Annotated in this window: 46 protein-coding genes and 3 pseudogenes (1 of these 49 only partly in view); 26 read left to right on the top strand and 23 right to left on the bottom strand. The window is 72.7% G+C overall.

Annotated elements, in window-relative coordinates:
- Window positions 1–593 carry the 3' portion of an ABC transporter permease gene (locus ACWD11_RS17955; protein WP_451284003.1) on the top strand. Its footprint begins 82 nt before the window's first position, so only the last 593 of its 675 coding nucleotides appear in the window; its start codon lies beyond the left edge, outside the window; it ends in the stop codon at window positions 591–593.
- Window positions 594–630: 37 nt separating this feature from the next.
- Here the strand turns inward: ACWD11_RS17955 and ACWD11_RS17950 are convergent, their stop codons facing one another.
- Genes ACWD11_RS17950 through ACWD11_RS17935 form a run of 4 tightly spaced genes read right to left on the bottom strand, consistent with a single transcriptional unit; the run spans window position 631 to window position 4,533 of the window.
- Entirely contained in the window at window positions 631–1,209 is a 579-nt protein-coding gene (locus ACWD11_RS17950) for a GTP-binding protein (RefSeq protein WP_389419886.1), read from the bottom strand.
- Window positions 1,196–1,612 (bottom strand): DUF742 domain-containing protein, encoded by a 417-nt coding sequence (locus tag ACWD11_RS17945; RefSeq protein ID WP_389419885.1) that lies wholly within the window; start codon window positions 1,610–1,612, stop codon window positions 1,196–1,198. Before ACWD11_RS17945 ends, ACWD11_RS17950 begins: the two co-directional genes overlap by 14 nt.
- Before the next feature lie 27 nt (window positions 1,613–1,639).
- Entirely contained in the window at window positions 1,640–2,101 is a 462-nt protein-coding gene (locus tag ACWD11_RS17940) for a roadblock/LC7 domain-containing protein (protein ID WP_093720602.1), read from the bottom strand.
- Complete coding sequence (locus ACWD11_RS17935) at window positions 2,098–4,533, bottom strand: sensor histidine kinase (RefSeq protein WP_389420076.1); 2,436 nt, start codon at window positions 4,531–4,533, stop codon at window positions 2,098–2,100. Before ACWD11_RS17935 ends, ACWD11_RS17940 begins: the two co-directional genes overlap by 4 nt.
- 212 nt (window positions 4,534–4,745) lie before the next feature.
- Here ACWD11_RS17935 and ACWD11_RS17930 point away from each other — a divergent pair, with 212 nt between their 5' ends.
- Complete coding sequence (locus tag ACWD11_RS17930; RefSeq protein WP_451284001.1) at window positions 4,746–5,684, top strand: ABC transporter substrate-binding protein; 939 nt, start codon at window positions 4,746–4,748, stop codon at window positions 5,682–5,684.
- Window positions 5,685–5,729: 45 nt separating this feature from the next.
- On the opposite strand, the gene ACWD11_RS17925 is transcribed toward ACWD11_RS17930, so the two are convergent.
- Together ACWD11_RS17925 and ACWD11_RS17920 are read right to left on the bottom strand one after the other, a co-directional pair.
- Window positions 5,730–7,118: a glycoside hydrolase family 43 protein gene (locus tag ACWD11_RS17925; protein ID WP_451283999.1), complete on the bottom strand. Its 1,389-nt coding sequence runs from the start codon at window positions 7,116–7,118 to the stop codon at window positions 5,730–5,732.
- 154 nt (window positions 7,119–7,272) lie between these two features.
- Complete coding sequence (locus ACWD11_RS17920) at window positions 7,273–8,070, bottom strand: lytic polysaccharide monooxygenase (RefSeq protein ID WP_451283997.1); 798 nt, start codon at window positions 8,068–8,070, stop codon at window positions 7,273–7,275.
- Window positions 8,071–8,431: 361 nt separating this feature from the next.
- Between ACWD11_RS17920 and ACWD11_RS17915 the strand changes: the two genes are divergently transcribed.
- Entirely contained in the window at window positions 8,432–10,234 is a 1,803-nt protein-coding gene (locus ACWD11_RS17915) for a S8 family peptidase (protein ID WP_451283995.1), read from the top strand.
- Window positions 10,235–10,297: 63 nt separating this feature from the next.
- Here ACWD11_RS17915 and ACWD11_RS17910 read toward each other — a convergent pair whose 3' ends face one another.
- Both ACWD11_RS17910 and ACWD11_RS17905 read right to left on the bottom strand, forming a co-directional pair.
- Entirely contained in the window at window positions 10,298–11,158 is an 861-nt protein-coding gene (locus tag ACWD11_RS17910) for an NAD(P)H-binding protein (protein WP_389419880.1), read from the bottom strand.
- Window positions 11,155–11,823: a ScbR family autoregulator-binding transcription factor gene (locus tag ACWD11_RS17905; RefSeq protein ID WP_389419879.1), complete on the bottom strand. Its 669-nt coding sequence runs from the start codon at window positions 11,821–11,823 to the stop codon at window positions 11,155–11,157. The genes ACWD11_RS17910 and ACWD11_RS17905 overlap by 4 nt, the downstream gene beginning before the upstream one ends.
- A gap of 213 nt (window positions 11,824–12,036) precedes the next feature.
- Between ACWD11_RS17905 and ACWD11_RS17900 the strand changes: the two genes are divergently transcribed.
- From ACWD11_RS17900 to ACWD11_RS17890, 3 genes are all read left to right on the top strand, one after another.
- Window positions 12,037–12,915 carry a ScbA/BarX family gamma-butyrolactone biosynthesis protein gene (locus ACWD11_RS17900; RefSeq protein ID WP_451283993.1) on the top strand — a complete coding sequence of 293 codons (879 nt, stop codon included), beginning with the start codon at window positions 12,037–12,039 and terminating at the stop codon, window positions 12,913–12,915.
- A gap of 70 nt (window positions 12,916–12,985) precedes the next feature.
- On the top strand, window positions 12,986–13,633 hold the full coding sequence (locus tag ACWD11_RS17895) for a ScbR family autoregulator-binding transcription factor (protein WP_389419877.1): 648 nt from the start codon (window positions 12,986–12,988) through the stop codon (window positions 13,631–13,633).
- 1,138 nt (window positions 13,634–14,771) lie between these two features.
- Window positions 14,772–15,947: a damage-control phosphatase ARMT1 family protein gene (locus tag ACWD11_RS17890; protein ID WP_451283990.1), complete on the top strand. Its 1,176-nt coding sequence runs from the start codon at window positions 14,772–14,774 to the stop codon at window positions 15,945–15,947.
- A 1-nt stretch (window position 15,948) separates the two neighbouring features.
- Here the strand turns inward: ACWD11_RS17890 and ACWD11_RS17885 are convergent, their stop codons facing one another.
- From ACWD11_RS17885 to ACWD11_RS17875, 3 genes are read right to left on the bottom strand one after another with little or no spacing between them, the layout of a single operon-like run.
- Window positions 15,949–17,211, bottom strand: a complete 1,263-nt coding sequence (locus ACWD11_RS17885; protein WP_451283988.1) for a cytochrome P450 — start codon at window positions 17,209–17,211, stop codon at window positions 15,949–15,951.
- Window positions 17,208–18,044, bottom strand: coding sequence for an alpha/beta fold hydrolase (locus ACWD11_RS17880; RefSeq protein ID WP_389419874.1), 837 nt, complete (start codon window positions 18,042–18,044; stop codon window positions 17,208–17,210). The genes ACWD11_RS17885 and ACWD11_RS17880 overlap by 4 nt, the downstream gene beginning before the upstream one ends.
- A 46-nt stretch (window positions 18,045–18,090) precedes the next feature.
- Window positions 18,091–19,329, bottom strand: coding sequence for an endonuclease/exonuclease/phosphatase family protein (locus tag ACWD11_RS17875; protein WP_451283986.1), 1,239 nt, complete (start codon window positions 19,327–19,329; stop codon window positions 18,091–18,093).
- Window positions 19,330–19,498: 169 nt separating this feature from the next.
- Here ACWD11_RS17875 and cyc2 point away from each other — a divergent pair, with 169 nt between their 5' ends.
- The gene (gene cyc2, locus ACWD11_RS17870; protein WP_451283984.1) at window positions 19,499–21,652 is read left to right on the top strand and encodes a germacradienol/geosmin synthase Cyc2; all 2,154 of its coding nucleotides are present in this window, start codon (window positions 19,499–19,501) and stop codon (window positions 21,650–21,652) included.
- On the opposite strand, the gene ACWD11_RS17865 is transcribed toward cyc2, so the two are convergent.
- Both ACWD11_RS17865 and ACWD11_RS17860 read right to left on the bottom strand, forming a co-directional pair.
- Entirely contained in the window at window positions 21,645–23,186 is a 1,542-nt protein-coding gene (locus tag ACWD11_RS17865; RefSeq protein WP_451283982.1) for a hypothetical protein, read from the bottom strand. The two genes, cyc2 and ACWD11_RS17865, sit on opposite strands and share 8 nt — an antisense overlap.
- A gap of 49 nt (window positions 23,187–23,235) precedes the next feature.
- Window positions 23,236–23,948: pseudogene (locus tag ACWD11_RS17860) on the bottom strand (CTP synthase C-terminal region-related (seleno)protein).
- Between the two features lie 88 nt (window positions 23,949–24,036).
- On the opposite strand from ACWD11_RS17860, the gene ACWD11_RS17855 reads away from it, so the two are divergent.
- The 5 genes from ACWD11_RS17855 (at window position 24,037) to ACWD11_RS17835 (ending at window position 28,479) form a co-directional block, all read left to right on the top strand.
- Window positions 24,037–24,921, top strand: coding sequence for a LysR family transcriptional regulator (locus ACWD11_RS17855; RefSeq protein ID WP_451283980.1), 885 nt, complete (start codon window positions 24,037–24,039; stop codon window positions 24,919–24,921).
- A 99-nt stretch (window positions 24,922–25,020) separates the two neighbouring features.
- Window positions 25,021–25,602, top strand: coding sequence for a PDZ domain-containing protein (locus ACWD11_RS17850; protein WP_451283978.1), 582 nt, complete (start codon window positions 25,021–25,023; stop codon window positions 25,600–25,602).
- A 53-nt stretch (window positions 25,603–25,655) separates the two neighbouring features.
- Window positions 25,656–26,279 (top strand): LysE family translocator, encoded by a 624-nt coding sequence (locus ACWD11_RS17845; protein WP_451283976.1) that lies wholly within the window; start codon window positions 25,656–25,658, stop codon window positions 26,277–26,279.
- Between the two features lie 88 nt (window positions 26,280–26,367).
- Window positions 26,368–27,495, top strand: a complete 1,128-nt coding sequence (locus ACWD11_RS17840) for an aminopeptidase P family protein (protein ID WP_451283974.1) — start codon at window positions 26,368–26,370, stop codon at window positions 27,493–27,495.
- A 48-nt stretch (window positions 27,496–27,543) separates the two neighbouring features.
- Entirely contained in the window at window positions 27,544–28,479 is a 936-nt protein-coding gene (locus tag ACWD11_RS17835) for an aminoglycoside phosphotransferase family protein (protein WP_451283972.1), read from the top strand.
- Window positions 28,480–28,507: 28 nt separating this feature from the next.
- On the opposite strand, the gene treZ is transcribed toward ACWD11_RS17835, so the two are convergent.
- The gene (gene treZ / locus ACWD11_RS17830; RefSeq protein ID WP_451283970.1) at window positions 28,508–30,253 is read right to left on the bottom strand and encodes a malto-oligosyltrehalose trehalohydrolase; all 1,746 of its coding nucleotides are present in this window, start codon (window positions 30,251–30,253) and stop codon (window positions 28,508–28,510) included.
- Window positions 30,254–30,426: 173 nt separating this feature from the next.
- Here treZ and ACWD11_RS17825 point away from each other — a divergent pair, with 173 nt between their 5' ends.
- The 3 genes from ACWD11_RS17825 (at window position 30,427) to ACWD11_RS17815 (ending at window position 32,913) form a co-directional block, all read left to right on the top strand.
- Window positions 30,427–30,978 (top strand): FHA domain-containing protein, encoded by a 552-nt coding sequence (locus tag ACWD11_RS17825; protein ID WP_389419863.1) that lies wholly within the window; start codon window positions 30,427–30,429, stop codon window positions 30,976–30,978.
- Window positions 30,979–31,132: 154 nt separating this feature from the next.
- Window positions 31,133–32,485, top strand: coding sequence for a M14 family zinc carboxypeptidase (locus ACWD11_RS17820; protein ID WP_389420075.1), 1,353 nt, complete (start codon window positions 31,133–31,135; stop codon window positions 32,483–32,485).
- Entirely contained in the window at window positions 32,482–32,913 is a 432-nt protein-coding gene (locus ACWD11_RS17815) for an SSI family serine proteinase inhibitor (protein ID WP_451283968.1), read from the top strand. The genes ACWD11_RS17820 and ACWD11_RS17815 overlap by 4 nt, the downstream gene beginning before the upstream one ends.
- Before the next feature lie 36 nt (window positions 32,914–32,949).
- On the opposite strand, the gene ACWD11_RS17810 is transcribed toward ACWD11_RS17815, so the two are convergent.
- Entirely contained in the window at window positions 32,950–34,200 is a 1,251-nt protein-coding gene (locus tag ACWD11_RS17810) for a M14 family zinc carboxypeptidase (protein WP_451283966.1), read from the bottom strand.
- Window positions 34,201–34,520: 320 nt separating this feature from the next.
- Window positions 34,521–36,866 carry a malto-oligosyltrehalose synthase gene (treY, locus tag ACWD11_RS17805; RefSeq protein ID WP_451283965.1) on the bottom strand — a complete coding sequence of 782 codons (2,346 nt, stop codon included), beginning with the start codon at window positions 36,864–36,866 and terminating at the stop codon, window positions 34,521–34,523.
- A gap of 81 nt (window positions 36,867–36,947) precedes the next feature.
- Between treY and ACWD11_RS17800 the strand changes: the two genes are divergently transcribed.
- On the top strand, window positions 36,948–38,213 hold the full coding sequence (locus ACWD11_RS17800) for an MFS transporter (RefSeq protein WP_451283963.1): 1,266 nt from the start codon (window positions 36,948–36,950) through the stop codon (window positions 38,211–38,213).
- Here the strand turns inward: ACWD11_RS17800 and glgX are convergent.
- A complete protein-coding gene (glgX, locus tag ACWD11_RS17795) occupies window positions 38,210–40,330 on the bottom strand; it encodes a glycogen debranching protein GlgX (RefSeq protein ID WP_389419858.1) in 2,121 nt (706 codons plus the stop codon). The two genes, ACWD11_RS17800 and glgX, sit on opposite strands and share 4 nt — an antisense overlap.
- A gap of 183 nt (window positions 40,331–40,513) precedes the next feature.
- Here glgX and ACWD11_RS17790 point away from each other — a divergent pair, with 183 nt between their 5' ends.
- From ACWD11_RS17790 to ACWD11_RS17775, 4 genes are all read left to right on the top strand, one after another.
- Window positions 40,514–41,335, top strand: coding sequence for a Tat pathway signal sequence domain protein (locus tag ACWD11_RS17790; protein ID WP_389419857.1), 822 nt, complete (start codon window positions 40,514–40,516; stop codon window positions 41,333–41,335).
- A 98-nt stretch (window positions 41,336–41,433) separates the two neighbouring features.
- Window positions 41,434–42,756 (top strand): copper amine oxidase, encoded by a 1,323-nt coding sequence (locus tag ACWD11_RS17785; RefSeq protein ID WP_451283961.1) that lies wholly within the window; start codon window positions 41,434–41,436, stop codon window positions 42,754–42,756.
- A 112-nt stretch (window positions 42,757–42,868) separates the two neighbouring features.
- A complete protein-coding gene (locus ACWD11_RS17780; protein WP_389419855.1) occupies window positions 42,869–44,107 on the top strand; it encodes an SAV2148 family HEPN domain-containing protein in 1,239 nt (412 codons plus the stop codon).
- A gap of 134 nt (window positions 44,108–44,241) precedes the next feature.
- Window positions 44,242–44,964 (top strand): 3'-5' exonuclease, encoded by a 723-nt coding sequence (locus ACWD11_RS17775; RefSeq protein WP_389419854.1) that lies wholly within the window; start codon window positions 44,242–44,244, stop codon window positions 44,962–44,964.
- Window positions 44,965–44,973: 9 nt separating this feature from the next.
- On the opposite strand, the gene ACWD11_RS17770 is transcribed toward ACWD11_RS17775, so the two are convergent.
- Entirely contained in the window at window positions 44,974–45,471 is a 498-nt protein-coding gene (locus tag ACWD11_RS17770) for a YbaK/EbsC family protein (protein WP_451283959.1), read from the bottom strand.
- Window positions 45,441–46,400 (bottom strand): DMT family transporter, encoded by a 960-nt coding sequence (locus tag ACWD11_RS17765; protein WP_451283957.1) that lies wholly within the window; start codon window positions 46,398–46,400, stop codon window positions 45,441–45,443. Before ACWD11_RS17765 ends, ACWD11_RS17770 begins: the two co-directional genes overlap by 31 nt.
- Window positions 46,401–46,493: 93 nt before the next feature.
- On the opposite strand from ACWD11_RS17765, the gene ACWD11_RS17760 reads away from it, so the two are divergent.
- Window positions 46,494–47,393, top strand: a complete 900-nt coding sequence (locus ACWD11_RS17760; protein ID WP_389419852.1) for a LysR family transcriptional regulator — start codon at window positions 46,494–46,496, stop codon at window positions 47,391–47,393.
- Between the two features lie 75 nt (window positions 47,394–47,468).
- Here the strand turns inward: ACWD11_RS17760 and ACWD11_RS17755 are convergent, their stop codons facing one another.
- Window positions 47,469–48,332, bottom strand: coding sequence for a phosphotransferase enzyme family protein (locus tag ACWD11_RS17755; RefSeq protein ID WP_389419851.1), 864 nt, complete (start codon window positions 48,330–48,332; stop codon window positions 47,469–47,471).
- A 162-nt stretch (window positions 48,333–48,494) separates the two neighbouring features.
- On the opposite strand from ACWD11_RS17755, the gene ACWD11_RS17750 reads away from it, so the two are divergent.
- The 4 genes and pseudogenes from ACWD11_RS17750 to mgt all read left to right on the top strand — a co-directional run bounded on the left by ACWD11_RS17750 (window position 48,495) and on the right by mgt (window position 52,788).
- The gene (locus tag ACWD11_RS17750; RefSeq protein ID WP_250071378.1) at window positions 48,495–49,406 is read left to right on the top strand and encodes a carbohydrate ABC transporter permease; all 912 of its coding nucleotides are present in this window, start codon (window positions 48,495–48,497) and stop codon (window positions 49,404–49,406) included.
- A complete protein-coding gene (locus ACWD11_RS17745) occupies window positions 49,403–50,236 on the top strand; it encodes a carbohydrate ABC transporter permease (RefSeq protein WP_451283954.1) in 834 nt (277 codons plus the stop codon). Before ACWD11_RS17750 ends, ACWD11_RS17745 begins: the two co-directional genes overlap by 4 nt.
- A complete protein-coding gene (locus ACWD11_RS17740; protein ID WP_451283952.1) occupies window positions 50,236–51,507 on the top strand; it encodes an ABC transporter substrate-binding protein in 1,272 nt (423 codons plus the stop codon). The genes ACWD11_RS17745 and ACWD11_RS17740 overlap by 1 nt, the downstream gene beginning before the upstream one ends.
- A 17-nt stretch (window positions 51,508–51,524) precedes the next feature.
- A pseudogene (gene mgt, locus ACWD11_RS17735) lies at window positions 51,525–52,788 on the top strand (macrolide-inactivating glycosyltransferase).
- A 62-nt stretch (window positions 52,789–52,850) separates the two neighbouring features.
- On the opposite strand, the gene ACWD11_RS17730 reads toward mgt, so the two are convergent.
- Window positions 52,851–55,115 carry an MMPL family transporter gene (locus tag ACWD11_RS17730; protein WP_389419848.1) on the bottom strand — a complete coding sequence of 755 codons (2,265 nt, stop codon included), beginning with the start codon at window positions 55,113–55,115 and terminating at the stop codon, window positions 52,851–52,853.
- Between the two features lie 215 nt (window positions 55,116–55,330).
- Between ACWD11_RS17730 and ACWD11_RS17725 the strand changes: the two genes are divergently transcribed.
- Window positions 55,331–55,879, top strand: a complete 549-nt coding sequence (locus ACWD11_RS17725) for a DUF1697 domain-containing protein (protein WP_451283950.1) — start codon at window positions 55,331–55,333, stop codon at window positions 55,877–55,879.
- A 24-nt stretch (window positions 55,880–55,903) separates the two neighbouring features.
- Here the strand turns inward: ACWD11_RS17725 and ACWD11_RS17720 are convergent, their stop codons facing one another.
- Window positions 55,904–56,644 (bottom strand): sirohydrochlorin chelatase, encoded by a 741-nt coding sequence (locus ACWD11_RS17720; protein ID WP_389419846.1) that lies wholly within the window; start codon window positions 56,642–56,644, stop codon window positions 55,904–55,906.
- A gap of 5 nt (window positions 56,645–56,649) precedes the next feature.
- A pseudogene (locus ACWD11_RS17715) lies at window positions 56,650–56,823 on the bottom strand (ABC transporter permease); the annotation flags it as partial.

Below are 56,823 nucleotides of genomic sequence, written 5' to 3'. Positions count from 1 at the left end.
CCGAACACCTCGGCTACACCCTGATGGCCCTCGGCATCGCCGCCGGCATCGGCCTCCCGGCCGGCCTGCTCACCGGGCACACCGGCCGCGGCGGCCACACCGTGTCGCTGATCGCCACGGCCGGCCGGGCCCTGCCCAGCTTCGGTCTGATGGTGCTGATGTTCGTGCTGCTGGGCCTGGGCATGGCACCGGTGATGATCCCGCTGGTGGTCCTGGCGATCCCGCCGATCCTGGTCACCACCTACGAGGCGATGCGCTCGGTCGACCCGGCCCCGGTGGACGCCGCGCGCGGCATGGGGATGGCGGAGACCGGGGTCCTGTTCCGGGTCGAACTCCCGGTCGCGCTCCCGCTGATCCTCAGCGGCCTGCGCTCGGCGGCGATCCAGATCGTGTCCACGGCGACGATCGCGGCGTACGTCAGCTTCGGCGGCCTGGGCCGCTACATCGTGGACGGTCTCTACCAGCGGGACTACGAGAAGGTGGTGGGCGGCGCGACGCTGGTGGCGGCGCTGGCGCTGGCGACGCTGGGGCTGTTCTGGGCGGCAGGACGCCTCACGGTGTCCCCGGGAGTGCGGCGCGGGAGTACCGGCTAGGGCCGCGCGCCGGCCTTTCGGGCCCGCCGCCCCCGGCTCACCCCTCGCTGCGGGCCAGCGCCAGCTCCAGCACCACCAGCAGCGAGTCCCGCACGGACCCCCGCTCCCGCGCGTCGAACACCACCACGGGCACCCCGTCACTCACGTCGAGCGCCCACCGCACCTCGTCCAGCGCGTGCTCGACGCGACCGTCGAACGCGTTCACCGCCACCGCGAACGGGATCTGCCGGTGCTCGAAGTAGTCGACGGCCGCATAGCAGTCGTCGAGCCGCCGCGTGTCCACGATGACCAGCCCGCCCACCGCCCCCTCGACGATGTCGTCCCACATGAACCCGAACCGCTCCTGCCCGGGCGTACCGAACAGATAGAGCTTCAGCGTCGGGTCGATGGTGATGCACCCGAAGTCCATGGCGACCGTGGTCGTCGTCTTGAGCGGGGTGTGCGTGAGGTCGTCGACGCCCGCGGCGACCTCGGTGATCGCGGCCTCGGTCGTCAGCGGCTCGATCTCGGAGATGGAGCCGACGGCGGTCGTCTTGCCCACGCCGAAGCCCCCCGCGATCACCATCTTGACCGGCAGCGGCGGTCGTACGGCGGCGGCCGGTTCAGTCGGTGTCACGGAGAACCCCCCGGGAGTCGGGGATGGCGCGCAGGCCATCGATCACTCTTCGCAGGACGGATGAATCGTGGACGGCGTCGGAGTTCGGCACATGCACCGTCAGCCGTCCCTCGGCCCGCAGGTCCTCGGCGAGGACCCGCACCACATTGAGGTGCAGCCGCAGCCGGGCCGCGATCTCCGCGATGGACTGCGGCTGCCGGCACGCGGCCACGATGTCGTGCTGCTCGAAGGAGAGCAGCGACAGCGCGGCGAGCCCCGAGGCGGTGGCCACCACCTGGGTCTCGACGGGCATCGTCCGGCCGGCGACGCTGGGCGCCACCCGGCCGGCGGTGACCAGGAACGGCCGTACGGCGGAAGCGGGGCCGACCGGGTCGTCGCCCGGGGGAGGAATGCCGTCCGCCATGGGGTGTGTACCGTCCTTCTCGAACCGTCAGCGGGCCGACGCGGCGCCGACGCTGTTCTTCAGTTCGAGCACGAGCTGCGGGCTGAGCGCGGCACCGGCACGGTTGGCGAACAGCGTCATCTCGTAGGCGATGTTGCCCAGCTTGGCCTCCTTGTCGGTGACCACGCCGAGCACGGCGCCGCTGCCGATCGCGGAGACCAGCACATGGCCGCCCTCCAGATCGATGATCACCTTGTTGAGTCCGCCCAGGCCGTAGTTGCCGGACGCCCCGGCGGCCAGGCTGGTGATGCCCGAGACGATCGCGGCGAGCCGCTCGGAGTCGGCGTGCTCCCGCAGTTCGGAGACCGCGATCAGCAGTCCGTCGGAGGAGACGGCGATGGCGTCGACGACACCCGCGGTCTCCGTCGCGAAGCGATTCAGCAGCCAGGTGAAGTCGGCTGCGGCGGCCTGGAGTTCGGCCGGCGTGGTGCCTCCTGTGGATGTGCTCACTGCTCCGCTCCTTCCGGGAGGTGGTTCGGGTCCTGCTGGCCGGGAATCGGCTGCTCGGTGGTGTCGCTGTCGCGGTGCGCCCGCTCCACGGCCGCCTCGAACTCCTCCAGCGCGGACCGTACGGCGTCCGCGTCGGCGGGCTGGGCGGGCCGGCGCAGGATCTGGTGGGCGCCGGTGTCCTCGCCGCCGCCGCGCAGGGTGGCCCCGCGGACGCGGCGGCGCAGCGGGCGGGCGCCGGGGGTGTCGGCATGGGCCCGGGGGGAGGCTTCGGGACGGTCGGCCCGGGCGTGATCGACGGGGGGTACGTCCGGGGCGGCGCCCTCGCGCCGGGGGACCCGGCGGGGGAGGGGGCCGGAGTCGTCCGCGGCGGCCGAGGGGAGCGGCCCGGCCGCCGGAGCCGCCGTGGGCACCTCGGCCGGGACGGGCACCTCGGCCGCCGCGGGCACCGGCTCCGGTTCCGCGGGCGCCGCAAGAAGCAGCGACGTCGGCACGCTCACCTCGGCGGTGACACCGCCGCCCGGCGTCCGGGTCAGCGTCACGCCGATCTCCCAGCGGCGGGCCAGGGTACCGACCACGAACAGGCCCAGCACCTTCGTCGGCACCAGGTCCAGGCGCTCGCGGCGGATCAGCCGGGCGTTCTCCTCGGCGAGCCGCTCGGCGCTCATGCCGAGACCGTGGTCGGCGATCACGATCGACGCGGTGTCGTCCTCGGCGGTCGCCACCGTCACCTCGACGGGGCTGCCCGCGGGGGAGAACGACACGGCGTTCTCCAGGAGTTCGGCCACCATCAGGGTCAGGTCGCCGATGACGTCCGGTTCCACCGCGGCCTCGGAGCGCGCGGTCAGTCGTACCCGCTGGAAGCCCTCGATCTGGCCGAGTGCGGCACGGACGACGTTGGTCAGCGCGAGCGGACCGGAGCCGAGGCCCGCCTCGCGGATGCCGGCGAGCAGCATCAGGCTGTCGGCGTTGCGGCGCAGCCGGACCGCGATGTGGTCGATGCTGTACAGCCGTTCCAGCAGTTCGGGGTCGGTCTCGCCGCGCTCCACGGCGTCGATCAGGGCGAGCTGGCGGGTGGTGAGGTTGCTGACGCGGCGGCCGACGTTGCCGAACATCTCGGCGACGTTGCGGCGGCTGAGCACCTGGCGTTCCAGCAGCGCGGCCGCGGTGGACTGGACGCGGTTGAACGCGGCGGCGAGGTCGCCGATCTCGTCGCGCGCGGTGACCGGCATCGGGCGCAGCCGGGGCGGGCCGTCGTCCTCGGCGTCGTCGTCGGCGACCCGGGCCAGCTCGCGGTCCGCGACCTCGGCGACCTCGCGGGCGGCGCCGGTGAGGGCCTGCACCGGCCGGACCACCGAGCGGCGGACCGCGACCGAGAGGCCGAGCCACAGGGCGAAGCCGAACAGGGCGAGCGCGAGGAGCAGCCCCGCGCGCCAGGCGGCGTCGCTGGAGGCGTCGTCGGCCCGGTCGGCGATCTGGTCGATGAGGGAGGCGGTGATCCCGAGCCGGATCTCGGCCTGCTCGCGGTAGGCCGGGTAGGACTCCAGCGCCGCCCGGAACGCCTCGCGGATCTCGGCGGGCGAGTCGGCCTGGAGCGAGCTGGGGTCGATCTGCAGCTCGGCGTACTGGCGGCGGATGGTGGCCTGCGGGGAGCTGTGCTCGATGCCGCTGAGCTCCTCGGCCTGCTCGGCGGTGGCGAACCGGGCGAACCGGTCGGCCTGGTAGGTGTACACCTCGTAGGAGCCGACCGCGCCGATGAACTCGATGAGCGCGTTGGAGTCCCCGGTCGCCGCGGAGAACACGCCGGTCTCGAAGGCGCTGTGGGCGGCGTCGGCGCGCAGCAGGGAGTCCAGGAGGTTGCCGGTGAAGGTGCCGGCGAGGTCGGCGTTGCGGTCCAGGCCGAGGCCGTCGATGACGCCCTTGGCGGCGCCCGCGTACGCCGGGTCGATGTTGTCCGCGGGCAGGTAGCCCTGCTCGATGGTGTCGCGGAGGCTGCCCAGGGCGCCGATCTCCCTCAGCGCCCGCGCCTCGGTGTCCGGGAGGCGGTCCCCGAAGGTCTCGCGGACCTTGACGACCTGGGCGTCCACCGCGGCCTGCGCCTGGTCGTAGGCGGCCGTGGAGGGCCGGGCCTCGCTGCCGGCTGCGGCCTCGTGCCGTACGGAGAGCAGGATCGCCTGCTGGTGCTCGGCCGCCACCCGGTCCACCAGCGTGGCCACCTCGGCGCTGTCCCGGACCAGCCGGGCCGCGTCGGAGGCGGAGGAGGACTGGCCGAGCTGATCGGTGATCAGGTAGGCCAGCAGCACGGCGACGACGGCGAGCGGCACGCCGACCAGCACATTGAGCTTGCGCCGGAAGGGCCAGCGGTCGGTGAGCCGCCGTGCGCCGGGAGGGGAGCCGTGTGTCGCGGTGGACGCGTCCACCTCTGTCGCGGACACCTTTCCTCCTCGAGTGATCGCACACCGGGTGTCAACTGCGGGGAGACTATCGCCTCTTGAGGTGAATCTCTTCACATACGATCACAACCGAGCACTCATTGAGGCCAATCGGTGACCAGGATTCCCTTGACTGATCAAGAAGCCGCTGGATTGGATCAGTTCAAGAAACTGGAGAACCACCGTCCTTCATCTCTGAGTCCGGAACGGGAATCGTGACTTCTACCGCCTCACGCAGTAGGTCCATCGTCGTGCTCGCCGCCACCGCGGCCCTGCTCGCGGGATGTGGCTCCTCCGACGACGAGTCCGACAACCCCCTGGCGGAGGACAAGGCGAGCGGTGACACCGTCGTCGTCGGCTCCAACAACTTCGCCGAGTCCATCCTGCTCGCCGACATCTACGGCGAGGCCCTGAAGGCCAAGGGCATCAAGGTCACCTACAAGCCCAACATCGGCAGCCGCGAGACCACGTACGGCCTGCTGAAGAACGGCTCCATCACCGTGCTGCCGGAGTACAACGGCTCGCTGCTGGCGTACCTGGACCCGAAGGCGGAGCAGAAGAGCACCGAGGCCGTCAACGCGGCGGTGAAGACCAAGCTGGACAAGAAGCTGACGCTGCTGGAGTCCTCGCCCGCCGAGGACAAGGACTCCGTCAGCATCAACGCGGAGACCGCCAAGAAGTACAACCTCACCGCCGAGTCCACCCTCGCGGACCTCAAGGACATCGCGCCCGAGCTGGTCATCGGCGGCTCCCCGGAGTTCCAGACCCGGCAGCAGGGCCTGGTGGGCCTCAAGGACGTCTACGGCCTGGAGTTCAAGTCCTTCAAGGCGCTCGACGCCGGCGGTCCGCTCACCCAGGCGGCGCTGACGAAGAACACCGTGCAGGCCGCGGACATCTTCACCACGGACCCGACGATCACCAAGGAGAAGTTCGTCGTCCTCAAGGACCCGGAGAACCTCTTCGGCTTCGCCAACGTGACCCCGCTGGTCTACAAGTCGGGCCTGCCGCAGGAGGGCGTCGACGCCCTCAACGAGGTCTCCGCCAAGCTCGACACCAAGACCCTGCTCGACCTGGACTCCCAGGTGCAGCTGGAGAACAAGGACCCGCTCGACGTCGCCAAGGACTGGCTGAAGTCGGTCGGCCTGGACGGCTGACGCCCCTCCCGGCGGGGCCGTGCCCGCACGACCCCGCCCGGGCTCCTAGTAGCCCACCCTGAACGTCGCGTCCTGCCGCTCGGTCGCCGTGGAGACCGGGTCGACGCGCAGGGCGTAGCCGTAGTGCCGCAGATAGCGCGTCGGGTTGTTGTACGACCGGAACGACGACCAGGACGCGTCGGCCAGCCCCGCCGTACGGTGGAAGGTCGCGTCCCCCGCGAAGACGGACGTGCCGTCGTTCACGTCCAGCCGCACCGCGTGGTCGGCGTGCCGCAGGTAGCGGGTCGGGTGGCTGACGGACTGGAAGGACACCCCCGAGGCGTCCGCGAGACCCGGGACGAGCTTCCACAGCGAGTCCCTGTACGGCTCGACCGGGTAGGGGTCGATCCGCCCGGCGAAGCCGGAGTGCCGGACGTAACGGGCGGGGAAGTTGTAGGACTTCAGCCGGTTCCAGGCGGGCGCGCCCCAGTGGGCGAGCAGGTTGCCGTACTGCGCCGCGGTGATCGGCGTGATGCCGCAGTGCTTGGAGTTGACCGGCTGGGTGTAGGTCCGCTGGTCGACGGCCGTCCACGTGCCCGCCGACAGATCGGCGGACTGCCAGGCGTAGAAGACGCCGTTGGGCGTGTAGGTGTCCCCCCACAGCCACCAGGTGCCGGAGGCCAGGGACTTCACCAGGGTCGGCGCCTCCGTGCCGCCCTGCGCCACGCCCGAGGTGAAGGGGGTGAAGCTGCCCGGGTCCAGGGAGGTGGAGCGGGCGCCCACCAGGGTGCCGTTGCGCTTGAAGTAGAGGTAGTTGACCCCGTTCACCCCCACCGCCATGTCACCGTCGATGACGTCGTAGCCGGGGTCGAAGAAGACCTGGGGCGCCGAGGCCGTGACGAAGTCGCTGGTGTAGTTGACCATGATCACGTTGTGGCCACTGGAGTCGACCGACGAGTAGATGACCGCGTACCGGCCGCGGCTCGCGTCCCAGAACGCCTCGGGGGCCCAGCTGTGGGTCACCATGTCGTGCAGCTTCAGCCGGTGGTAGCCCGTGAAGGTGCGCAGGTCGGCGGAGTTCCAGACGTGGATGTACTGGCTGTTGTAGCTCCAGTCGGTGCCCTTGAGGTCGGTGGCCAGCACGACGAACGTGCCGTCCTGCTTGCGCAGGACGAACGGGTCGCGCAGTCCGCCGGCCCCCTGGGTGGGGGTGACCACCGGGTTGTTCTGGTTCAGCGGCGTCCAGTTCAGCCCGTCCGTGCTGACGGCGAGATGCAGGCCGTAGTCGGTGCCGTCGCCGAGGTTGGTCGATTCCGTGAAGTACGCCATCACGTACGCCGCGTCGGCGGCGTGGGCCGGACCGGCGCCGAGGGCCAGCACGCCCGTCGCGGCCAGGGGCGTGGCCGCCGCCAGACCGAGGACTGCTCTGCGGGTCGGGTGCGGGAGGGAGGTCATCCGGACTCCTGGGGGAGGGCCGATGCGAGTCGACGATTGCCGGTATATCGAACGTGGTTCGGCAAGTCGGTCAGACCGTAGGGGGGTGACGGGTGCGCGTCAATGAGGGCGGCGGTGGTGGCCGATTTCCGCTCGGTGGCTGACGCCGCTTTCGTCACCGGCGCCCAAGTCGTACGGCGACAGCGGCGCCCCCGATGAGCAGCAGCACCGCGGCGGCGCCGCCCGCGAGCAACGGGGCCGACGGGCCCGGGTCCGGGGCGGGGACCGCCGCCGCCTTGGCGGTCTCCTCCGCCCTGTCCTGCACAGGGAGATCCTTCTCCTTCGTCACGAACTCCACGTCCGAGCAGGAGTAGTACGTGTCCGGCGTACTGCTGTTCTGCCACACCGTGTACAGCACGTGCCGCCCCGTCCGGTCGGTCGGCAGGGTCGCCCGGATCCGGTACGCGCCGTCCGTCAGCGCGGGGTCCCGTACCTCGGCGAAGGGCCGTTCCGGCAGATCGGACCAGGTGAGCGGCCGGATGGGGTCGTAGCCCCGCCGGGTGAGGTAGAGCCGGAAGGTGCCGGTGTGCGGGATCGTCGAGACGTACCGCAGAGTCAGCCCGGAACCCGGCCGCAGCCGGGTCGACGGCCAGTCGGAGCGGGGCAGGTCCAGGCCCCGGTAGGCGGGCAGACCGCCGCTGCACAGCTGTCCGTCGGGGACGATCCGCCGGTCCTGGCCGTTCACGTTCGCGATGCGCAGGTTGTCCCAGGCCAGGAAGGGTGTGCCGTTCGCGGCGACGGCGGCCCGGCACGCCGCCGACCCGGCGGCGCTGCCGCCCTCGGGGGAGCAGGCCACCACCCGGCTGACCGGATCGGTGGGCGCGCCATGCGCGGCGGCCGGGGTCGCGGCTCCCAGGGCGAGCAGCGGCGGGACCGCCACCGCGAGGGCGCGCCGGGCGCGGGTCCGGGTCATATGAAGGATCTCCTCGGCCGGGGCGGGACGGACTGCCGCTGTCCAGTACGGAACGCGGACCCGGCGCGTTCAGCGGGCACGTGCCCGTGCAAAAGGGGACACAGGCGGTCAACTCCTGGACGGCGAGGGTTCGTTTCCGGCCGGATCGAGGGTTTCCCCTGTATCCCTATGACCTTCCGTTTGCCTATCGTTCCTGCACAGCCGACCCACAGGTAACCCCGGACGGATCGGCCCCCCACCGCGCCTGGCCGGCCACTGCGCACGCTGTTCGGTTTTCGGTTCACCCCCCTCCGCTTCGAGGACGAAGCGCATCGACCGCCGCTCCGCGCTGCCCGGAGTCCGGCCACGAAAGGCCAAGCCCTTGCGTACCTCCCCCTCCGTGCGACGGAAGCTGATATCCGTCGCCGCGGTCTCCGCCGCGCTGTTCACGGCCGCTACCGCCACGGCCGCCGTCGCCCAGCAGTCCGCCGCTCCCCAGGATGTCCCCGCCGCGAGCACCGAGGCCGCCCCCGGCGCCCCGGCCGAACGGCTCATCGTCGGCTACAAGTCCGGCGCCGCCGAGGCCAAGTCGAACAAGGCCGCCGACGCGGACGCCGCCGCCAAGGGCAAGGAGGCCGGCGAACAGCTGGACTTCCAGCGCCGGCTCGGCACCGGTGCCGCCCTCGTCGACCTCGGTGAGGACGTCACCAAGGCGGACGTCTCCGACGTCATCGCCGAGTACGAGGCCGACCCGCAGGTCGCCTACGTCGTACCGGACCGCCTGAACAAGCCGCTGGCCACGCCGAACGACACCGAGTACGCCAAGCAGTGGGACCTGTTCGAGACCACCGCGGGCATGAACGTGCCGGGTGCCTGGGATGTCAGCACCGGCACCGGGGTGACCGTCGCCGTGATCGACACCGGCTATGTCGCCCACTCCGACCTCGCGGCGAACATCGTCGGCGGCTACGACTTCATCGCGGACGCGACCGTCGCCAACGACGGCGGCGGCCGGGACAGCAACCCGGCCGACCCGGGCGACTGGACCGCCGCCGGCGAGTGCCAGTCCGGCGACCCGGCCTACGACTCCTCCTGGCACGGCACCCACGTCGCCGGCACCATCGCCGCGGCGACCGGCAACGGCAAGGGCGTCGCCGGTATCGCCTACGGCGCCAAGGTCTCCCCGCTGCGGGTCCTCGGCAAGTGCGGCGGCTACGACTCCGACATCATCGACGCCATCACCTGGGCGTCCGGCGGCACGGTCTCCGGTGTCCCCGCCAACACCAACGTCGCCAAGGTCATCAACATGAGCCTCGGTGGCGGCGGCGCCTGCACCACCGCCACCCAGAACGCGATCAACGCGGCCGTGAACCGCGGCACCACGGTCGTCGTCGCGGCGGGCAACAGCAACGCCAACGCGGCCAACTACTCGCCGGCCAGCTGCTCCAACGTCATCAGCGTCGCCGCCGCCGACCGCCAGGGCAACCGCTCCTACTACTCCAACTACGGCACGGTCGTCGACATCGCCGCCCCCGGTGGCGAGACCAACTCCGTCACCACCAACGGCATCCTGTCCACGCTGAACGCCGGCGCGCAGGGCCCGGGGGCCGAGAGCTACGAGTACTACCAGGGCACCAGCATGGCCGCCCCGCACATCGCGGGTCTCGCCGCGCTGCTGAAGTCGAAGAACTCCGCGCTGACCCCGGCCCAGATCGAGTCCGCGATCAAGACCAACGCGCGTGCGCTGCCCGGCACCTGCTCCGGCGGCTGCGGCGCCGGCCTGGCGGACGCGGCCAGGACGGTGCAGGCGGTGAGCGGTTCCGGCGGCGGCTCCACGGGGGGCACCACCTTCTCCAGCACCTCGGCCGTCGCGGTCCCGGACAACGGCACGATCGAGTCCCCGATCACCGTCTCCGGCCGCACCGGCAACGCGCCCTCGGCGCTCCAGGTCGGGGTGAACATCACCCACACCTACCGCGGTGACCTGGTGCTTGACCTGGTCGCGCCGGACGGTACGAGTTACCGCCTGAAGTCCGCCAGCTCCTCGGACTCCGCGGACAACGTCGTGGCCACCTACACGGTGAACGCCTCCAGCGAGGTCGCCAACGGCACCTGGAAGCTGCGGGTGCAGGACACGGCGACGCAGGACACGGGCACGCTCAACAGCTGGAAGCTGACCTTCTGAACGAGCCGTTCCACTGAAGCGGACGGGTCGGCCGGTGCGGATGGGGCATCGGCCGGCCCGTCGTCATGTCCCGACCCGGAAGGCGCCCAGATGATCCCGCGCCCACTCCCGGTAGCTCCCCGCGGACCGCCCCAGCAGCTTCGCGACCGTAGGGTCCACCTGCGACTTGGCCCCGGCCCGCCCGCGCGCCGCGCTCTCGGCGAGCGCCTCGGCGATCGGTGCCGGATAGCGGCCGCGCAACCGGCGCAGCGCCTCGGCCTCGGTCAACTCCTCGAAGTTCACCGTCCGTTCCAGCAGCTCACCGAGGATCCGGGTCTGGTCCACGGCGCTGATGGCCTCGGGTCCGGTGAGGGCGTAGGCCCGGCCGGCGTGCGCGACGGGCTCCAGCAGTGTCAGCGCGGCCACATCGGCGATGTCCCGCGGATCGACGGTGGCGTTGGCCGCGCTCCCGCCCGCCGCCCGTACGACGCCCTCGGCGCGGACGGAGATGGCCCAGCCGAGGGTGTTGGACATGAACGCACGCGGCCGCAGCAGGGTCCACGACAGACCCGAGTCGGTGAGGAGTTGCTCATTGCCGCGCTGCCAGGCCGTGATCAGGTCGGTGGCGTCGGGGTCGGTGACCGCGAGCGCGGACAGCTTCACCACCTGCCGTACCCCGCACGCGTGCGCCGCCGCCAGGAAGTGCTCGTCATGGGTGTGCGTCAGCGGGTTCGCGGAGACCAGCAGGGCGGAGGTCACCCCGGTCAGGGCGCGCCGCAGACTCGCCAGGTCGTCGAAGTCGCCGCCGCAGACCTCCGATCGGGGCCCGGAGAGGTGCGCTGCCCGGTCCGGCCGTCGGGTCAGCAGGCGCAGCGCGGTGGTGCCGCGCAGTCGGCGCGCGACCAGTCCGCCGACGGTTCCGGTCGCTCCGGTCAGCAGGATCACGGCTCGGCCCCCTGCAACAACTGCGCGTCCTCGTCGAGCGAGGCCAGGATCCGCGCGCCCCGGTCCGGTGCGGTGTCGATCCGGACCAGCAGCGCCGGCACCGCGATGCTCGGCAGGACGTGCGCCCACAGCACCGAGATGCGGTGCGCGAGATCCTCCCGCCCGGTCAGCGCCCGGGACATCAGCTGGATTCCGGCGAAGGAGCCGACCAGCAGTTCCACCGTGTCCCTCGGCACGACCGTGGGCAGCAACTCACCCTGCTTGTCGGCCTCTTCCAGCAGGTCGATCAGATGGTCCGCCCACTGCCGGAACGGCCCGCTGTGGTCGACTCCGGGCGGTGTGCACTGGTCCACGGTCAGGCGCACACTGCCCTGCAGCAGCGGGTTGCGCAGCAGTCTCCGGCCGAGGACATAGCTCATGTCCACCATTTCCTGGAGCTTGCACGGCTGCGGCGGCACCGCACCGAACGGCACCTGCTCGTCCAGGACGGCCTGGGCGAGCGACTCCTTGGAGGGGAAGTGGAAGTACAGGGCGCCCTTGGTGACTTCGGCTCGCTCCAGCACCATGGAGATCGTCGTCGAGGCGTAGCCGTGCTCGTCGAACACCGCGCCCGCGGCTTCCAGGATCGCTCTGCGCGTCCTGATGGCGCGCTCCTGCTTCGCCATAAGCGCCCCTTCGATGCGCCGAGTTGACCGGATGGCCCACGGTACGACGGCCCGGACGCGGACCGATCCCGGTCATCCCTGGTCTCATTGAAAACAAACCGGTCGGCTCGTACTGTAGCGCTCACGGCACGGGCACCTCGCCGTCTGTCAATACTGTCGGGGGAGCCAGGGAGAGACATGCCTGAATTGCCGCAACCCGCCGTTGTCCCGACGGTGTCCGAGCCCCTCACGGCCACGGTGCCGCGTCAGCTGGTGCATCGCGCGGCCGTCGCCGAGACCCTGCTCACCGGCTGGCGCCGGACCGGAACCGACCAGTTCAGGGTAGCCGCGCAGTGGCCGCGGGCGCACCCGTTGCACGTGTCGAGCGACCGTACCGCATACGAGCCGCTGCTCGTCACCGAAACCGTCCGGCAGAGCGGGACACTCCTCGCCCACACCGAGTACGAGGTGCCGCTGGGATACCGGTTCGTGCTCCAGGAGTTGCGTGTCACCACCCGCCCCGAGTGCCTCAGGGTGGGCCGCATGCCCGCCGAACCGGACGTGGACGTGCAGATCTTCGACGTTCGCCAACGGGCCGGGCGCCCGGCCGCGTTCCGTCTCTCCGCGGCCGTGACCATCGACGACACGCAGGTCGCGAGCGCGTACTTCGCCGCGTCCTGGACCAGCGAGCCGGTCTACCGCAGGCTGCGGGGCGGCCGCGGCGCCGCCGATGTCACCGCGCTGACCCCGCCGCCCGGGCTGTCGCCCGCCGAGGTGGACCGCACCGTGCCCGGCGATGTCGTGCTGGCGGCGACGGACCGGCCGGGGCGGTGGCAGCTGCGGGTAGATACCGCGCATCCCGTTTTCTTCGACCATCCGCTCGACCATGTCCCCGGGATGCTGCTGCTGGAGGCGGCCCGCCAGGCCGTTCAGGTGGTGAGTGGCGGCAAGAGCGTGCCGGTGTCCTACCGGGCGACCTTCGACCGGTACGCCGAACTGGACCGGCCCACGTGGATCGAGGCGGAGTGCGGTGCCGACGGCGAGCTCCAAGTCCTCGGCGTCCAAGGGGATTCGGCAGTCTTCGCATGCCGGGTAGGCATCGTGGAGTGTTGAGCTATTGTGTACGGGGAGTAAAAAACAAACGGCATGACCCGTTCTTTTCCGCCCCAGGAGTGTCCAGCCGATGGCGAGGCAGTTACGCGCTGAACAGACCCGCGCGACGATCATCACCGCTGCCGCCGACCTGTTCGACCGGCGCGGCTACGAGTCGACCAGTCTGAGCGACATCGTCGAGCACGCCCAAGTCACCAAGGGCGCGCTGTACTTCCACTTCGCCGCGAAGGAGGACTTGGCCCACGCCATCATGGAGCTGCAGTCCCAGGCCTCCCGCCAGATCGCCGACGAGATGGACGCCCGCGGCTACTCCTGCCTGGAGGCGCTGATGCGCACCACCTTCGGCATCACCCGGCTCTCCGTCGAGGGCCCGATCCCCCGGGCCGGGCTCCGGCTCGCCACCGGAGGTGTGGCCGTGAAGGCGCCCCTGCGGCACCCCTTCACGGAGTGGCTGGACATCTCCACCCGCAAACTCCTGGGCGCGGTCAAGGAGTCGGACGTCCATCCGGACGTCGACGTCGACGCCGCGGCCCACTCCCTCGCCTGCTTCTTCGTCGGCACCCGGGTCGTCGGCCGCGCCCTCGAACCCGTGGCCCGCCAGCCCCGCCGCGTCGCCGAGATGTGGCACCTACTGATCCGCGGCATGGTCCCGGTACCCCGCCGCCCCCGCTACCTCGCCCTCACGGGCCAACTGGAACGCGAGACCCGAGCCTGCTGAGCCCGGGTTCCCGGACCTCCGGGCTCCCCGGCCCTGTCGGCCCCCGGCCGCCGGGGCGTGGCGCCTGCTGATCCGCGGCGCGACGGCAGTGCCCCGCCGCCCGACGGCGCGCGGGGCCGCCCCCGGCTTCCCGGCCCCCGGGGCCTCCCGGGCCCGTCCGCCCGTCGGCCCCGGCCTGCCGAGGCGTGGCATCTGCTGATCCGCGGCGCGGCGGCAGTGTCCCGCCACCCGACGGCGCGCGGGGTCGCCCCCCCGGCTTCCCGGCCCCCGGCCCTCGGCCGCCGGGGCCTCCCGGGCCCGCCAGCCCGTCGGCCCCGGCCCGCCGAGACGTGACATCTGCTGATCCGAGCTGTGGTGGCAGTGTCCCGCCGCCCGACGGCGCGCGGGGTCGCCCCCCCGGCTTCCCGGCCCCCGGCCCTCGGCCGCCGGGGCCTCCCGGGCCCGCCAGCCCGTCGGCCCCGGCCTGCCGAGGCGTGGCATCTGCTGATCTGCGGTGTGGTGGCAGTGTCCCGTCGAGCGGCGGCGCGCGGGGTCGCCCCCCCCCGGCTTCCCGGCCCCCGGCCCTCGGCCGCCGGGGCCTCCCGGGCCCGCCAGCCCGTCGGCCCCGGCCCGTCCGCCCGTCGGCCCCGGCCTGCCGAGGCGTGGCATCTGCTGATCTGCGGTGTGGTGGCAGTGTCCCGTCGAGCGGCGGCGCGCGGGGCCGCCCCCGGTTTCCCGGCCCGCTGCCCCTCGGGCCCGCCGGCCCGCTGAGCCCCGGCTCGCCGGCTGGCAGGTGGTTGAGGTGCGCTCCTGCTGATCCGCGGCGTGGTGTTGGCGACCCGTCGTCTCACCGGCCGGCCAGCCGGAGTGCGAGAGGGACGCTGCTGAGAGCGGGCCTGCGCGCGATACGGTCGCCATCAATCCCCGTACCCTCCGCGCCCTCCGACGCCCGGCCCTCCCGGCCCATGCCCTTGCCCCAAGCCCAGGCCCAAGCCCTGGCCACCAGCCGCCCGGCCCCGCCTACCCGCCGAGATGTGCCCCTGCTGATCCGCAGCATGGTGCCGGTGCCCCGTCGCACCCGCTCCTCGCCCTCACCGGTCGGCCGGGGCCCGAGACGTGACGCGCTGCGGGCCATCCCGCGCGCGGTACCGTCGGGCGTATGCGCGCGATCCCTGCCGTGATTCTCGGCGATGAACCCGGTTCCTTCCCGCACCGTGTGCTCACCGAGCGGCACCCCGCGATCATCCGTCAGGTCCGCGAGGCCGTTCCGTACGGGCCCGAGCATCAGGACGCGCTCGACGTGCTGCTCGACAACTGCACCAAGGGTGTGATCGAACCCCTTCCCCACGACGCCCACGACCGGGACCGATGGCGGGAATGGGGCACCACCGCCTACGCGGGCCGGCCCTGGACCGACGTGCCGTGGCTGTGGGCGGAGAGTTACTTCTACCGCCGGCTCCTCGGTGCCGTCGGCTACTTCACCCCCGGCCCCTGGCAGGGCATCGACCCCTTCCGGCCCGCCAAGCTCGCCGAACTGGACTCCGCGGAGACGGACGAGGAACTGGCCGCGCTGGACGACCTCGCCCCGCTGTCCCCGGACGAGCAGGACCGGGCCCTGCTGCACGGCTCCCTGTGGGGCAACCGCGCGGACCTCGGCTTCCGGCTCTCCGCCGCCGACGGGACGGCGCCGGGCGGCACCCCGCCCCTGGTCGCCGACGACAGCGCGGCCCTGTGGTCGCTGCTGACGCCCGGCCCGGCGGCCCCGCTGCTCTGCCTGATCGCCGACAACGCCGGCCGCGAACTCATCCCCGACCTGCTCCTGATCGCCCACCTCCTGACCGGCGGGCGCGTCCGGCGGGCCGTCCTGCACGTCAAGCCGTACCCGTACTTCGTCTCCGACGCCACGCCCGCCGACGTCCTCGACGCCCTGCACCGGCTCAGGTCCGCGCAGGGCGCGGCCCGGGCGTACGGCGAGACACTGTGGGCCGCGCTGACCGACGGCCGGCTCACCATCCGCACCCACCCGTTCTCCTGCGCGCCCCTGCCCTACGAGCGGATGCCCACCGACTTCCGCGACGAACTCGCCGCCGCCACACTGACCGTGCTCAAGGGCGACCTCAACTACCGTCGCCTGGTGGGCGACCGGAGATGGCCGCCGACCACCCCCTTCGCCGACGTCACCGCCGGCTTCCCCGGCCCGGTCGCCGCCCTGCGCACCCTGAAGTCGGAGGTGATCACCGGCCTGGACGCCGGTACGGAGGCCGCCCTGACCGCCGCCGAGGACCAGCGCTGGCGCACCGGCGGCACCCACGCCCTGATCCAGGTGCGCCGCTGACTCATGTCACCCGCACCGGCAGCGACGTGATCCCGTTGATGAAGTTCGACACCAGCCGCCCGCCCGGACCCGCGGTGCGTAGCACCGGCAGCGTCCGCGTCGCCTCCCGGTACAGCACCCGCAGTTGCAGCCGGGCGAAGTGCGCGCCGAGACAGACGTGCGGGCCGTCCCCGAAGGAGACGTGCGGGTTCGGGGCCCGGGTCAGGTCCAGCCGGTCCGGCTCCGCGAAGACCCGCTCGTCCCGGTTGGCGGAGGCATGGAAGACGACGACCTTGTCCCCGGCACGGATCCGCCGCCCGGCGAGCTCGGTGTCGTGGTCGGCCGTACGGCGGAACGTCAGCACGGGCGGATGCCAGCGCAGCAACTCGTCCACTGCGGGTTCGATTTCGATGTCCCCGGCGCGCAGTCTCTCGTACGCCTGCGGGTGCTCGGCCAGTGCCAGCAGGCCGCCCGGCGCCGCGCCGCGCACGGTGTCGTTCCCGGCGACGGTGAGCAGGAAGAAGAACATCTCCAGCTCCGCCGCGGTGAGTTCGGCGTCGTGCGCCAGGATGGTCAGCACGTCGTCGGCCGGGTACCGCCGCTTGTACGCGGCCAGTTGACGGGCGTACGCGAACATGTCCCGCAGCATCGCCGGGGAGCGGGGGTTGACCGGCTTGCCCGCGTCGTCCAGGACCGGCGGACCCGCCTCGTCGGGGTCCTGGTAGCCGATGACCCGCTGGGTCCAGTGCAGCAGCAGCCCGCGGTCCGGCTCCGGGACGCCGAGCAGGTCGGCCAGGTTGAGCAGGGCGTAGTCGTCGGTGACGGCGGCGACGAGATCGACGGTGCCGTCCGCCTCGCGGGCCGTCTCCACCGCCCGCGCGAACAGGTCCTGCGCGCGCTTCTCGGCGACCGCGGTGAACCGGTCGACGCGGCCCGGGGTGAACGCCCGGCTCACCAGCCGCCGTAACCTGCCGTGCCCCGGCGGGTCCTGATTGAGCATCATGCGCCGGATGAACGGCAGGTCCTCCGGGTCGGGGTCGCGGATCTGGGTGGCGCCCAGCTGGGAGGAGTACGTCAGCGGATCCTTGAGCACCCGGACCACGTCCGCGTGCCGGGTCACCGCCCAGAACCCGGGACCGGCCGGCCAGCCCAGCACCTCGGGCTCGTCCTGCCAGGCCACGGCGTGATGGTCGCGCAGGACGCGGTAGGCGGCGTAGGGCACGCCGGTGGCGTACTGGCGGGGGTCGAAGACGTCGGGGACGGGCGGGGACGGGCGGAAGGTCACGCCTCCTCGCCCTCGGCCGCCGCGCCGGACCGCTCCGCCCCGCCCTCGGGGCCGGTGTCGTCCTCGTCGCCCGCGTCGAGGAAGGCCTCCACCACCTGGATCAGCTCCAGCGGGGTCTCGTCCATGGCGTAGTGCCCGGCGCCGGACAGCTCCCGCACCTCGCCGTACGGGTACCAGCGCCGCCAGGTGTCGCGCAGCAGCGACGCCGACAGCGCCGGGTCGAGACGGCCCGCGACGGCCAGCGCGGGCACCCGGGCGCCCGCCACCTCGGCGTGGAAGTCCTCCCGGGCCCAGGAGTCCAGCCAGGCCCGGTACGCCTTCGCGTCGCTCACCGCGAGCGAACGGCTGACCATCCGGTCCAGCCAGGCCGCGGGCCGGACGCCCCCGGTGGTGAAGTCGATGATCGTACGGCGGTTCTCCGGCCGGTGCGCCGAGTCCGCGAAGAGCTCCCACTGCTCGGCCGGGAGCGGCAGCCCCGACGCGGGCACCGGGGAGACACCCACGATCCGGCGCAGCCGCCCGGGCGCCAGCGCCAGCAGCCGCTGGGCCACCGACCCGCCCATCGAGTGCCCCACCACCGAGAACCGCTCCCAGCCGAGCCGGTCGGCCAGGTCCAGCAGGTCCTGTGCCGCCTCGGCCGTCGAGTAGCGGCCGGCGGCGTCCTTCGCCTCGCCGTAGCCGCGCAGATCGACCAGCGCGTAGGTGAAGGACGTACCGTCGAGGTCGGGCCGGACGCTCGCGTACGCGGACCGGTCGGCGAACCAGCCGTGCACCGCGAACACCTTGTGCGGCCCGTCGCCGTGCAGCTCATGAGGGAGCGTGAAGGAGGTCATGCGCTTACGGTGGCGTCCCGGCCCGGCCTCGGCAAGAGCGCGCGTTTCAGCGGACGTACACGTCCTGCCACACCAGCCGGTGGTCCGAGGTGGGAACGTTCGCGCCGCCACCGACCAGCCGGTACAGGGGATCGTCGGACGTCGGCCAGAACACGCCGTTCGCGCCGGGTGCCAGACCGCGGGAGGGCAGCACGTAGTCGACGCGCAGATTGCCCGGGGCGGTGTCGTTGAAGTCCGCGGTGTCGTACGCCGGATCACCGGTGTGCGAGGCGTTGGCGCCGCCCTGCAGCCGCGCCGCCTCCACGGCTCCCGCGCTGGACGGCGCGGTGGCGGGCGGGCGGACCGCCGGGTGGTCCAGCAGCAGCCGGATGGCGCCGGCGTAACTGTCGCCGTCGTACGGGTCGGCGTTCTGGTCGCCGGCCAGCACGAACCGCGCACCCGGCCGCAGTCCGCCGCGCACACCCCGGTCGTCGTACAGATGGGCGCCGCGCCCGCGCCCGCCGATGTAGTCGGCCCACAGCCGTATCTCGTCGTGGTTGCGGCGGCCGTTGCGGTCCTCGGGGCCGTCGAAGGTGGGCGGCGTGGGGTGCGACACCAGGAAGTGCACGGTGTCCCGGCCGATCCGCACCGGCACGTCCCAGTGGCTCTTGGAGGACAGCCGGAGGACCGCCGTCGCCTCTGCGCTGTAGTAGCCCGGCGGCATCAGGTGGCCGGGCATGTCCTTCCACAGGAAGCGCTGGAAGGTGCGCACCGCGCGCGTGGCGATCGGATACTTGGAGAGCACCACCATGCCGTACTGCCCCGGGAACCAGCCGTACCCGAAGGCGTCCTGCCCGTACGCGTCCGAACCGGGCGTCGTCACCGCGCCGTTGCGGCCGTCCAGATCGACCCCGGAGGCGACACCGGTGTTGACCGGCGCGGTGAAGGCGTACGGGTAGCGGACCGGCCCGGCGCCGCGCTGCCCCACGGCGAGGTAGTTGTCCCGGAAGAGGCGGACCGCGGCGCCACCGGCCACGTAGTCGAACTCGTTGATCAACAGCACATCGGGGTCGACCCGTTGGATCGTCTCCGCGACATTGCGCGCCTGGACGTTGTCCGGCGTGGACAGGTCCGTGACGAGCGCCCCTTCGGCGGAGCGGTTGAGGGAGGCGTTGAAGGTGGCGAACCGGACCGCGCGGCCGTGGCGTTCGCCTGCCGAGGCGGGCCACGCGGCGGTGCCGGCCAGCGCCGCCCCGGCGAGCGAGGCGAGGGCGGTACGGCGGGACAGGGCTCGGGGCTGGTCCATCGGGACTCCGGAGGGGAGGAGGGACGCGAGAACCTCCGTAGTCTGCGCGCGTAGAGGTGAACGCCACAAGGGCCCTTGGGAATGCGGAGGTTCATCCCGGATTCACGCGATGGTGTGATCATGTCCCGGCCCGAGGATGGTCGCCGGTGGCGCCGGGTAGTGCCCGGCCATGACGCAGCCCTTCGAACTCCCGCACTTCTACATGCCGTATCCCGCGCGGCTCAATCCCCATGTCGACGAGGCCCGGGCCCACTCGACCGCGTGGGCCCGCGAGATGGGCATGCTGGAGGGATCCGGGATCTGGGAGCAGTCCGATCTCGAAGCACACGACTACGGACTGCTCTGCGCCTACACCCACCCCGAGTGCGACGGCCCCGCCCTCTCCCTGATCACCGACTGGTACGTGTGGGTCTTCTTCTTCGACGACCACTTCCTCGACATGTACAAGCGCACCCAGGACCGTGCCGCCGGCAAGGCCCACCTCGACCGGCTCGCCCTGTTCATGCCGCTGGACCTCACCACGCCGACGCCCGAGCCGGAGAACCCGGTGGAGGCCGGTCTCGCCGACCTCTGGACGCGCACGGTCCCCGCGATGTCCGCCGACTGGCGCCGCCGCTTCGCCGTCGCCACCGAGCATCTGCTGAACGAGTCGATGTGGGAGCTGTCCAACATCAACGAGGGGCGGATCTCCAACCCCGTCGAGTACATCGAGATGCGCCGCAAGGTGGGCGGCGCCCCCTGGTCCGCGGGCCTGGTGGAGTACGCGCGGGCCGAGGTGCCCGCCGCGGTCGCCGACGCCCGGCCCCTGCGGGTGCTGATGGAGACCTTCTCCGACGCCGTGCACCTGCGCAACGACCTGTTCTCCTACCAGCGCGAGGTCGAGGACGAGGGAGAGCTCAGCAACGGCGTCCTGGTGCTGGAGACCTTCTTCGGCTGTACGACCCAGGAGGCCGCCGACACCGTCAACGACGTCCTCACCTCCCGCCTCCACCAGTTCGAGCACACCGCCCTCACCGAGGTCCCGGCGCTGGCCGTGGAACGGGGCCTGACCCCGGACGAGGTCGCCGCCGTCGCCGCCTACACCCAGGGACTGCAGGACTGGCAGTCCGGCGGCCACGAATGGCACATGCGCTCCAGCCGGTACATGAACGAGCGCGCCCGCTCCACCAGCCCCTGGCACGGCCTCACCGGCCCCGGCACCTCCGCCGCCGACGTCGGCGCCCTCCTCGCCTCGGCCGGCGCCGAACGCCTGCGCGCCTACACCCATGTCCCGTACCAGAAGGTCGGACCGTCCCTGATCCCCGACCTCTACATGCCCTTCCAGGTGCAGCTCTGCCCCCATCTGCCCGGCGCCCGACGGCGGCTCGTCGACTGGACGCACCGCATGGGCATGCTGGAGGAGGGCGTCTGGGACGAGGACAAGCTCGCCGCCGCCGACCTGGCCCTGTGCTCGGCGGGCCTGGACCCGGACGCGACCGAGGAGGCCCTCGATCTGAGCGCCGACTGGCTCGCCTGGGGCACCTACGGCGACGACTACTACCCCCTCGTCTTCGGCCACCGCCGCGACCTGGCCGCCGCCCGCCTCACCACCCAGCGCCTGGCGGCCTGCATGCCCGTCGCCGGCGAGGAGACCCCGGCCCCTGCCAACGCCATGGAACGCGCGCTCGCAGACCTGTGGGCCCGCACCACCGCCGGGATGACGCCCGCGCAGCGGCGCACCCTCAAGGACGCGGTCAACGTCATGACCGAGAGCTGGGTGTGGGAGCTGTCCAACCAGATGCAGAACCGCATCCCCGACCCGGTCGACTACCTGGAGATGCGCCGCGCCACCTTCGGCTCCGACCTCACCATGGCCCTGTGCCGCATGGGCCACGGCCCCTCCGTACCGCCGGAGGTCTACCGCAGCGGTCCGGTGCGCTCGCTGGAGAACGCCGCCGTCGACTATGCCGCCCTCCTCAATGACGTCTTCTCGTACCAGAAGGAGATCGAGTACGAGGGCGAGATCCACAACGCGATCCTCGTCGTGCAGAACTTCTTCGGCTGCGACTACCCGACCGCGCTCGGCGTGGTGCACGACCTGACGACCCAGCGCATGCAGCAGTTCGAGCACGTCGTCGCGCATGAACTACCGGTCCTGTACGACGACTTCGACCTCTCTCAGGAGGCGCGCGACGCCATGCGGACCTATGTGGCCGACTTGCGGAACTGGATGGCGGGCATCCTGAACTGGCACCGCGAGGTCGACCGCTACAAGCCCGCCTACCTCGCCCGCCGGGCCCACGGCTTCCTGCCGGACCGGCCGCCCGCGCTGCCCGTCAGCTGAGGCCCCCGACGTCACCCACCCGCTCGGCGGTCTTCCCGGCGAGCTCCCGGAGGCCCTCGGCGGGGTTCTCCGAGAGCTCGCCGAGTATCGCGTCGGCCGCGGTGAGCAGGGCGCGGGCCTCCCGCGGGAGGCCGGCGTCGGCGAGGGCCCGGGTGAGGGCGTAGTGCTCCTCGGCGATGAAGCGGCCGAAGTTCACCCGGGTCCAGTGGCGCAGCGAGTCGTCGCCGGGGTCGGCCAGGAGCGCGCGCACCGACGCCAAGGTGGTTCTCGCCAAGGGGAGTTGTCCGCAGGCGCGTTCCAGCCGGGCCTGGTCCAGCAGCGCCGAGATCCGGTCCCACGCCGTGTCCTGGAGCGTGGCGTACAGGCGCTGGGCGCGCAGGGACTGGGGGAGGTCGCCGGCCCGCTCCAGGTCATGGGCGAGCCAGTTGATCCGTGACGTCTCCAGCCGGGTCGGATCGTCGGGCCGTCGCAGGGTGCTCTGATCCAGGAAGATCTCGTCGAGTGCGCGGATCAGCGCCACCCGGGCGAGTTCGGTCAGGCCCTGGTCCAGGGCGAGTTCGGTCCAGGTGGCGAGCGGTTCGTCGGCCGGATCGGTGCCGAACATCGCGTCGTCCAGCTCCTCGGCCCAGTGCGACAACTCCGCGGAGCCCGCTCCCGGTTCGGGGATTTCGCTGAGCCCGCAGTGCGTGTCGAAGTCCGTCTCGCGGACCTCGTGCAGCAGGGGCAGATCGGTCACGTCCCCGTGCCGCCCCACGAGGACCGCGGCGAGCCGCAGTTCGTCCGTCATCGACGACTCCGTCTCGCGCCGCAGCAACTGCCGGAGCAGCTCCAGGTCGCCGTCCCGGCGGTCGAACTGCGCGGCGCGCAGCGCGAGTCGACGCCGTACGGGATCCCCGGCCACCGCGTCCCACGCGGTGCGGTCGCCCGCCCACAGCAGGGCCAGATCCGTCCGGCCGCGGGCGAGCACCGGCTCCCACAGCGGTGGACGGGGGTGCTCGTCGAGCAGTCGGTAGGCGCCGCCCTCCTCCTCGGTGAGCAGCAGGAAGTCGGGTTCCGTGCGCAGGAGCGCGGTGTGCAGCAGGGTGACCAGTTCGAGCGGGGAACGCTCGGCAAGGCCGAGGGTGGCGCGGAGTTCGGTCCGGGCCGCGTCGAAGCCGGCGTCGTCCGCGCGGAGTTCCGCCTCCAGCTCCGCGACACGCGCGAGGACCGCCTGCTCGCCGTCGCGCGGGGACAGGTTCACGCAGTCGAACCAGCAGGGCAGGCCGATCACCACCTCGAGCGCCTCGTCGACGGTGGAGCCGATGATCCCGGCCCCGCCCTCCGAATCGGCGTAGAGCATCGAGCCGTCCGCGCACACGAAGTACGTACCGCCCGCGCCGCTGCCCGCGACGACCTCGATCGGGCCGCCCGAGGCGAGGCGGACCGGCTCGACATGGCCGTGGACGGCACGGCTCAGGTCGAAGTCGAAGTGCAGGGCGGCCAGTTCGGCCGGCCGCGGATCCTGGCGGAGCCTCTGCAGTGCGTGATCGGTCATGTCACAGAACGTAACAGCCCCCACTGACAACGGGACCGGCCCGCCCGCCTCAAACGCGCTGACCTGCGTGTTCGACGGCCGCCCTGGCCCAGGCCGTGACCACCGGGTGTGGTCGGGAGCCGTCCCCGGACAGCTCCGGCTGGAAGAGGGAGGCCAGGAAGAAGGGGTGGCCGGGCAGTTCGGCGATCCGGACCTGGCCGTCCTCGTCGCGCCCGGAGAAGCGCAGGCCGTGAGCGGTCAGCGTGTCGATGTGACGCGAGGGGCCGTAGGCGCAGAAGTAACGCTCGACGGTCCGCTCCGAGCCGATCACGGAGTGCGCGAGCGAGCCCGGTTCGACGGCGACCGCCGCCTCGTGGCCCACCAGCGAGCAGGCCAGCGGCCGATGATCGGGTCCTCGGCGGACGGGTCGTTCTCCGCGTGCGCCACGCCGGTGAGCCCGCAGACATGGCGGGCGTACTCCAGCACCGCGTGCTGGAACCCGGCGCACGTCCCCAGGAACGGGATGCCCCGCTCGCGCGCCGTCCGGATCGCCGCGATCACCCCGGCCTCGCTGCGGTACGGGCTGCCCGGCACCACCCACAGCGCGTCGAACCCGTCCACGGCACCCGGCTCGCCGGCCTCCTCGGTGGGGATCCAGTACGCGTCGAGGACCAGCCGCTCACGGGCGGCGAGGGCGTCCAGCAGCAGCGGGATCCGGGTGTGCGACACGACATTGGGGGAGCGGTCGCCGACCAGGGCGATCCGCGCGAAGGTCTCGGTCATGCCCGCCATCCTGGGCGCGCCCTCGAGTTCACGTCCAACGATGATTCCTGCATGCTCGATAAGCGCTGCTGATGCCATCCTCAAGGGCATGGACCCGCATCTGCTGCGCACCTACGTCACGGTCGCCCGTCTCGCCTCCTTCTCCGAGGCCGCCCGCGACCTCGGGTACACCCAGTCGGCCGTGTCCCAGCACATCGCGGCCCTCGAACAGGACCTCGGCACCCCCCTGCTCACCCGCAGGCCCGTCGCCCCCACGGCGGCCGGCGCACGGCTGCTGGAACACGCGGCCCCGCTGCTGCTGCGCCTGGACGCGGCCCGTGCGGACGTGGTCCGGATGGCCGCCGCGCCCGCCCACGGACTGACCCTCGCCGCCGCGCCCACCGCGCTCGGACCCCGCGTCCTCGCCGCGCTCCCGGCCGCCGGGGTGACCCTCAAGGCGCTGCCCCGGGACGAGATCCCGGCGGCCGTCGCCACCGGCTCCGCCGATCTGGGCCTCGTCGACGGCCTGGCCGCCCCCAGCGACCCGCTGCGGCTGCCCGACGTGGCACCGCTGACCACACGCGGCGCGGGCGAGGAACCGGTGTGCGTGCTGCTGCCGCATGCGCACCCCCTGGCCCGGCGCCCCGGGCTGCGCCTCGCCGATCTCGCCGACGCCCGCTGGCTCGACGCCCCCGACGCGGGATTGCCGCTCACCCAGCTCCGCGCGGCCGACGGCGGCCAGGGCTTCCGCCCGTCCCTGCGCTACGAGGGCACCGACGTACGGGGCCTCAGCGCGCTGGCCGTCGCCGGGCACGGCCTGACCCTGCTCCCGCGCTCGGCGGCCACGGACGTGCCGGGCGGCGTGGCCGTGCCGGTCACCGCACCCCGGCTCGTGCATCGCACGGAACTGGTGCACACCGGTCCGCTCCAGGGGGCGGCGCGTCAGCTGGTGGCCGCACTCGCCTCCCGTGACCAGGGAGACTTCCGCTCCTGACCAGCGGTCAGTCTCACTCGTTCGTGGCACGTCGTGCGCCGGCGCCCCGGGTAGTCCTCCAGCCGGAGGCGATCCGTAACCTCCGGCGGGAGGCGAGCCATGGAACACACCGCGTTGCGTCCCAAGCCGATGCCCGGCCAGGAGCCCGGCGGCGGCACGAGGCCCCCGGCCCCCCGGCGCCCGCATGCCGCGCGCCGGCGCGGACGCCGGCTCAGGACCGTGCTGTTCGCGCTGTTCGTCGGCACGGTCCTGGTCCTGTCCGGCGTCGGACTGGGCACGGTCGCCGCCACGGTGATCGGCATGAGCAAGCTCGCCGAGCTGCGGCAGGCGGGCCCCGGCCCCATGAGCGCCCCGGCAGCCCCGGCCGACCCGCGCCCCGCCCCGCCCGCCACCCCGAGCCCCGCCCCCGCGCCGGCCACCGCCACCCTCGGGGTGGAGGCCGTGGACGCCGACAAGGCGGGCGCCGAGGTGATCGGCGTCCATGTGCCCGGCCCCGGCTACTCGGCCGGCCTGGTCCGCGGCGATGTCCTCCTGGTCCTCGGCACGACCCGCATCGACGACGCCGCCGACCTCGCCCGCGCGGTGGCCCGGATCAGCCCCGGCACCGAGGTCGCCCTGACGGTGCGTCATCGCAGCGGCGGCTACCAGCAGCTGACCGTCACCCCGGGCGTCGTCACCTGAGCGCTGCCGGAAAACCACTGTCCCCACGGCGGCCTCCCCGCCACCATGACCCCATGCTGACCACTCTCGTCGCCTTCCTGGGGGCCTGCACCCTGGTGGCCGCCTCGCCGGGACCCAGCACCGTCCTGATCATCCGGCAGTCGCTGCACAGCCGCCGCTCCGGCTTCCTGACCGTGCTCGGCAACGAGACCGGCGTCTTCGTCTGGGGCGTCGTCGCCGCCTTCGGCCTCACCGCCCTGCTGACCGTCTCGGAAGTGGCGTACGACGTGATGCGCGTCGTCGGCGCGGTCGTCCTGGTCGGCTTCGGCGTGCAGACGCTGCGGGCGGCCCGCCGCACGCGGGACGAACCGGCGAGCGAGGCCGGGGAGGCCGGTGGCCGCAGCGGCTGGGTGTCCTACCGCGCGGGCCTGCTGCTCAACCTCGCCAACCCCAAGGCAGCCGTCTTCGCCCTCTCCTTCCTGCCGCAGTTCGTGCCCCACGGCGCCCCGCACCTGCCCGCCATGGTGGGCCTCACCGCGCTCTGGGCGGTCTACGAGATCGGCTACTACGGCCTGTACGTGTGGTTCGTCGGCCGGCTGAGGAGCCTGCTGTCCCGCGCGGGAGTGCGCCGCCGGCTCGAACAGGTCTCCGGAGGGGTGCTGCTGCTCCTCGGCGCCCGGATGGCCCTGGAGGGATGAGCCCGGGTCCGCCGACCGGCTCGCGCCGCCCCCGCCGTCCGGGCAGGATGCTGCCCGTAGTCACCTTCACCCGCCCAGGGAGGCCCGGATGACCGCCCCTACGCCCGCTCCCTTCACCGCCGACGACTACCGCGCCCGTATGGAGCGCGCCGCGCGGGCGGCCGCCGACGCCGGACTCGCCGGGCTGCTCGTGGCGCCCGGACCCGACCTGGTGTGGCTCACCGGATACGCGCCCACCGCCGTCACCGAACGGCTCACCCTGCTCGTCCTCGTCCCCGGCCGGGACCCCGGCCTGATCGTCCCCGCGCTGGAGGCCCCCGACGCCGCCAAGGCGACCGGCGCGCCCGCGCTGACCCTGCTCGACTGGACCGACGGCAAGGACCCCTACGCCGTCACGGCGGCCCTGCTGCAGCGGGACGGCCGGTTCGGCATCAGCGACAACGCCTGGGCCATGCACCTGCTGGGCCTGGCGAAGACCCTGCCCGACTCCTCCTACGCCTCCCTCACCGAGGCGCTGCCGATGCTCCGGGCCGTCAAGGACGCGGCGGAACTGGAGCGGCTGACAGCCGCGGGCGCGGCCGCGGACGCCACGTACGAGGAGATCCGGCAGGTTCCCTTCGCGGGCCGCAAGGAGACCGAGGTCGCCGCGGACCTGGCCCGGCTGCTGCGGGAACACGGACACGAGACGGTCGACTTCACGATCGTCGCCTCGGGCCCCAACGGCGCCAACCCGCACCACGAACCCGGGAACCGCGTCATCGAGCGCGGCGACATGGTCGTCCTCGACTTCGGCGGCCTCCTCGGCGGCTACGGCTCCGACACCTCCCGCACGGTCCACGTCGGCGAGCCCACCGACGAGGAGCGCCGGATCCACGACCTCGTGCGCGCGGCCCAGGAGGCCGGATTCCAGGCCGTCCGGCCCGGTGTCGCCTGCCAGGAGGTGGACCGGGCCGCCCGCGCGGTCATCACGGACGCCGGGTACGGCGCGTACTTCATCCACCGCACCGGGCACGGCATCGGCGTCACCACGCACGAGCCGCCGTACATGATCGACGGCGAGGACCAGCCCCTGGTGCCCGGGATGTGCTTCTCCGTGGAGCCGGGCATCTACCTGCCGGGCCGGTTCGGGGTGCGCATCGAGGACATCGTCACGGTCACCGAGGACGGCGGCCGCCGCCTCAACGACACGACCCGCGAGATGGTCATAGTGGACTGAGACGGCCCCAGGAGCCCCGGCACCCTCCCCCGACCTACGGCGCGACCCATGACCCAGGCACCGACACCCACCGCGGACACCGTCCGCCGACTGGTCCGTTCCCTGCTCAAGGACGGTGCGGACGACACCGCGGGACCCGAGGTCCGGCCCGTCGCCGAGGGCGGCGGGTCCGCCACCTGGTGGGTCGGCCCCCGCCATGTGCTGCGCCTCGCGCCCGACCGGGAGGCCGCCGCCCGGCAGCGCCGCGAGCTGCGGCTGCGCGACCTGGTCCGGCCGTACGTCCCGGTCGCCGTGCCGACGAGCGTCGCGCACGGCGAGTGGGCGACCGGGCTGACCTACACGCTGGACACCAGGGTGCCCGGTGGCTCGGCCGAGGTGCACGACGTGTCCGCCCTCGGCGAGGCCGACCTGGCCGGGCTGCTCACCGGGCTGCGCGAGGTGCCCCTGCGGCAGGCCGAGGCGCTCGGCGTGCCGCGCACCGGACCGCGCTCCCTGGAAGGGCTGCGCCGGGCCGCCGAACGCGCCGCCCGGCGCCTCGACCCCGCCGACGACTTCGATCCCGCCCGGCTGCACCAGCTCACCCAGCCGGCCGCGGTGCAGCTCGCCGCCCAGCCCGGCAGCGCCGTCCTCGTCCACCACGGTCTGACCGGCGAGCACCTGGTGGTCAGCGCGGACGGCCGGGTGCGGGGCGTCCTCGGCTGGACCGACACCGTCGCCGGGGACCCCGCCGAGGACATCGCGGGACTCGCCCGCGCCGTCGGCTCCCCGGCCGCCGTCCGCGCCGCCACCCTCGCCGGCTACGGCGCCCGCCCCTGTCTGCGCGGCCTGTGGCTGGCCCGCTGCGACACCGTCCTGCACCTCGCCGAGGCCCTCGCCGGCACCCGCCCCGCCCCCCTGCCGCAGCTGCGCCGGCAACTGGACCTGGCCTGGGAGGCGATCCTGCTGGAGCGGGTCACCGAACTGCGGGACGACGAGGAGTCGTAGGCCCTGTCCGAGCGGAAGGGGCTGGCGCTCACTCCTGGAGCAGCACCACGCACGACTCCCCGGGCAGCTGCAGCACCCCGTCCGCGCCGGGTGCCTCCACGGGCTCCCACGCGGCCAGGACGCGCGCCTGACGGGGCCCCAGCGGGATCCGCGCCGGTTCCCCGGCGAGGTTGACGGCCACCCGGACGTCCCCGCGCCGGAAGGCCAGCCAGCGCTGCCGCTCGTCGTAGGCCACCTTGGTGTCGGCGAGGTCCGGGTCGGTCAGGTCCGGCTGCTCGTGCCGCAGGGCGATGAGCCGGCGGTACCAGGCCAGCACGCGCGCGTGGGGCTCACGCTCGGGCTCGGACCAGTCCAGGCAGGAGCGGTCCCGGGTCGCCGGGTCCTGCGGGTCGGGCACGTCCTCCTCGGCCCAGCCGTGCGCGGCGAACTCCCGGCGCCTGCCCCGCCGTACCGCCTCGGCCAGTTCGGGGTCGGTGTGGTCGGTGAAGAACTGCCAGGGCGTGCCGGCCGCCCACTCCTCGCCCATGAACAGCATCGGCGTGAACGGCGCGGTCAGGGTGAGCGTGGCCGCGCAGGCCAGCAGGCCGGGGGAGAGGGAGGCGGCGAGCCGGTCGCCCTGGGCGCGGTTGCCGATCTGGTCGTGGGTCTGGGTGTAGCCCAGCAGGCGGTGTCCGGCCGTCCGCGCGCGGTCCAGGGGCCGTCCGTGCCGGCGTCCGCGGAAGCTGGAGTAGGTGCCGTCGTGGAAGTACCCGCCGGTGAGCGTCTTGGCGACGGACGCCAGGGGGGAGCGCCCGAAGTCGGCGTAGTAGCCCTGGGCCTCGCCGGTCAGCGCGGTGTGCAGGGCGTGGTGGAAGTCGTCGTTCCATTGCGCCTGGAGTCCCAGTCCGCCGTTCTCGCGCGCGGTGATGATCCGCGGGTCGTTCAGGTCGGACTCGGCGATCAGGAACAGCGGCCGCCCCACTTCGGCCGACAGCGCGTCCACCGCCGTCGACAGCTCCTCCAGGAAGTGGCACGCGCGCGTGTCCCGCAACGCGTGCACCGCGTCCAGGCGCAGTCCGTCGACCCGGTAGTCGCGCAGCCAGGCCAGGGCGCTGCCCACGAAGTAGTCGCGCACCTCGTCGGAGCCGGGAGCGTCGAGATTGACGGCGGCGCCCCAGGGCGTGTGGTGGGTCTCGGTGAAGTAGGGCCCGAAGAGGGGCAGGTAGTTGCCCGAGGGGCCGAGGTGGTTGTGCACCACGTCGAGCACCACCCCGAGTCCGAGGTCGTGCGCCCGGTCGACGAACCGTTTCAGCGCCTCGGGTCCGCCGTACGGCTCGTGCACCGCCCACAGCGACACCCCCTCGTACCCCCAGCCGTGCCGGCCGGGGAAGGGGCACAGGGGCATCAACTCGACGTGGGTGACACCCAGTTCCACGAGGTGCCCGAGCCGCTCGGCGGCGGCGTCCAGGGTGCCCTCGGGGGTGTACGTGCCCACGTGCAGCTCGTAGAGGACCGCGCCCGGCAGCGGGCGTCCGGCCCATGCGGCGCGCCAGGTGTGGCGCCCGTGGTCCACGACGGCGCTGCGTCCGTCCGGCCCGTCGGGCTGGCGGCGCGAGCGCGGGTCGGGCAGGACGGGGCCGTCGTCCAGCGCGTAGCCGTACCGGGTGCCGTCCTCGGCGTCCGCCTCCCCCTGCCACCAGCCCTCTCGCTCCGGATCGCGCTCCAACGCGCGCGTGGCGTCCCCGCAATGGAGCGTCACACGGCCGGCCTGCGGTGCCCACACCTCGAACTGCACGGACGGTTCCCCTTCGTCTGCTCACCGTGATGTAGCCCGTCCATGGTGCTTCAAACGAGATCGATCCGCTTTTGAATCTTCCCTTTTGCGGCGGGTGTCGTCGGATACGCACGCGTGGCGGGTGTTTTCTCGTCTTCTGGACACCCCGGGCCCGGCTGACCGACAATCACGACGTGACGTCGTCCTTCGAGTTCCCCACGTACCCCGCGCGGCTCTCCGACGCGGAGCGCGACAAGGCGCTGAAGGTGCTCCGTGACGGCGTCGCCCTGGGACGGCTCTCGCACGACACGTTCATCCGGCGCATGGAGCTGGCCCTGGCCGCCCGCCGCGCCGACGAACTGCTCGCCCTCACCGCCGACCTGCCCCAGGAGAACCGGTTCTCCAAGATGGTGCTCGGCAGCGTCGAGGCGGTCTCCGGGTTCGGGGTACGGCTGCGCAGGGCCTGGCAGGCCGAGCGGCTGCCCAAGCTGCTGCTGCCCCACCCCGGCGGCGGCCACCCCCTGCGCATCGGGCGCGACCCCGCCAGCGGACTGCGCCTCACCCACGAGACGGTCTCGCGGGTGCACGCCGAGCTGACCCGCCAGGGCGGCATGTGGGTGCTGCGGGACCTCGGCTCGACCAACGGCACCACGGTGAACGGACGGCGCGTCATCGGGGCGGCCGTGGTCCGCGAGGGCGACCAGGTCGGCTTTGGACAGCTGGCCTTCCGGCTCACCGTGAACTGAGCCGAACCTTAGCTCTGGCCTTGGCTTTACGGGGTGCGGTGGGGGAAATCCCTTTGCTTGCGCGGGCGTTGACGTACCCGCCGCAGCCGTGACTGACTGGACGTACCTCAGGCACAACAGGTGAACCGACGGCACCGGCTCGCGGAGGTGCGCCCTGCTGCCACTCCTCCGCTACCCGACCGCCGACGAGCTGGGCGTCCGGGCGGCCGCGCTCGTCACCCGCCACCCCGCCGACGCCCGGCTGCGCCGCGTCGGGACCTCCCGCGGAGGCAGCCCGCTGTGGCTGCTCTCCGTCGGCCACGGCAGCCGCCAGGCCCTCGTCGTCGCCGGACCGCACGCCAACGAACCCGTGGGCGGCGCCACCGCCCTCCGGCTCGCCGAACGCGCCCTCGCCGACCCCCGCCGGCACCAGGACGCCGACGCCACCTGGAACCTCCTGCTGTGCCTCGACCCCGACGGTCTGCGCCGCAACGAGGGCTGGCTCCAGGGCCCGTACACCCTCGGCCGCTACTTCCGGAACTTCTTCCGCCCCGGCTTCCTGGAACAGCCCGAGTGGCTGCCCGACGGGGCGGACCGCGTCACGCTGCCCGAGACCCGCGCCCTGCTCGACCTCCAGGACGAACTGCGCCCCTTCCTGCAGTGCTCGCTGCACGGCGTTGACGTCGGCGGCGGCTTCGCCGAGCTCACCCACGACCTGCCCGGCTTCCCGCGTCGCCTCGCGCACACCGCGGCCCGCCTGCGCATCCCCCGCGAACTCGGCCCGTACGACACCCTGTACTGGCCGCGCCTGGGGCCGGCCGTCTACCTGATCCCGCCGCCGCGCCGGGGCGACCTCGCCGCGGCCATCACCGAGGCCGCCGTGGAGTCGACCTGGTTCCACCCCTACCGCTACGGCACGGTGACCGCGGTGGTCGAGGCACCCATGTGGGGCGTGGCCGCGGTGGAGGACGACACCGCACCCGCCGACGCGGTGGCCGTCCTGCGCACGGTCAGCCGCGCCCTGCGGCACGACTCCCGGCTGCTGGCCCGGCTCCTCGTCCGCCTGCGCCACCACCTGCCCGCCACCCAGGACACCGCCCGCCTGCTCGCCCCGGTCGACGACTACGTCCTGGTCTGCCCAGGGCTCGCCGACGCGTGGGACCCCGACATCGTCACCGCCGACGCCCATCCCCTGCCCCCGCTCAGCACCGCCCACCTGGCCACCCTGCGCATCGCCGGGCGGCGGCTGGCGCTGCGCACCGCGGGACTGCTGCACCGGCTGGTGGCCGGCTCCGGCCGCGACCCGGCCGGTGTGCTGCCTGAGCTGGACCGGCTCATCGACCTGTGGTGCGCCGACTACCGCGACGGCTGCGGCGCGCGGTGGATACCGGTCGCACGCCAGGTCGAATACCAGTCCCGGGTGGTGCTCGCCGCGTTCGACCTGGCCTCCCGCCACGCCCGCGGGGGTTCCCGTTCGGGTGAGCAGGGGTGGGGTTCCGAGGCCGCGGTGCCGATGCACCGGGAATGACACACTCCACCACGGTGAAGGCGGGACGGGCCGGTGTCCGGGGCGTTCTGCTCGCGGCCGCCTCCCTCCTCGTCCTCGCGACGGTTCCGGCGCAGGCCGGCGAGCGGGAGACCCTCCCGGGCAACTGGCTCTACCTCACGCTCACCACGGGCGACGCCCACTCCAGCCACACCCGCGGCACGCTGCTGATGTGCGGCCCGCCCCAGGGCCACGCCCGCGCCGCCGAGGCCTGCGCGGCCCTCGCGGCGGTCGACGGCACCCTCGACCGCCTGTCCCAGCGGGACGCGATCTGCCCGATGATCTACGCCCCGGTCTCCGCCCGGGCGAGCGGCCAGTGGAACGGCCGTCCGGTCGAGTACCGGCGGGAGTTCAGCAACGCGTGCGAGCTGGCGGCGCGGACGGGGGCGGTGTTCGCCCTGGACCACTGAGCGGTGCGCGCCCCCGGCACGCGCGCGTGGCGGCTCTCAGGCCACCCGGTCGCGCGCGTGCCGGGCCGCCGCGACGACCGTGCGGGACTGGTGCTCGACCTGGTGCTCCAAGGGCACCCAGCGGGCCCGGAACCGTCGCTCGAAGGAGCTGCTCCAGGACGCCACGAGCCGTTCCAGACCCGGCGCCGCCCGGTCGTCCGTCTCCTGCAGCACCCGTAGCAGCATGGCCGCCGCCCGCAGCGGCAGCCGGCGAGCGAAGGCGTCCACACTGCCGATGTACGCGCGCGTGTCGTCCACCGGCGCCCCGCGCGTCCAGTCCGCCGCCAGCCCCGGCACCAGCTCCAGCGCCCACCGGGTGGCCCGCAGCAGCGGTCCGTCGGCGCCGTCCAGCCGGGGCAGCACCTCGGTGAGCACCCGCTCCACCTCCCGCGTGTCCCGCAGCAGCCGGCCCGCGAGCCGCCGCATCGCCGCCGTCGGCGCCGGATGCGGTACCGGGTCGTCCACCAGGTCGCTCGCCCACATCGGCACCTCCACGACCGCCGTCATCCCCCCGTACCGGTGCACGTGGTGCCAGGTACTCTGCCGCGCGTCGTCCGGCATGCTCGGGTACGCCGCTCCCGCCCCCGCGGCCGGCATCACATGCACGCCCGGCCCGGACGCGGGCCAGCCCGCGGCGTCCGAGGCGCCCGTCTCCACCGGGATGTTCAGCTCCGCCGCCGACTTGGCGAACGGCTCGGCGAGCCCGGGCAGGTCCTTCGTCAGCTGCACCCAGCTGCCGCCCAGCTCGGTCCCGTGCAGGGTCGCCTGGAGGTAGGGGCGCAGTTCGTCGATGACCCCGGTCAGGGCGCGGGTCGCCGGCGGCAGCCGGTCGGGCGGCAGGACCGCGGGCGACCACTCCGGCTGCTCGGGGCCCGCCGACCGGAAGAAGCCGAGGTGGTAGTCGAACAGGCTGCGCGGCGCCGGAGTGACATGCAGGCTCGCCCCGTCGGGATCGGCGCACAGCAGGAAGTGCCAGGAGGTGCCGGACCGCAGCGCCCGCTCGTCCAGGACCCGTTCGGCCAGCGCGAGCAGGGTCGGGCCGCCGGTCGGCTCGTTGGCGTGGGCGCCCGCGACGACCAGCACGGCACGCCGCCCACGGCCCACGGACAGCAGCTGCAGGGGGCGGCCCGCGCGGGAGAGGCCCACCTCCCGCAGCGTGCACAGGCCCGGCCGTTGGGCTGCCAACGCCCGGGCCGCCGAGACGACTTCGGTCACCGAGGGGTAGCGCAGCTCCGGCAGGAGACTCACCCCCGTCACATCCGCCCGGCCTCGCAATCCGCAGTACCCCACGGCCGCCGAGCACTGTCAAGGAGACCCAGGGGGAGGCTCCAGGGGGCGCCCAGGGGCATGCCACGCCGACCGGCGGGGCGGCCGGTGCCGACGGGAGCCGTGGGGGAGGGGACGGGCACCGGCGGCCCCCGACATGCCGGGAACGGAGGGAGCGGCGCCGCACACCACGACGCGCCGCCCGCACGCGGCGGACGCGGGGAGCGCGCGCGGCGGCGAGCCGGTCGTACGGCCCGCCCAGCAGCGCGCGCCACCGTGGCGCGCGCCCGCCCGCCGTGCCCTCAGACCCGCTCCAGCAGCACCACCGGAAGCGGCCCGAAAAGCTCCTCCACGCGCACGTGCCCCGTGAACTCCCGTCCCGGTGTCACCACGTCGGCCCACCGCCCCGGCGGCAGCTCCAGCGCCGTCTCCCGCCAGCCACCCGCCTCCGCCAGCCGCAGCGACAGCCGGGTCACCGCGGTGACCACCTCCTGCGAGCGCGCGAACGCCACACAGTGCGCCGCCGCCGGACCCTGCGCGGACAGCGGGGTGTACGTCGCCGCCGCACCGAAAGCGGCCGGTCGGCGTGCGCGCAGCCGCAGCGCCGCCGCGGTCAGCGTGTTCTTCTCCCCCGTCTCCAGGGGCGGGAAGCGCACCGGCCGCCGGTTGTCCGGGTCGACCAGGGCCCGGTACTCACCCTCCGTGCCCTGGTACACGTCCGGCACGCCCGGCATCGTCAGGTGGACCAGGGCGGTGCCCAGCAGGTTCGCCCGGATGTGCGGGCCGAGGCGGTCGCGCAGGGCGGCCACGTGGGCGCCGGGCGGACCGCAGGGCCCCGCCTCGACGTAGGCCGCCACCGCCTCCTCGTACGGCGGTTCCTGCTCCGTCCAGCTCGTGTACAGGCCGGCCTCCCGCACATGCTTCAGCAGCGCCTCCCGCACCCGCTCCGGGTCCGCGGGGCCGAGCCCGAACACCGTCTGCCAGGCGGCCCACGCCAGCTGCGCGTCGGGCACGTTCTCACCGGCGCGGGTCACCTCGGACAGCACGTCCGCCCACCGCTGGGGGCACTCGGTGAGCACCGCGAGCGCGGCCCGGACGTCGGCGCTGCGCTTGGTGTCGTGCGTCGACACGACGATCCCCGTCGTCGGCCAGTCGCGCTGCACGCGCGCGCAGTAGGCGTGGAAGTCCTCCGGGGACATCGCGGGACCGCCCGGGTTGCCGCCCACCTCGGTCGCCGACAGCAGCGGCACATAGCGGTAGAACGCGGTGTCCTCCACGGACTTGGCCCGCAGCGCCGACGCCGTCTGCGCGAAGCGGGTACGGAACTCCGTCCGGTCGGGCCCGTCCCCGTCCCGGCCGAGCACCAGGTCCCGTACGACGTCGACCGCGTCGGCCTCCTCCGGGACCACGAAGGCGTGCCGTGCCTCGGCCGCCGCCTCCTCGGTGACGACGGCGGCCGGGTCGCCGGAGGCGTAGGGCCGGTAGACCTCCAGCCGGACCAGGAGCTCCTGGAGCGCGGTGCGCAGCGCCCAGGGCGCGCGGTCGCGCAGCGCGGGATCCGCCGAGGTGGTGCAGACCCGGTCGGCGACCCGGGTCAGGCGCTCGGTCTCCGCGGCCAGCTCGTGCGTGAGGACCTTGTACGCGGCCCGCCGCACGGTCGTCTCCCACTGTCCGCCCCGGTCCGTCTGCGGGGCCGCGAACCGCCGGTACTCGCCGAGGAGTTCCTCGTGCCCCGCCGGGTCCGTGAAGAGGCCGTCGATGTGCCGCAGCGCGTCGTAGCCGGTGGTCCCGGCGACGGGCCAGGCGGCGGGCAGGTGCTCCCCGTCCGAGAGGATCTTCTCCACGACCGTCCAGCGGCCCCCGGTCGCCTCGTGCAGCCGCCGCAGATACCCGTCGGGGTCGGCGAGCCCGTCGGGATGGTCGACGCGCAGCCCGTCGATCACGCCCTCGTGGAGCAGCGCGAGGATCTTGTCGTGCGTGGCCTCGAAGACCTCCGGGTCCTCCACCCGCACCCCGATCAGCTCCGAGATGCTGAAGAACCGGCGGTAGTTCAGCTCGGTGCGGGCCAGCCGCCACCAGCCGAGGCGGTACCACTGGGCGTCCAGGAGCTGGGGCAGCGGCAGGTCCTCGGTGCCCTGGCGCAGCGGGAACGCCTGGTCGTAGTAGCGCAGCACGTCGCCGTCGGTCTCCAGGCGGCCGAGCTCCTGGCCGAGCGGTCCGCCGAGCACCGGCAGCAGCACCTGCCCGCCCTGTGCCTCCCAGTCGATGTCGAACCAGCGCGCGTACGGGGACTTGGGGCCCTCGCGCAGCACCTCCCACAGGGCCCGGTTGTGGCGCGGCGCCATCGCCATGTGGTTGGGCACGATGTCCACGATCAGGCCGAGGCCGTGCTCCCGGGCGGTACGGGCCAGCGCGCGCAGCCCGTCCTCGCCGCCCAGTTCCTCCCGCACGCGCCCGTGATCGACGACGTCGTACCCGTGCGCCGAGCCGGGCACCGCCTCCAGCACCGGGGACAGATGCAGATGCGAGACGCCGAGCGAGGCCAGGTACGGCACCGCCTCGGCCGCGGCGGCGAAGGGGAACTCGGGCTGCACTTGCAGCCGGTACGTGGCCGTGGGCGCCACCGTGTCAGGTCGCTCAGGTGTCATGGAAACGTACGTACCCGCCCAGCCGCCCTTCGTGTCATCGTCCCCTCCACGTGGCCCCGCGCGCGTGGCTAGTTTCGAGCGATGGGATCCGTGGGGCGGGGCCGGGCGCTGGACACATACCGTGAGGTGATCGGCCTGACCGGGCCGCTTCTGCCGGGGGTGTCGTTCCTCGGCAGACTGCCCACGGCCACCATCCAGTTCGGCAGTGTTCTCCTCGTCGCCCGCACGAGTGGCTCCCTCGCCGCCGCCGGTCTGACCGGTGGGGCGCTGGCCGTCGGGCAGGTGGTCTGCGGACCGCTCGTGGGCCGGCTCGCGGACCGGCACGGGCAGCGCACGGTCGTGCTCGCCTTCTCGCTCGCCAACGCCCTCGCGATCACCGCGCTGGTGGCCGGGGCGCTCGCCGGGCTCGCCACGCCCTGGCTCGCGCTCCTCGGCGCGTGCGTGGGCGCGAGCGTGCCGCTGGTCGGCCCCCTGGCCCGCGCCCGCCTGGTCGCCCTCGCCCGGCGGCACCGGGCACCCGAGCCGGTGGTCGGCGCCGCGCTCTCCTTCGAGAGCACCCTGGACGAGGTCTCCTTCGTGCTGGGCCCCGCCCTGGTGGGCCTCGCCGCGGTCCTGGCCCACCCCGCCCACGCCCTGCTCGGCGCGGCGTTCCTGGTGGCCCTGTGCGGCGGCGCCTTCGCCCTCCACCCGACGGCCACGGTGACCGGTCCGGCCGCCGCGCGCCGCACCGAGCGGCTCGGGCGCATGCCCCGCGCCGTCCACTCGCTGCGCGCCGCGCTCGCCCTCCAGGGAGCCATGTTCGGCGCCTGCCAGGCGGGCATCACCGCGCTCACCGAGCGGCTCGGGCGGCCGGAGCAGGCCGGACTCGTGTACGCGGCCATGGGGGTCATGAGCGCCGTCGCGGGGCTCGCCATGGCCGCCGTACCCGCGCGCGTGGGGCTCCCGGCGCGGTGGCGGGCGGCGACCGCGGCGGCGTTCGCGCTGTCGCTGCCCCTGCTGTGGACGAACGGCCTGGCCGGTCTGTACGCCGTGGTCACCGTCCTCGGGGTGGCCTACGCGCCGCACCTGATCACGGTGTTCGGGCTCACCGAGCGGGTGGTGCCGCCGGTCCGGCTGGCCGAGGCGATGGCCGTCGCGACCAGCGCCCTGGTGGGCGGCCAGGCCCTGGCGGTCGCCGTGACCGGCCGCCTCGCCGAGACGTACGGCCCCGCCGCGGCCTTCGGGGCGGCGAGCCTGGCCGCCGCCCTCGCCTGCGCCCTCGCGCTGACCGCGCGGGCGGGGTCGTACCCCTCACATGACGCGCCCGGCCACGCGCGCGTGGCCGGGCGTCCGCACACCCGCTCCTAGACCGGCCGCTGGAGCACCACCAGGCTGCGGTCCACCAGGGTCAGCCGGTCCCCGTCCTGCACCTTGGGCCCGGTGCCGGGCGGAACGCCGTCCACGCGCGCGGTGTCCACGACCACCTGCCACTGCCGGCCGTGGTCGACCGGTACGACGAAGTCGAGGGTCTTCGGCGACGCGTTGAACATCAGCAGGAAGGAGTCGTCGCTGATGCGCTCCCCGCGCGGGCCCGGCTCGGAGATCGCGTTGCCGTTGAGGAACACCGTCAGCGCCGACGCCTGCGCCGAGTTCCAGTCCCGCTGGGTCATCTCCTTGCCCTGCGGGGTGAACCAGGCGATGTCCGACAGGTCGTCGTGCGTGCCCTCCACCTGACGCCCGTGGAAGAAGCGGCGCCGGCGCAGGACCGGATGGTCCCGGCGCAGCCACACCATCGCGCGGGTGAACTCCAGCAGCCGGTTGCCGTCCTCGTCGTCGGGGTCCGGCCAGCGCAGCCAGGCCAGCTCGCTGTCCTGGCAGTAGGCGTTGTTGTTGCCGTGCTGGGTGCGCGCGAACTCGTCACCGTGGCTGATCATCGGCACGCCCTGGGAGAGCATCAGGGTGGCGAGGAAGTTGCGGATCTGGCGGGCCCGCAGCTCCAGCACGGCCGGATCGTCGGTCTCGCCCTCCGCTCCGCAGTTCCACGACCGGTTGTGGCTCTCCCCGTCGCGGTTGTCCTCCCCGTTGGCCTCGTTGTGCTTGTCGTTGTACGCGACGAGGTCGTGCAGGGTGAAGCCGTCGTGGCAGGTGACGAAGTTGATGGAGGCCAGCGGCCGCCGCCCGTCGTGCTGGTACAGGTCGGAGGAGCCGGTCAGCCGGGAGGCGAACTCCGCGAGCGTGCGCGGCTCGCCCCGCCACAGGTCCCGTACGGTGTCGCGGTACTTGCCGTTCCACTCGGTCCACAGCGGCGGGAAGTTGCCCACCTGGTAGCCGCCCTCGCCGACGTCCCACGGCTCCGCGATCAGCTTCACCTGGGAGACCACCGGGTCCTGCTGCACCAGGTCGAAGAACGACGACAGCCGGTCCACCTCGTGGAACTGCCGGGCCAGGGTGGCCGCGAGGTCGAAGCGGAAGCCGTCGACGTGCATCTCGGTGACCCAGTACCGCAGCGAGTCCATGATCATCTGGAGGACGTGCGGGGACCGCATGAGCAGGGAGTTCCCGGTGCCCGTGGTGTCCATGTAGTAGCGGGGGTCGTCGGTGAGCCGGTAGTAGGAGAGGTTGTCCAGGCCCCGGAAGGACAGGGTCGGGCCCAGATGGTTGCCCTCGGCGGTGTGGTTGTAGACGACATCCAGGATGACCTCGATGCCGGCCTCGTGCAGCGCCTTCACCGCCGACTTGAACTCCAGCACCTGCTGGCCGCGGTCGCCCCAGGACGCGTAGGCGTTGTGCGGGGCGAAGAAGCCGATGGTGTTGTAGCCCCAGTAGTTGTTCAGCCCCATGTCGACCAGCCGGTGGTCGTTCACGAACTGGTGTACGGGCATCAGTTCCAGCGCGGTGACGCCCAGTTCGGTGAGGTGTTCGATCAGTGCGGGGTGCGCCAGGCCCGCGTAGGTGCCGCGCAGCTCCTCCGGGAGCCCCGGGTGCCGCATGGTGAGGCCCTTGACATGGGCCTCGTAGATCACGGTGTGGTGGTACTCGGTGCGCGGGCGCCGGTCGTCGCCCCAGTCGAAGTAGGGGTTGACCACGACCGACGACATGGTGTGCGGCGCCGAGTCCAGGTCGTTGCGCTTGTCGGGCGCGCCGAAGTGGTAGCCGTACACCTCCTCACCCCAGCTGATCGAGCCGCTCACCGCCTTGGCGTACGGATCGAGGAGCAGCTTCGCCGAGTTGCAGCGCATGCCGTGCTCGGGGGCGTACGGCCCGTGCACCCGGAATCCGTACCGCTGTCCCGGCATGATGCCCGGCACGTACGCGTGCCGGACGAACGCGTCGCTCTCGCGCAGTTCCACCGCCGTCTCCGAGCCGTCGTCATGCAGCAGACACAGCTCTACTCTGTCCGCGGCCTCCGTGAAGACCGCGAAGTTGGTGCCGGCGCCGTCATACGTGGCACCGAGTGGATATGCCTCTCCAGGCCAGACCTGCATGCACACGACTCTTTCAGGTGGAGTGCCCCCGTCGGGGCGCCTTGGCTTCGAGTCTCCCCGAAAGTGAGGGAACCACCCCCGACTTATGTCCCTCTTATCGATCGACCAGGCATACCCAGGTATGCCGAACCAGTGGGGCACATCACATACTCCCGGGGACCCAGGGGGAGTAGGGGGAAAAACGTGCGCAAGACAGTGCACCGCCATCTGGGCAAGGTGGTGGCCGGCGCGGCGATAGCGCTGGCCGGAACCGCGGCCATGGTCGCGGTCACCCTGCCGGGCACGGCCGGAGCCGACGACACCGGCGACCGGAACACGGGGACCGGGCAGAGCGCCCCGGGACAGGCGCAGGGAGCGGGCCAGGACCAGGCCGTCGAGCCCGGCGTCGTCCAGGAGGCGCCCGCCGAGGGCGAGCGGGGGACCGGCCGCGACCCGCTCACCGAGGACGAGCTGGCCAGGGTCGAGCGGATCGCCCTGAACCGCCAGCTGCAGCGGTCCAGCGAGGACGTCGACGGCGACCGCGGCCCGCAGACCCTCGGCATCGACCTCGCCGAGCCGGAGACCGACGAACTCGACGATCCGGCCGCGCCGCGGCGCGCCGACGTGACGTTCTACGACTACAAGGACGACACGCTGGTCATCAAGACGGTCAACCTCGACACCGGCAAGGTCGAGCACACCGGCACCGAGCAAGGCGTCCAGCCGCCGCTGGGCCGCTCCGAGAACACCGAGGCCATGAAGATCCTGCTGGCCAGCCCGCTGAGCGCGGGTCTGAAGGCGGACTACAAGGACGCCACCGGCAAGGAACTGACCTCCCCGGACCAGCTGGAGGTCGACAGCATGGTCTTCCGGGCCGCTCCGGGCGCCCAGCCCGCCGCACTGGACCGGTGCGGCGAACACCGCTGTGCCCGGCTGTTCCCCAAGGCCCTCAACGGGCCGTGGATCGACATGCGGCACCTGGTGATCGACCTGAGCGCCCGCACGGTCGCCGAACTCGACCGCTGATCACTTCACTTCTCCGCCTTCACTCCTTCTCGCCTTCACTCCTTCTCGCCTTCACTCCATTTCCGCCTTCGCTCCTTATGCAAGGGAGTCCATTCCTCATGCGCGTCAACAGAGTGAGCCGTGCCCGCACGCGGACGGCCCTGGCCGCCTTCGCCGTGGCCGGGCTGACGGCGGGCGCGGCCACGGGCGCCGGACCGGCCACCGCCCAGCCCGTGGCGGCGCCCGCCGCCGCCCCCGACTGCAGCGCGGCCTACCGCATCGAGCAGAAGCTCTCCAACGGCACGACCTGGCGCATGTGCTGGCGCCACGAGGCCATGGCCGGAATGATCCTGGAGGACATCACCTACCAGCCGCCCGGCGAGAGCAAGCCGATCAAGGTCCTCAACAGCTCCAAGCTCGCCCAGATCCACGTGCCCTACGACGACGGCTCGGAGGAGTACGACGACATCACGAGCTACTACTTCGGGGACGGTCTGGAGAACCTGGCCGCGGGCGAGTGCCCGGGCGGCACCATCCGCACCGTCAAGGTCCGGGCGCCCGAGTCGACCGAGACCCGCAACGTCAAGGGCCTGTGCACCACGACACGCGCGCGGGGGCACGCGTACCGGATGCTGAACCAGCCGATCAGCGGCGGCCAGAAGCTCTACCAGAAGCAGGGCAAGGACCTGCTCGTCTACGCCGTCAACAAGGTCAGCTGGTACGAGTACATCACCGAGTGGCGCTTCTCGGACGACGGCACCATCCACCTGAACGTCGGCGCCACCGGCAGCCTCGCACCGCAGGACTACGACGCCGGCGACGGCCAGGGCTGGCCGATAGGCAAGGGCCCGAAGGCCAGGCCCCTCAGCCACAGCCACAACGTCTTCTGGCGGCTCAACTTCGGGCTGGACGGCTCCTCCAAGGGCCGTGTCGAGCAGTACGACTCGAAGGTCACCGCGCAGGCACCCGGCGACCGCGCGCCCACCAACAAGACCACCCGCACCAAGATCACCAAGGAGACCGCGGGCGACGCCAAGAACATGCGCTGGTGGCGCGTGGTCAGCGCGACCGGCAAGAACAAGGACGGCCACCCGCGCTCCTACGAGCTCGTCGCCGGCCCCAACGCCAAGTACAGCGGCCGCGGGTTCACCAAGCACGACGTGTACTTCACGCAGTACAACAAGTGCGAGCAGTACGCCAGCAACAACAAGGGCAACTGCCCCACCGGGCACCCCAAGTCGGTCGACAAGTGGGTCGACGGCCAGACCCTGACCAACCCCATCATGTGGGTGAACGTCGGCTTCCACCACATAGCCCGGGACGAGGACCAGCAGCCCATGCCGGTCCACTGGCAGGGCTTCTCGCTCGCGCCGCGTGACGTCACCGCTATGAATCCGCTCACTCCGGCCGAGCTCGCTGGCGCGAACGGGCGTCTCGACTGAGCCAGTTGGGAAACGACCCTGTCCATCGGGCTGCACCGCCCACCGGTCCCGGAGTACCCTTCCTTGATCGTTGACACGGGGAGTGCTCGGGGGAACGGAAGGCGGTGCGCGGGTGGGCTCGGGAGGGCGGGAGCTGCCCCCTGGTGACGAGGGTCACGAGGGGAACTCCACAGACGTCCCGCCCGGCACGGTGTCCCTGGCGCGCCCCATGGACGCCGGCGCCATCGGACCGGAACTGGACTGGGACGCCGACGCCTGGCAGGAAGTGCGGACCCGCGCGCAGCGGGCCGGCCGGGCCTACATCTGGCTGAACCTCGTCGAACAGCGGCTGCGCGCGGTGGTGGCCGCTGTTCTGCGTCCCGTCTACGAGCCCGTCCACGGCGACGACTGGGTGGTGGCCGCGGCCGGCCCCGCCGGGCAGGAGTGGGTGCAGCGCGCGGTCGCCGTCCGCGAAGTCAGCCGCCGCAAGGGCTACTTGCTCGACCCCGCCGACGACAACGTCCTCAGCTTCCTGACGCTGCCGCAGCTGCGCGAGCTGATGGTGCAGCACTGGCCGTGCTTCGCGCCCTATGTCGACGAGCGCCGGGACGTCGAACTCGCCCTGGACGAGCTGGAGGTGACCCGGAACGTCGTCTCCCGCAACCGGGCGCTGTCCGAGGCGGTGCTCGGCCAGGCCGAACGGGCCTCGGCGCGGCTGCTGGAGGTGCTCGGCGCGGGTGGCGACGTACCGTCCGCGCGCCGACTGCCGGTGGACGCGGTCGAGGACCTGGTCGGCGACCGGTACGGCGATGTGGTGGCCGTGCACTCCGACCGGGTGCGGCTGCTGCGGCAGTTCCCGGCCGAGGACATCTTCGGCGAGGCCCGCCGGCTCGACGCCATCGGCATCGGCCTGAACCTGCTGGTGCAGAACTTCTCCGGCCGCCGTCTGGTGCGCCTGGCCGAGTCGGGCTGCCGGGTGCGGCTGCTGTTCCTGAACCCGGCGTCCAGCGCGGTCAAGCGGCGCGAGCGGGAACTGGGCATCAAGCGCGGCGAATTGAGCCGCTCGGTGGAGATGAACATCCTGCACATGCGCCGGGTCCGCGCCCGGCTGCGCGACCCCGGGGCCTTCGAGATCCAGGTCTACGACGAGACGCCGCGCTTCACCGCCTACCTGGTCGACGGCGACGGCTCGGACGGCATCGCGGTCCTGCAGTCCTATCTGCGCCGCACCCGGGGCATGGAGGCGCCGGTGCTGGTGCTGCGCGGCGGGAGCCGGGTGGTCAAGTCGGGCGACCGGCATGACAGTGGGCTCTTTCCGACATACCGCGAGGAGTTCGAGGTGGCGTGGGCGGATTCGAGGCCGGTGTCCTGAATCCATGCGGGCGTTTCGGGCGGTCTGCCCGAAGTGCCCGAAGGGGTAAGCGGAACGCGCTCCTCTGATTGTCAGTGGCCCGTGGGAGGGTGGAGACCACTGGGGGAGAGCACCACCAAGGAGGGGGACCGCCCATGGGCTGGCACCGTGAGCTGCTGATCGGATTCGACCTGGAGACGACCGGGACGGATCCGGGCCAGGCGCGTATCGTCACCGGGGCCGTGATCGAGGTCAGGGGCGGGCAGCAGCTCGGGCGCCGGGAGTGGCTGGCCGACCCGGGCGTGGTGATCCCGGCGGACGCGGTGGCGGTGCACGGCATCAGCAACGAACGCGCGGCCGGCGAGGGCCGGCCCGCGGACCGGGTGGCGGACGCCATTGCCGATGTCCTGACGGGTTACTGGAAGACAGGCGTGCCGGTCGTCGCCTACAACGCCGCGTTCGACCTGAGCCTGCTCTCCGCCGAACTGCGGCGCTACGGCCTGCCGTCGCTGCGGGAGCGCCTCGGCGGGACGGCCCCCGCGCCCGTCGTCGACCCGTACACGATCGACCGCTGGGTCGACCGCTATCGCCGCGGCAAGCGCAATCTGGAGGCGGTCTGCGCGGAGTACGGCGTCCGGCTGGACGCCGCCCACGACGCCTCGGCGGACGCCCTGGCCGCGGCCCGGCTCGCCTGCGCGATAGCCGACCGCCACCCCAAGATCGCGTCCCTCGGTCCGGCGGAGCTCCACCGCCGCCAGATCGCGTGGTACGCCGAGTGGGCGGCGGACTTCCAGGACTTCCTGCGCCGCAAGGGCGACGAGCAGGCAGTGGTGGACGGCACCTGGCCGCTGCGGGTGCCGGCGGACGAGACCGTGTGAGCCCTCCGGTCACTCGGGGGCGGGCCCCGCGATCCGCTCGATCCGCGGCTCGGCCAGCCGTGCGTAGTCGGCGCCCGAGATCCGCATCGACCGGTCCAGCCGGGCCGCGTTGAAGTACAGCTTCGGCTGCGCGACCACCTCCGGATCGGCGACGAGGTCGAGCTCGGGATCGAAGCTGAACGGCAGGACCGTGCCCGGCACCGAGCGGGCCAGCCGCTCGGCCGTCTCCGGGTCGCTGAAGCCGGCGTAGCGCGCCGCGTACAGCGAGCGGACGGCGTCCAGGTCGACGCGGCGGTCGCCGGGGACCACAGCGAGGACGTGCCGGGTGGTCCGGCGGTCGGTCTTGACGCGCAGCACGATGCACTTCGCCGCCTGGGACGCGGGGTGGCCGCGCAGCGCGCAGACGGCCTCGGTGGCGCCCTCGGGTGCGTGGTCGAGGAGCTCATAACCGATGCCGGCGGCGTCCAGCAGGGAGATCAGGTGCTGGTAAGTGGCGTGCTCGGACATGCGGGGTCCTGTTCGGTGCGAGGGGCGGGCAGATCGGGCGGGGCAGGAGGGGTGCGGTGGGTGCGTTCCACGGCCTGGCCCCAGTAGGTGCCGGTGAGCATCAGGGCGGCGCCCAGACCGGTCAGCGCGGTCAGGTGCTCGCCGCCCAGGGCGATGCCCACCGCCACCGCCCACAGCGGCTCGGTGCCCAGGAGCAGGCTGGCCCGGCTCGCGGACGTCCGCTGCACGGCCCAGGTCTGCGCCAGGAAGGCGAACACACTGCAGAACAGGGCCAGATAGACCAGCTGGGTCCAGGTCGCCGCGTCGGCGCGGGCCAGCGTCGGCAGCCCCGAGCCGGCGAGGGCCGGCAGGAACAGCACCGTGCCGACCAGGGTCTGCACCGTCGTCAGCTGCAGCGGACGGATCGCCCGCCCGACGGTCAGCCGTCCGACCAGGACGACATGGCCGGCCCGGATCAGCGCGGCGCCCAGCATCAGCAGGTCGCCGAGGCGGGGCGCGTGGAAGCCGTTGCCGGACATCAGCAGGGCGACGGCGAGGACACACACGCCGGTCGCGGCGTAGAAGGCGGCCGGCATGCCGCCGGAGCGCCCGGCGCGGTCGAGGAGGGGGGTGAGCACGATGGTCAGGCTGATGATGAGCCCGGCGTTGGCGGCGGTGGTGTGAGCGACGCCGTACGTCTCCACGATGAGCACCGCGGCCTGCGTCAGACCGAGCGGCACCCCGGCGCGCAGCTCGTCCCGGGTCCACCGGCGGGCGCCGCGCCGGGAGAGGACGACGCCGAGACAGGCGAGCGCGGAGAGGGCGTAGCGGGCGAACAGCACCAGCAGGACGGGCAGGGCGGCGGTGGCCGTCTGGGCGGAGAGATAACTGGATCCCCAGACGATCGCGACAAGGAGGAGTACCGCATCGGTACGTCGGACGTCGGACACGCCCCTACGGTGCCCCGGATCGTCTCTGTAGCCCAGGGCCAGTTTCTAAAAGGATCTTTTAGCGCCGCTACATCGGGTCCCTACACTGAGGGCGTGGACGAACGACAGCTGCGGATCCTGCGGGAGCTGGGCGAACTGGGCAGTGTCACGGCGGTCGCCGAGGCGCTGCTGGTGACACCCTCGGCGATCTCCCAGCAGCTCAGGCTGCTCCAGCGGGCGATCCCGGTCCCGCTCACCGAGCGGCAGGGCAGACGGCTGGTGCTGACCGACGCCGGGCAGGCGCTGGCCGGCGCGGCCGTGGAGGTGGAGACGGCGCTGGCGCGGGCCCGGGGCAGTGTCGAGGAGTTCGTGGGGCGGCCGGACGGGGAGGTGTCGGTGGCGGCGTTCCACAGCGCGGGCGGCGCGTTCTTCCCGCTCCTGCTGCGCGCCCTCGCCGGTCCCGGCAAGCCGGAGGTGAGGCTGGCCGACGAGGACGTACCGCAGGAGGACTTCCCCCGGCTGACCCGGGAGTACGACATCGTCCTCGCCCACCGGCTGGAGCACGCCCCGCCCTGGCCGGACACGGTCACGGTGACCACGCTGCTGCGCGAGCCGCTGGACGTGGCCATGCCCAAGGAGCATCCGCTGGCCGCGAAGCGCCGCGTCACCCCGCGCGATGTGGCCGACGAGCCCTGGATCACGGTGCACGACGGCTTCCCGGTGATGGCCACCATCGACGCCATCGCGGCGGCGGCCGGCCGGCGGCTCCGCATTGCCCACCGCATCAACGAGTTCGCGGTGGTGGCCGAGGCGGTGGCCGCCGGAGGAGGCATCGCGCTGATGCCCCGCTGGACGATGCGCCCCCACCCGGCACTGACGCTGAGACCCCTCAGCGGAGTCCGGGCGAGGCGCACCATCGACGCCCTCTACCGCCCGGAGCGGACGGCGAGAAAGGCGGTCCGCACCGTACTGAAGGAACTGCGCGAAGCGGCCGGCTCGATCCAAGCCCCCTAGGGGCGCGGGGAACTGCGCGCTCAGCCGCAGGATGCCCGCAGCCGCCCGACGACATACGGCCCCATCAAAAGGCGCTCAGAACGGATACCACCGCACCGTCGGATCCCCGTCCCGCAGCGAAGCCACTCGGCGCCGGAACTCCTCCAGCGCCTTCGGATTGCCCGGCGCATGCTGAGCCACCCAGGCACAACTGGCCGTCTCCCGGGCCCCCCGCAGCACCGAGCACCCCTCCCACTCCCGCACATCCCAGCCGTACCCGGCGACGAACGACTCATAGGCCGCCGCGGGCAGCCCGTACCGGTCACGGGACAGCGCCATCACGACCAGATCGTGCTCGCGGAGGTCGGCGGAGAAGGTCTCCAGGTCGACCAGCACCGGCCCATCGGCGCCCACGTGGACATTGCGCGGCAGCGCGTCGCCGTGGATCGGGCCCACCGGCAGACGCGGCGTCAGCCGGGCCGCCGCCGCGGCGAAACCGTCCCGCCGCGCCCGCAGATACGCCGCGTCCGCCGGGTCGACCGCGTCGCCCGCGAGCCGCAGCCAGCGTTCCACGCCGCCCAGCAGGTCGCGTGGCGGAAGGGCGAAGGAGGGCGCGGGCAGGGCGTGGACGACCCGTAGGAGTTCGGCCAAATCGTGCGGCTCCGCGGGGCGTACTGGATCGGGCAGCCGGTGCCACACCGTCACCGGGTGTCCCTCGACCAGCAGCGGCTCGGGCCCGGCCGCCCGGACCGCCGGGACGCCCGCCTCGGCCAGCCACCCCGCGATGTCCAGTTCGCGCCGGGCCCGCTCCAGGAGTGAGGCGTCGCGGCCCACCTTGACGACCAGGTCACCGGCGGCGAACACGGCGTTCTCGCCCAGGGCGAGGAGAGCCGCGTCCCGCGCCGGACCGGGCAGCACGCCCGCCGCGGCCAGGACCTCCCGGGCCCGCATCTCGTCCATCGTCCGCCTCCATGTCGCCCTCGGTGAGTGGTCATCCGTTGGCCAGTCTCGCATTCGCACAGGTCGGAACGTGTGCGCGGTGTCTTGACGACGCCCGCCCCGGTCACGACCATGACCAGGCCCAGTCCGAGATCGTCACGAGCCCCACGAGGAGCCGCTCACGTGACCTTGGTGACCGCGACGAGGCGGTCCGCGCGGAAGGCGCCGCTGGACCGCGGGGCCTGGTTCCTGGTGCTGCCCGCGCTGATCCCCATCCTGCTGCTCAGCGTCGGACCGCTGCTGTACGGGATCCTGCTGGCCTTCACCGACTCGCAGTCCGGGCGCACCGAGCCCACCCAGTGGATCGGCGGCCTCAACTTCCGGGACCTGTGGCAGGACACCCTGTTCTGGGAGTCGTTCCGGATCGGTCTGGTGTGGGCCGTCGGGGTCACCGTGCCGCAGTTCCTGCTGGCGCTCGGTCTCGCCCTGCTGCTCAGCCAGGACCTCAGACTGCGCTGGCTGGCCCGGGCCCTGGCGATCGTCCCGTGGGCCATGCCGGAGGTCGTGGTCGGGGTGATGTGGCGGCTGGTCTACAACGCGGACGCGGGCATCCTCAACGAAACCCTGCGCGACCTGCACCTCGGTGACGGACGCGACTGGCTCAGCGGCCTGGCCACGGCCCTGCCCGCCGTCATCGTGGTCGGTGTCTGGGCGGGCATGCCCACCACCACCGTCGCCCTGCTCGCCGGCCTGCAGAACACCCCGCGCGAACTGCACGAGGCCGCCGCCGTGGACGGCGCCGGGGCCTGGCGGCGCTTCAGGACCGTCACCTGGCCCGCGCTGCGGCCGGTCGCCCTCGCCATCACGGCCCTCAACCTGATCTGGAACTTCAACTCCTTCGCCCTGGTGTACGTCCTGACCAGCGGCGGCCCCGGCGGCCGCACCCGGCTGCCGATGCTCTTCGCCTACGAAGAGGCCTTCCGCTACGGGCAGTTCGGCTACGCCGCGGCGATGGGATGTGTGATGGTGGCCCTGGTCTCGGTCCTGCTCGCCCTGTTCCTCGTGGGCCGGCTCAGGGGAGGGGACGAGTCATGAGGACGCGCCCCGCGGCCCGCGCCGGCCAGTACGCCGCCCTGTTCGGCTATCTGGTCTTCCTCGCCTTCCCCTTCCTCTGGCTGATCTCCACCGCCTTCAAGCCGCCCCGCGAACTCGGCAGCCTCCACCCCACCTGGATCCCCGAGAACCCCACGCTGGACAACTTCCGCCAGGCCTTCGACGAACAGCCGCTGCTGCGGGCCGCGGGCAATTCCCTGATCGCCGCGGTCTCGGCCGCCCTGATCGCCGTAGTGATCGCGACTCCGATGGCGTACGTCATGGCCCGGCACCGCACCCGGCTCGCGCGCGCCGCGACCGGCTGGGTCGTCGTCAGCCAGGCGTTCCCGCTGGTCCTGGTGATCATCCCGCTGTTCCTGGTGCTGAAGAACCTGCGGCTGATCGACTCCCTGGCCGGGCTGATCCTGGTGTACGTGGTGTGGGCGCTGCCGTTCGCGCTGTGGATGCTGGTCGGTTACGTCCGGGCCGTGCCCACCGAGCTGGAGGAGGCGGCCGCCGTCGACGGGGCCGGCAAGCTGCGCACCCTGGTCTCGGTGACCGCACCGCTGCTCGCCCCGGGCATCGTGGCCACGGGGCTGTTCGCCTTCGTCACCGCGTGGAACGAGTTCTTCTTCGCGCTGGTCCTGCTGAAGACCCCGGAGAAGCAGACCCTGCCGGTGACCCTCACCCATTTCATCGGCGCTGAGGGCGTCGCCGACCTCGGCCCGCTGGCCGCGGCCGCGTTCCTCGCGACCCTGCCCTCCCTGGTGGTCTTCGCGATCGTCCAGCGCCGGATCACGGGCGGCATGCTCGCCGGGGCGGTGAAGAACTGATGCGCGCACGCTGGATCCTCGTCCTCCTGCTCCTCCTCGCGGGCTGCTCCGGCGACGGTGAGCCCGACGACGGCCGGATCACCCTCCGCTTCCAGTCCCTGGCCTGGCAGGAGGAGTCCGTCGCGGTCAACAAGGAACTCGTCGAGGAGTGGAACGCGCGCCATCCGGACGTCCAGGTCGAGTACGTACAGGGCAGTTGGGACAGCGTCCACGACCAGCTGCTCACCTCCTTCGAGGGCGGCGAGGCACCCGACATCGTGCACGACGCCTCCGACGACCTCGCCGACTTCGCCTACGGCGGCCACCTCGCCGATCTGACCGGCCTGCTCTCCGGCCGTCTCAAGGCGGACATCCCCGAGCGCAGTTGGCAGACGGTGACCTTCGGGGACGGCATCTACGGCGTGCCGTTCCTCCAGGAGCCGCGCGTGCTCATCGCCAACGCCACCTGGCTGAAGAAGTCCGGTGTCCGCATCCCCACCCCCGAACGGCCCTGGACCTGGCCGGAGTTCCGGCAGATCACCGAGGAGCTGAGCGGCGACGGCACCTACGGCGTGGCCTGGCCGCTGAAGGAACCCGTCTCCGCCACCCTCAACCTCTCCCTGTCGGCGGGCGGGCAGCTCTTCCACCGGGACTTTGACGGCAAGGTCGAGATCCGCTTCGGGACCGCCGACGAGGTGGTCCCGAGGACGATCCACGACCAGGTCAACTCCGACGGCAGCGCCTCCGGTTCGACCCTGGGCAGCGGCGGTTCGGACACCCTGCCCGGCTTCTTCGGCGGCCGGTACGCGATGGTCCCGCTCGGCTTCTCCTACCGCCAGCAGATCGTGCAGCAGGCCCCGGAGGGCTTCGACTGGCAGGTGCTGCCCGCCCCCGCGGGCGCGGACGGACTCACTCAGGGCGTCAGCCCGCAGACGCTCTCCATCGCCGCGGACAGCCCGCACCAGGAGGAGGCGGCCGAGTTCATCGACTTCCTGCTCCAGCCGCGGAACATGGTCCGGCTCGCCCTCGGCGACTGGATGCTGCCCACCGGCACCGAGGCGCTGAAGGACCCGGCGCTGCGCACCGCCGAGCACGACTGGGCGACCGGCACCGCCCTCGCCGAGCACCTGCGCTCGGCGCCCGCCCAGTCGGTCCGCGGCTACCCAGAGTGGAAGGACAAGGTCGCCACCCCCGCCCTCCAGGAGTACTACAGCGGAGCGATCGGACTCGACGACCTGCGCGAGCGCCTGGAGAAGGACGGAAACCTGGTCCTCGCCCGCTACCAGAGGTGACAGCCCGACAACCAGAGGTGCCGGCGCCGCCCCGCACTCTATATAAGTTGCACGAGACGTATCGTCTCGCTTAGTCTCCGGGACATGACCTCACCCGCGCACATCGCCATGTTCTCCATCGCCGCCCACGGCCACGTGAACCCGAGCCTCGAAGTGATCCGTGAGCTCGTCGCGCGCGGACACCGGGTCACCTACGCGATCCCGCCCGCGTTCGCCGGGAAGGTCGCCGAGACCGGCGCCGAGCCGAAGCTGTGGCACTCCACCCTGCCCGGCCCGGACGCCGACCCGGCGGCCTGGGGAAGCACCCTGCTGGACAACGTCGAGCCGTTCCTGGCCGACGCGATCCAGGCGCTGCCCCAGCTCGTCGAGGCCTACCGGGGCGACGAGCCGGACCTCGTCCTGCACGACATCACCGCCTACCCCGCCCGCGTCCTCGCCCACCGCTGGGGCGTCCCCGCCATCTCGCTCTCACCGAACCTCGTCGCCTGGGAGGGCTACGAGGAGGAGGTCGCCGAGCCGATGTGGGCGGAGCCGAAGAGCACCGAGCGCGGCCGGGCCTACTACGCCCGCTTCCGGTCCTGGCTGGAGGAGAACGGCATCACCCTGCACCCGGACCGGTTCGCGGGCCGCCCCGACCGCTCCCTCGTGCTGATCCCGAAGGCGCTGCAGCCGAACGCCGACCGGGTCGACGAGTCGGTGTACTCCTTCGTGGGCGCCTGCCAGGGCGACCGGGGAGCCGAGGGGGAGTGGCAGCGGCCCGCCGGGGCCGAGAAGGTCGTCCTCGTCTCGCTCGGCTCGTCCTTCACCAAGCAGCCCGGCTTCTACCGGGAGTGCGTCAAGGCCTTCGGGGAACTGCCCGGCTGGCACCTGGTGCTCCAGATCGGCCGGCATGTCGACCCCGCCGAGCTGGGAGACGTACCGGCCGACGTCGAAGTGCGGTCCTGGGTGCCGCAGTTGGCCGTGCTCAAGCAGGCCGACCTGTTCGTCACCCACGCCGGCGCGGGCGGCAGCCAGGAGGGGATGGCCACGGCCACCCCGATGATCGCCGTACCGCAGGCCGTGGATCAGTTCGGCAACGCGGAGATGCTCCAGGCGCTCGGTGTGGCCCGGCAGCTGTCCACCGAGGAGGCGACCGCCGAGGCGCTGCGGGAGACCGCGCTCACCCTCGTCGACGACCCGGAGGTGGCCGGGCGGCTGAAGGACATCGCGGCGCGGACGGCCGAGGAGGGCGGCACCCGGCGGGCGGCCGACCTCATCGAGGCTGAACTCCCCGGCCGGTGAGCACAGCCGAGGGCCCGTCGGTTCCCCCGTGACCGACGGGCCCTCGTGTCATGCGGTCCGGATCAGACCGGGACGCGCTCCCCCTCGTCGTCCCGCGCCGGCTGGGCGACCGCCTCCGGCGCCTCGTCGTGCGTCAGGTCGGGCAGGCGCTCCAGCCACTTCGGCAGGTACCAGTTGCGCTCGCCCAGCAGTGCCATGACCGCCGGGAGCAGCACACCCCGGATGATTGTCGCGTCGATGAGCACCGCGGCCGCGAGGCCCACGCCCATCTGCTTCATGGACTGCATGGACAGCGTGCCGAAGATCCCGAACACGGCGACCATGATGACCGCGGCGCTGGTGACGACACCCGCCGTGGTGACCACCCCGTGCTTGATCGCCTCGTTCGTCGTACGGCCCTTCAGCCGCGCCTCGCGGATCCGGGAGACCACGAACACGTGGTAGTCCATCGACAGGCCGAACAGGATCACGAAGAGGAACAGCGGCAGCCAGCTGATGATGGCGCCGACCCCCTCCGCGCCCACCAGGGACGCCCCCCAGCCGTGCTGGAAGACGCCGACCAGGATGCCGTAGGCCGCGCCCACCGACAGCAGGTTGAGCGCGATCGAGGTGATCGCGATCGTCAGCGAGCGGAAGGACAGCAGCATCAGCAGGAAGGCGAAGACCACCACGAACGCGAAGACCGGGACGACCGCTCCGGCCAGCTGGTTGTTGAAGTCGTGGCTGCCCGCCACCTGTCCGGTGATCGGCGCCTCCAGGCCGTCGACCTTGCCGAGCGTGGCCGGACGGACCTCGTCGCGCAGTTTCTCCAGGCTCTCGCCCGCCTTGTCGAGGTCGGAGCCGCCGACCAGCGGGACGTAGACGAAGGCGAGGTTCTGCTCGTCGTGCAGCTTGATCTCGACCGGGCCGCGCGAGGCGCCCGAGTCCACGGCCTCCCGCTTGAAGTCGGCGAGCGCGCTCTGCACCTCGGGGGCGTTGATGTCGTCCGCCTTGACGACCACCTCGGCCGGCTCGGAGCCGCCGGGGAAGGCGTCGTTGACCCGGTTGTACGTCTGCACGATGGGCAGCGAGTCGCCGAACTCCTGGTCCAGCGTGAGGTTCTGGGTCTTCATGCCGACCGCGGGAGCGGCGACCGCGAGCAGCGCGCCGGTCGCGACGACCGCCGAGATCAGCGGCCGCTTCAGCACGGCACCGAGGATGGCCGTCCACAGGCGGCTGTCCCGGTTGACGTTGCCGCGCTTGCGGCGCAGCTTGCTCTCCGGGTGCAGGTAGGGAATGCGGCCCTTCTCCACCCGGTGGCCCAGCAGGGACAGCACCGCGGGAAGCACGGTCACCGAACCGACCATGGCGACCGCCACGACGATCAGCGAGGCAAGACCCATCGCCTCGAAGTCGGCGATACCGGTGAACAGCATGCCCGCCATCGCCACGCACACCGTGACACCGGAGACCACGATCGCCCGGCCACTGGTGGCGGCGGCGATCCGCAGCGCCGTCTGCGGGTCCTTGCCGGCGGCCCGCTCCTCACGCTCGCGGCGCAGGTAGAACAGGCAGTAGTCGACGCCGACGGCCAGACCGACCAGCAGCATCACCGAGTTGGCGACATCGCCCATCGGCATGACATGGCTGACGATGCCCATCAGACCCATCGTCGCCATGATCGCGGTGATCGCCAGGAGCACCGGCAGCAGCGCCGCGACGAGCGCGCCGAAGGCGATCAGCAGAATGCCGAGGGCCACGGGCACGGCCGAGTACTCGGCCTTCTTGAAGTCGTCCCCGAACGCGTCGTCGAACGTCTTCATCATGCTGGCGGCGCCGATCTCCTCGATCGTCAGCGCCGGATGGTCCTTCTGGACCTCGGCCACCGCCTTCAGCACCGGCTCGACCCGCTCGCTCGCGGTCTCCGCGTCACCGCGCATGTCGAACTGCACCAGCGCGCTGCGGCCGTCCTCGGAGAGGGTGTCCGCGTCGTACGGCGAGGTGACGCCGGTGACCTTGCCGGTCGCCTCGACCGCGTCCATCACCGCGGTGACCGCGGCGCGGAACTCGGTGTCGGTGGCCTTCAGGCCGGCGTCCTTCGCCTGAACCAGGACGGTCTCGCCGGCCGGCTCGTCGATCCCGGAATCGTCGATGATCTGCGCGGCGGTCTTCGTCTCGCCCTTGAGCGCCTGGCTCTCGTCCACGTCCACCCGGCCGGCCGCCGAACCGAGCCCCATCGCCAGGACGACGAACAGCACCCAGATGCCGACGGCAGCCCATCGGTGCCGGACGCTCCAGCCGCCTGCCCGGGCGGCCAGACCCCGCACCCGTATGTCTCCGTTCCCCATGATGGGCTTGCCCCCTTGTATGCGGTGGCAGCCCCCTGCCGCCACCTTCCGCTTTGAAGGTATGCGGCGGATAAAGGCATCTCGTCGTGCTGATCGGTGAGCTGAACGCGGCGGGAATCATCCCCCTGGACCCCGCCTTCTCCCCACTGGGGAGGAGGAAGCCCCTTACATCTATGTGCCGACTGCCCACCCCCGCGCAGCCTTATGGTGTGCGGATGACGACGAGGTATGCGGCGCTGCTGCGGGGGATCAACGTGGGCGGCGCCAAGAAGGTCCCGATGGCGGAGCTGCGCGTCCTGATGGCCGGGCTCGGCCTGGACGACGTGCGCACCTACCTCCAGAGCGGCCAGGCCGTCTTCTCCGCAGCGCGCGGCGACGAGGAGACCTGGGCCGCGGAGATCACGCGGGCGGTCGAGAAGCGGTTCGGGTTCGCCGTGGACGTCATCGTCCGCGACCACGCCTATCTGGCGGCGGTCGTCGAGGGCTGCCCCTTCCCGGCCGCCGAGCTGGAGGGCAAGCAGCTGCACGTCACGTACTTCTCCGAGCCGGTCACCGCCGAGCGCTTCGCCGAGATCGCCCCGGCCGCCTTCCTGCCGGAGGAGTTCCGGCTCGGCGAACGCTGCCTGTACCTGTACGCCCCGAACGGCCTCGGCCGCTCCAAGCTCGCCGAGCAGTTGGCCAGGCCACGCCTGAACAAGGGCCTGACCGCGACCACCCGGAACTGGAACACCGTGGTCAAGCTGGTGGAGATGACCGGAGGGTAGGCAGCCCGCTCCCGGGAGACGCCGTCAGGCGCCCACGGCCGCCAGCACCGGTACCCGGGCCGCGTCATAGCGGTCCAGCAGCAGCCGCGCGACCTCCGGTGCCGGGCCGAGGACATCGGCCAGGACGTCCGCCCCGGCGGCGCCCCGCGCGATCCGGTCCGGCAGGAAGCCGGGGGCGAGGACGTACGGCGCGACGGCCACCCGTTCGCAGCCGAGGGCCCGCAGTTCCCGTACCGCGTCCTCCGTGCGGGGCAGGGATGCGGAGGCGAACGCGGGCCGCACGGCACACCAACCGGTGCGCCGCCACTCCCGCGCGATGTCTGCGATCACCGCGCTCGCCTCCGGGTCGGTGGACCCCGCCGAGGCCAGCACGACCCCGGTCGAGGACTTGTCGGCGGGCGTGAGACCCGCCTCGTACAGCCGCCGCTCCAGCGCACCGAGCAGCAGCGGGGAGGGGCCGAGCACCTCCGTCTGCCGGATCCGCAGCCGCCGGGGCGCGTCCCGCAGCACCGCGGGGATGTCCGCCTTCGCGTGGAAGGCGCGGGTCAGCAGCAGCGGCAGCGCCACGACATCGCGCACGCCCTCCGCCGCGAGGGATTCCAGCACGCCCTGCACGGTGGGGATGTTGAAGTCCAGGAAGCCGGTCTCCACGCGCAGTCCGGGCCGCGCCGAGCGCACCCGTCGTACGAGGGCGTGCACGGTCGCGGCGTGCCGCGGGTCGCGGCTGCCGTGCGCGATGACGAGGAGGACCGGCTGGTGGCGCATGGGACTCAACTCCTCGCGAGCAGGCCGCGGCTGCGCAGCACCCAGCGCTCCAGCGGGCTGAAGATCAGCAGGTCGATGGCGATGCCGACGAGCAGGATCAGGAAGATGGCCAGGAACACCTGGGACATGCTGGCGTTGTTGCGGCCGTTCTCCAGCAACTGGCCGAGCCCGACGCCCAG

Source organism: Streptomyces sp. NPDC002776 (genome assembly GCF_053592195.1).
The sequence above is the reverse complement of the archived record's forward strand: the minus strand, read 5'-3'. Positions and strand labels throughout refer to the sequence as shown.

Bases quoted from the DNA above. Each gene is read 5' to 3' on its own strand.
- ACWD11_RS17755 (WP_389419851.1), bottom strand. From the start codon at position 48,332: ATGGACGAGATGCGGGCCCGGGAGGTCCTGGCCGCGGCGGGCGTGCTG.
- ACWD11_RS17770 (WP_451283959.1), bottom strand. From the start codon at position 45,471: ATGTCCGAGCACGCCACTTACCAGCACCTGATCTCCCTGCTGGACGCC.
- glgX (WP_389419858.1), bottom strand. From the start codon at position 40,330: ATGCAGGTCTGGCCTGGAGAGGCATATCCACTCGGTGCCACGTATGAC.
- ACWD11_RS17745 (WP_451283954.1), top strand. From the start codon at position 49,403: ATGAGGACGCGCCCCGCGGCCCGCGCCGGCCAGTACGCCGCCCTGTTC.
- ACWD11_RS17775 (WP_389419854.1), top strand. From the start codon at position 44,242: ATGGGCTGGCACCGTGAGCTGCTGATCGGATTCGACCTGGAGACGACC.
- cyc2 (WP_451283984.1), top strand. From the start codon at position 19,499: ATGACGCAGCCCTTCGAACTCCCGCACTTCTACATGCCGTATCCCGCG.
- ACWD11_RS17840 (WP_451283974.1), top strand. From the start codon at position 26,368: ATGACCGCCCCTACGCCCGCTCCCTTCACCGCCGACGACTACCGCGCC.
- ACWD11_RS17815 (WP_451283968.1), top strand. From the start codon at position 32,482: ATGACACACTCCACCACGGTGAAGGCGGGACGGGCCGGTGTCCGGGGC.
- ACWD11_RS17855 (WP_451283980.1), top strand. From the start codon at position 24,037: ATGGACCCGCATCTGCTGCGCACCTACGTCACGGTCGCCCGTCTCGCC.
- ACWD11_RS17850 (WP_451283978.1), top strand. From the start codon at position 25,021: ATGGAACACACCGCGTTGCGTCCCAAGCCGATGCCCGGCCAGGAGCCC.
- ACWD11_RS17880 (WP_389419874.1), bottom strand. From the start codon at position 18,044: ATGACCTCCTTCACGCTCCCTCATGAGCTGCACGGCGACGGGCCGCAC.
- ACWD11_RS17945 (WP_389419885.1), bottom strand. From the start codon at position 1,612: ATGGCGGACGGCATTCCTCCCCCGGGCGACGACCCGGTCGGCCCCGCT.
- ACWD11_RS17725 (WP_451283950.1), top strand. From the start codon at position 55,331: ATGACGACGAGGTATGCGGCGCTGCTGCGGGGGATCAACGTGGGCGGC.
- ACWD11_RS17785 (WP_451283961.1), top strand. From the start codon at position 41,434: ATGCGCGTCAACAGAGTGAGCCGTGCCCGCACGCGGACGGCCCTGGCC.
- ACWD11_RS17890 (WP_451283990.1), top strand. From the start codon at position 14,772: ATGCGCGCGATCCCTGCCGTGATTCTCGGCGATGAACCCGGTTCCTTC.
- ACWD11_RS17800 (WP_451283963.1), top strand. From the start codon at position 36,948: ATGGGATCCGTGGGGCGGGGCCGGGCGCTGGACACATACCGTGAGGTG.
- ACWD11_RS17895 (WP_389419877.1), top strand. From the start codon at position 12,986: ATGGCGAGGCAGTTACGCGCTGAACAGACCCGCGCGACGATCATCACC.
- ACWD11_RS17720 (WP_389419846.1), bottom strand. From the start codon at position 56,644: ATGCGCCACCAGCCGGTCCTCCTCGTCATCGCGCACGGCAGCCGCGAC.
- ACWD11_RS17730 (WP_389419848.1), bottom strand. From the start codon at position 55,115: ATGGGGAACGGAGACATACGGGTGCGGGGTCTGGCCGCCCGGGCAGGC.
- ACWD11_RS17865 (WP_451283982.1), bottom strand. From the start codon at position 23,186: ATGACCGATCACGCACTGCAGAGGCTCCGCCAGGATCCGCGGCCGGCC.
- ACWD11_RS17835 (WP_451283972.1), top strand. From the start codon at position 27,544: ATGACCCAGGCACCGACACCCACCGCGGACACCGTCCGCCGACTGGTC.
- ACWD11_RS17875 (WP_451283986.1), bottom strand. From the start codon at position 19,329: ATGGACCAGCCCCGAGCCCTGTCCCGCCGTACCGCCCTCGCCTCGCTC.
- ACWD11_RS17740 (WP_451283952.1), top strand. From the start codon at position 50,236: ATGCGCGCACGCTGGATCCTCGTCCTCCTGCTCCTCCTCGCGGGCTGC.
- ACWD11_RS17925 (WP_451283999.1), bottom strand. From the start codon at position 7,118: ATGACCTCCCTCCCGCACCCGACCCGCAGAGCAGTCCTCGGTCTGGCG.
- ACWD11_RS17845 (WP_451283976.1), top strand. From the start codon at position 25,656: ATGCTGACCACTCTCGTCGCCTTCCTGGGGGCCTGCACCCTGGTGGCC.
- ACWD11_RS17920 (WP_451283997.1), bottom strand. From the start codon at position 8,070: ATGACCCGGACCCGCGCCCGGCGCGCCCTCGCGGTGGCGGTCCCGCCG.
- treY (WP_451283965.1), bottom strand. From the start codon at position 36,866: ATGACACCTGAGCGACCTGACACGGTGGCGCCCACGGCCACGTACCGG.
- ACWD11_RS17905 (WP_389419879.1), bottom strand. From the start codon at position 11,823: ATGGCGAAGCAGGAGCGCGCCATCAGGACGCGCAGAGCGATCCTGGAA.